This window comes from Nocardioides acrostichi (genome assembly GCF_015319165.1).
Lineage (GTDB): Bacteria > Actinomycetota > Actinomycetes > Propionibacteriales > Nocardioidaceae > Nocardioides > Nocardioides acrostichi.
Map to the genome: position 1 here is coordinate 167,489 of NZ_JADIVZ010000003.1, position 57,316 is coordinate 224,804.

Consider the following 57,316-nt stretch of genomic DNA (forward strand, 5'->3'; position numbering starts at 1 on the left):
GCCGCCGCAGGACTCGCGTCGGTTGAGGGCGTCGATGCACATCAGCTCACCGAGCTCGAGGAAGTCGGCCACGCGACCGGCCTTCTCGAGGCTCTGGTTGAGGGAGTCGGCGGTGCCGAGCACCTTGACGTTGGTCCAGAAGTCGGCCTTGAGCTCGCGGATCATGTCGATCGCCTTGCGCAGGCCGTCCTCGGAGCGCTCCATGCCGCAGTATTCCCACATGATGTGGCCCAGCTCCTTGTGGTAGCTGTCCACCGTGCGGTTGCCGTTGATGGAGAGGAACTTCTGCACCCGCTCCTCGACGCTCGTGCGCGCGGCGACGACGTCGGGGTGGGACTCCTCGATCTTGTCGAACGGGCCGTCGGCGAGGTAGTCGCGGATGGTGTTCGGCAGCACGAAGTAGCCGTCGGCCAGCCCCTGCATCAGCGCCGAGGCGCCGAGGCGGTTCGCGCCGTGGTCGGAGAAGTTCGCCTCGCCGGTGACGAAGAGGCCGTCGATGTTCGACTGGAGGTCGTAGTCGACCCAGAGGCCGCCCATCACGTAGTGCACGGCGGGGTAGATGCGCATCGGCACCTCGTAGGGGTTCTCGCCCGTGATCCGCTCGTACATGTCGAAGAGGTTGTCGTACTTCTCCTCGATGCCGTCACGGCCGAGGCGCTCGATGGCGGCGGAGAAGTCGAGGTACACCCCGCGGCGGAAGTCGCCGACCATCGGGCCGACGCCGCGGCCCTCGTCGCAGACGTACTTGGCGGCACGTGAGGCGATGTCGCGAGGCACCAGGTTGCCGAAGGCGGGGTAGATCCGCTCCAGGTAGTAGTCGCGGTCCTCCTCGGGGATGTCGCGCGGATCCTTGTCGCAGTCCTCGGCGTTCTTCGGCACCCAGATGCGGCCGTCGTTGCGCAGCGACTCGCTCATCAGGGTCAGCTTCGACTGGTGGTCACCGGAGACCGGGATGCAGGTCGGGTGAATCTGCGTGTAGCAGGGGTTGGCCATGTAGGCGCCCTTGCGGTGAGCTCGCCACGCCGCGGTGACGTTGGAGCCCATCGCGTTGGTGGAGAGGTAGAAGACGTTGCCGTAGCCGCCCGAGGCAAGCACGACGACGTCGGCGAGGTGGGTCTCGATCTCACCGGTGACCAGGTCGCGGGCGATGATGCCGCGCGCCTTGCCGTCGACCACGATCAGCTCGAGCATCTCGTGACGGGTGTAGGCGGTGACGGTGCCGGCGGCGACCTGGCGCTCCATGGCCTGGTAGGCGCCGATCAGTAGCTGCTGGCCCGTCTGACCGCGGGCGTAGAAGGTGCGAGACACCTGGACGCCGCCGAAGGAGCGGTTGTCGAGCAGGCCGCCGTAGTCGCGGGCGAACGGGACACCCTGGGCGACGCACTGGTCGATGATGTTCACGCTGACCTCGGCCAGGCGGTAGACGTTCGACTCGCGGCTGCGGTAGTCGCCGCCCTTCACCGTGTCGTAGAAGAGGCGGTAGGTGGAGTCGCCGTCCTCCTTGTAGTTCTTCGCCGCGTTGATGCCGCCCTGCGCGGCGATCGAGTGTGCACGGCGGGGGGAGTCTTGATAGCAGAAGGACTTCACGTTGTAGCCGGCCTCGCCGAGCGTGGCGGCGGCCGCGCCGCCGGCCAGGCCGGTGCCCACGATGATCACGTCGAGCTTGCGACGGTTGGCCGGGTTGACCAGCCGGTTGTCCATCTTGTGCTTGGTCCAGCGCTCGGCGATGAGGCCGGCGGGGGCCTTGGTGTCACCGACGGGCTCGCCGGGCGTGTAGTAGCCGTGGGCGTCGTCGGAGGTCTGCGTGGGGGCCTGGGTGAGCACGGTCAGGCCGCTGACGTCGGCGTTGGATGCCATGGGTGGTTCTCCCTCGTGGACGGGCGCGGGTGCGTCAGTAGTCGATGACGCCGAAGAGCGTGAAGAGCGGGACGAGCGAGAAGCCGCCGGCGATGACGACGGCCACCACCCATCCCGCTGCGCGGGCCCGCTTGCGGGCGGCGGCGGAGTTGGTGAAGCCGAGGGTCTGCAGCGAGCTGAACGTGCCGTGGTGCAGGTGCAGCGCCAGCGCGGCCATCGCCACGAGGTAGATCACGGTGACCCACCAGGTCGAGAAGGAGTCGACGAGCAACTCGTAGGGGTTGTTCGTCGGGCCGCCGGCCGGGTTCACCTTACCGATCGTGAAGTTGATCAGGTGCCAGATGAGGAACAGCAAGATCGTGACGCCGCCCCAGCGCATCGTGCGCGAGGAGAACGACGAGTGCGTGTTCTTCTTCACCGCGTACTTCTGCGTGCGTGCCGCGTTGGAGCGCTTCCACAGCTGGGCCGCGGACCACACGTGCACCACGAGTGAGACGATGAGCACCGCGCGGATGACCCACAACAGGCCCTCGCGCGGGAGCATCGGCTCGCCGATGGTGCGCAGGTGTTCGGCGTAGACGTTGAACGACGTCTCACCGCCGAAGGCCTTGAGGTTGCCGTACATGTGCAGCAGCACGAAGAGGATGAAGATGATCCCGCTGCCGGCCATGAGGATCTTCAGGGAGACGGTCGTGCGCGAGGCACGGGCCCCCCGGACAAGAGTCGGAGTTGCCACGGACGCACCGTACCCCTCGTCACACGGCCCGTGTGGGTAGGGCGGTGTGACATACCTCCCGCTGGGGACTCAGCGGGCCGCCGCGCCCTGGCGCGGCGCGAGCACCGGCCAAAGATCCTCGACCGCCGCCGTCCACGTGCGTCCGGCGGCCGCCTCGCGTCCGTGGGCACCCAGGAGGGACCGGTGCCGGTCGGCGGCCAGGGCTCGGACGGCGTCCGCGAGGCCGCGGGGTTCGGCCGGGTCGTAGAGCAGCCCGGACTCGAGGTGACGCACCGTCTCGGGGGCGCCGCCCGCCCGCGGCGCCACGACCGGGACGCCGCTCGCGCCCGCCTCGCGCAGCGCGTGGCAGCAGGTCTCGGTCCGGCCGGGATGCACCAGCAGGTCGAGACTGGCGAGGGCGACCGTGAGGTCGCTGGTGCCGAGCGTGCCGGTGACCTTGGCGCCCGGCAGTCGGACCGCGAGCCAGTCGCGCTGCGGCCCGGCGCCCATGATGACCAGCCGGATGCCGGTCACGTCGGCGAGCGCTGCGAGGTCGCGCACGCCGTGGCGGCGGCGCAGGCTACCGACGAACCCCACCACGACGGCCGGCTTTCCGCGCTCACCCCGCGACCAGTGCCGGTGCAGCCACGGATCGCGTAGCCCGGGGTCGAAGGCACGGATGTCGACGCCGGGGCGCCAGACCTGCGCCTCGACGCCCTTGGCGGCCATGGCGTCGGCCAGCCACTGCGCGGTGACGACTACCTCGTCGGCCCGGTCGGCGACCTTGGCTCGCCAGTAGTCCCACGCCAGGTCGGCCACCGGTGAGGTCTGGAGCAGGACGCTGCGCACCCCCGCGTGAGCAGCGTGCTTGAGGGCCCGGCGGCCGAGCCCCGCGGGCGCGTGCGACGGGCTGACGCAGAGCAGGGCATCCGGCGCGAACGCGTCGATGGCGGCGCGCACCTGGGCCCCGGGCTTGGCGAGCGGGCTGACCCGGGTCACCCGGCTGGCTCGATAGCGGCCGAGCCCGGGTGCGGGCGCCACCAACGCCACCTCGTGTCCGGCGTCGATGAGCTGGTCGGCGACGTTCCTCACCGTCGTCGTGGAGCCGTCGACGGCCGGGTAGAAGGACTCGGTCACGATCTGCACGCGCATAGGGGCAGGGTGACGCGGATGTGCGACGAGCCGGCCACGGCGACGTGGCTACCCGATGAACGCGATCAACCGCCGAGCGTGCGCTGGGGGAGGTGGCCCTGCCGCACCTCGTCGGCCAGCGAGTGGATGCGCAGGCCCGAGGCCTGCCAGTCGCCGGCCTGCTCCTCGAAGTAGGGCTTGAACCCCTCGCGCAGCTCGACGTGCCACGCGCGGCCGAAGATGACGCGTCCGAGCACCGCGAAGGGCAGCAGCAGGAGCACGAGCAGCAGCTCGACAGCCGCAATGAGCGCGATCACGATGAACGGCAGCAGGATGATCAGCGCGATGACGCCGACGATCATGCTGATCGGGTCGTCTCCCAGGCCGTCGACGGGCAGGTCGGGTGCGTCGACGTCGCGCACCCTGCGCCGCCACGGCACCCAGCGCCGGGTGACCCGCCACGTGCGACCGTCGGGAGACCGAACCTTCATGCGCCCACTGTCCCAGACGCTGACCTGCCACCAGTTTTCAACTGACCTGCCACCAGTTTTCCGGTGAGCCGTCACGAGTTTTCCGGTGAGCCGTCACGAGTTTTCAACTGACCTGCCACTGCTTCGTCCGACGCCGGATCCGAGGAGTGACGGGTCATGTGAAAACTGGCGACGGGTCACGTGAAAACTGGCGACGGGTCAGCGCGTGAGGGAGCGGCGTGCGTCACACGTGGCCAGGTGTGGGTGGCCGTGGTCACGTCGCGCTTCTATGGTTCGCTCCATGACTGCACCCGAGGGCGCCCCCACCGGCGAGGTGGAGGGTCAGGTGGACGGTGGGTTGGAGGATCCGAGCGAGCTGGAGCCCGAGCAGGGCTCGCTCGACCTCGCCTCGCCCGACGACGACTGGACGATCGCGGACTGGGAGAAGAGCACCGCCACCGTGCTCCGCAAGTCCAAGCGGATGGCCGACGACGACGCCGACGACCTGGTGTGGGCCAAGCTGACCAAGCGGACGCTCGACGGCGTCGAGATCGCGCCCCTAGGCACCGCCGCGCTGCTGGAGAGGCTCGAGAGCGCCGGGCGACCGGCGCGCGCCGGAGACTGGGACGTGCGCTCCCTCATCGGGGCGGGGCCCGCCGAGCAGCAGAACGAGTTCGCGCGCGTCGACCTCGAAGGCGGCGTCACCTCACTGTGGGTGCAGGCCGATCAGGACACCGACCTGGCCGGGCTGCTCGAGGGCGTGCTGCTCGACCTCGCCCCGGTCGTGCTCGACGCGCCGACTTCCCCGGTCGCGGTCGCCGAGGCGCTTCTCGCCCTGCTCCCGGACGGCGACATCGCCGTCGGCACGAACCTCGGTGTCTCTGCCACGGCAGCACCCGACGACCTCGCCGCCGTCGCGAAGCTCGCCCTCGACCACGGCGTGCTCGGCGTCGTCGTCGACGGGACGGCCGTGCACGATCGCGGTGCGTCAGACGTCACCGAGCTCGGCTGGGTGATGGCCGCCGGCGCCCGGGTACTGCGGGTGCTCGAGCGGGCCGGCATCTCGATCACCGACGCGGCCGGTCTCATCGAGTTGCGACTCGCGGCCACCGATGAGCAGTTCCCGACCATCGCCAAGCTGCGTGCTGCGCGACGGCTGTGGTCGCGGGTGCTGGAGCTCAGCGGCGCCGCCGACACCACGACTCGGATCCACGCCGTCACCAGCCGCCCGATGATGACCCGCTACGACCCCTACGTGAACATGCTGCGCACCACGGTCGCGGCCTTCGCGGCGGGTGTGGGCGGCGCAGACTCGGTCACCGTGCTGCCCTTCGACGCACCGCTCGGTCGCCCCGAGGCGTTCGGTCGCCGCATCGCCCGCAACACCTCGCATCTGCTGATCGACGAGTCCCACGTCGCCCACGTAGCCGACCCGGCCGGAGGCGCGTACGCCATCGAGAAGCTCACCGACGACACCGCCGTCGCGGCCTGGGAGGCGCTGGGCCGCCTCGACGGCCCCGACGGGCCTCACCAGGCCACCCTCGACGAGGCGGTCGAGGCCACCTGCGAGGCCCGCGAGCAGCAGGTTGCCACCCGCAAGCGCCCGATCACCGGCGTCTCGGAGTTCCCGAACCTCGCCGAGGAACTGCCCGAGCGCGAGCCCTACGACGCGTGGGTCGGCGTCGAGTCCTACGCCGCGAGCTTCGAGCAGATGCGCGACTCCGCGCCGTCCGCGCCGGTGTTCCTGGCCACCCTGGGCAGCATCGCCGCGCACACGGCCCGCGCCACGTTCGCCACCAACCTGCTGGCCGCCGGCGGCGTCGCCGTCGAGGTCGCAGGCGCCTCCGAGGGCCCCGACGACCTCGTGAGGGCCTACGCAGGGCAGCCCGTCGTCTGCCTCGCCGGCACGGACCCGGCCTACGCCGAGTGGGGCGAGGCCGCAGCCACCGCCCTGCGCGAGGCCGGTGCCGAACGTGTGCTCATCGCCGGCAGGCCGGTGCCGTACGCCGACGACTCCTGCGCGATGGGCGTCGACGCCCTCGCGTTCCTCACCCGCACCCGGGAGGCCCTGGCATGAGTGACGGCATGAGTGACGGCATGAGTGACGGCATGAGTGAGGGCATGAGCGTTCCGAGATCCTTCTCCGGCCTGCCGCTCGTCGGCGACGGCGCCGCACCTGCCACGGGCACTCCGGCGCACGACATCTGGGCGGCACCCGAGGGCATCGACGTCAAGACGTCGTACACCGCCGACGACGTCGCCGGCCTCGACGCCCTCGACACCTTGCCTGGTCTGAGCCCGTTCCTGCGCGGGCCCTACCCGACGATGTACACCACCCAGCCGTGGACGGTCCGCCAGTACGCCGGGTTCTCGACCGCCGAGGAGTCGAACGCCTTCTACCGCCGCAACCTCGCGGCCGGCCAGAAGGGCCTCTCGGTCGCCTTCGACCTCGCCACCCACCGCGGCTACGACTCCGACCACCCGCGCGTGCGCGGCGACGTCGGCATGGCCGGCGTGGCGATCGACTCGATCTACGACGCGCGCACGCTCTTCGAGGGCATCCCGCTCGACCAGATGTCGGTGTCGATGACCATGAACGGCGCGGTGCTCCCGGTCATGGCCCTCTACATCGCCGCCGCCGAGGAGCAGGGGGTGAAGCCGGAGCAGCTCGCGGGGACCATCCAAAACGACATCCTCAAGGAGTTCATGGTCCGCAACACCTACATCTACCCGCCGGCGCCGAGCATGCGGATCATCTCCGACATCTTCGCCTTCACCAGCCAGCGGATGCCGCGCTTCAACTCGATCTCGATCTCCGGCTACCACATGCAGGAGGCGGGTGCGACCGCCGACCTCGAGCTGGCCTACACCCTCGCCGACGGCGTCGAGTACATCCGTGCGGGCCTGGACGCCGGCCTCGACATCGACGCGTTCGCGCCACGGCTCAGCTTCTTCTGGGCCATCGGCATGAACTTCTTCATGGAGGTCGCCAAGATGCGCGCGGCCCGCGCCATCTGGGCGCGCCTGGTGCGCGACTTCGACCCCAAGAACCCCAAGTCGCTCTCGCTGCGCACCCATTCCCAGACCTCCGGCTGGTCGCTGACCGCCCAGGACGTCTTCAACAACGTGGGCCGCACCTGCATCGAGGCGATGGCCGCGACCCAGGGTCACACCCAGTCGCTGCACACCAATGCCCTCGACGAGGCGATCGCGCTGCCGACCGACTTCTCGGCCCGCATCGCCCGCAACACCCAGCTCATGCTCCAGCAGGAGTCGGGCACCACCGCGACCATCGATCCGTGGGGTGGCTCCTACTACGTCGAGCGACTCACCCACGACCTCGCCGAGCGCGCCTGGGCCCACATCCGCGAGGCCGAGCGTGCGGGCGGCATGGCGCAGGCCATCGAGCAGGGCATCCCGAAGATGCGCATCGAGGAGGCCGCCGCCCGCACCCAGGCGCGGCTCGACTCCGGTGCCCAGAAGCTCATCGGCGTCAACACGTTCCGGCTCGCTGCGGAGGACAAGCTCGACGTGCTGCGCGTCGACAACGACTCGGTCTACCGCCAGCAGATCGCCAAGCTCGAGCGGCTGCGCGAGGAGCGCGACGCGGACGCCGTGCAGCGCTCGCTGGAGGCGCTCACCAACTCCGCGGAGCGCGGCGAGGGCAACCTGCTCGAGCTCGCCGTCGACGCCGCCCGCAACAAGGCCACCGTCGGTGAGATCTCGGATGCGATGGAGAAGGTCTTCGGACGACACCAGGCCGTCATCCGTACCATCTCCGGCGTGTTCCGCGACGAGTCCGGCACCGGCGAGGGCGGCTCCGCCCTGGCCCAGGTGCTCCAGGAGACCGAGGAGTTCGCCGAGGCCGAGGGGCGGCGTCCGCGCATCCTCGTGGCGAAGATGGGCCAGGACGGCCATGACCGCGGCCAGAAGGTCATCGTCTCCGCGTTCGCCGACATGGGCTTCGACGTCGACGTGGGGCCGCTGTTCTCCACGCCGGAGGAGGTGGCGGTGCAGGCGGTCGACAACGACGTGCACATCGTCGGTGTCAGCTCGCTCGCGGCCGGTCACCTCGCGCTGCTGCCCGCCCTGCGCACGGCCCTTGCCGAGGAGGGGCGCGACGACATCATGGTCGTCATCGGCGGCGTGATCCCGCCCGACGACGTGCCGACACTGCGCGAGATGGGTGCCGCCGAGGTGTTCCTGCCTGGCACGGTCATCGCCGAGTCGGCGCTGAAGCTGCTGGCCGGGCTCCGCGAGCAGCTCGGTCACTGAGCGCCGACGAGCAGGTGGGTCACCGAGCCGTCCGGAGGTACACTCGCGGTCATGCCGACCACCAAGCAGCGGCTCCAGGTGACCGAGACCGACGCTGTGAAGCACGCCCTCGAGGTGGCTGCGCGGCGGTGGCCGGAGGTCACCTCGCGCAGTGCGCTGCTGGCGGCGTTGGCCGAGATGGCGGCCGAGCGTCTCGAAGGCGACGAGGAGCGTCGTCGCGAGGAGCGTCGAGAACTCGTGGAGAAGTACGCCGGCGGGTTCCACTACCCCCCTGGCTACCTCGAGGAGCTCCGCCGGGACTGGCCCGAGTGATCGTCGTGGACGCCAGTGTCCTGATCGCTTTCCTCGACGACACAGACGTTCATCACGAGGCCGCGCGGGCCATCGTCATGCAGGTCGACGATTTCGGTGTGCACACGATCAACCTGGCCGAGACTCTGGTGCACGGCGTTCGTGCCGGCCGACTCGACGAGATGGCCACAGCGATCGCGGCGGTGTCGATCCACGAGCTCCCCCGAACCGACGCCGAGCCTCGCTCGCTCGCCGCAGTCCGGGCGGCGACCGGGCTCCGCATGCCGGACTGCTGCGCGCTGGTGGCGGCCGAGAAGTACGCAGCGCGGCTCGCCACCTTCGACACGCGCCTCGCGCACGCCGCCGCAGATCGCGGGATCGAGGCCCTCGGTGTCGACGCCTGACCTCGCCACGGGCATCCGTGAGCAGCGCCGCGGGGCGGTCGCGCAGGCCATCACGCTCGTGGAGTCCGCCCGACCGCAGCACCGCGCCCAGGCGCGGGGGCTGCTCACCGAGATCGCCGACCTCGCGGGCGGTCCCGACGTCGTCCGCGTCGGCATCTCGGGCGTGCCCGGCGTCGGCAAGTCGACCTTCATCGAGGCGCTCGGCACGATGCTGACCAAGGCCGGCCACCGGGTGGGCGTGCTGGCCGTCGATCCCTCCAGTGTGCGCACGGGCGGCTCGGTGCTGGGTGACAAGACGCGCATGGGGGAACTGGCGGTCGACCCGAACGCCTACATCCGCCCTTCGCCGTCGGCAGGAACTCTCGGCGGCGTCGCCCGCGCCACCGTGCAGGCGATGACCGTGCTCGAAGCGGCCGGGTACGACGTGATCCTGGTCGAGACCGTGGGCGTGGGGCAGTCCGAGGTCACCGTCGCCGGCATGGTCGACACCTTCCTCTTCCTCACCCTGGCTCGCACCGGTGACCAGCTCCAGGGCATCAAGAAGGGCATCCTCGAGATCGCCGACGTGATCGCGGTCAACAAGGCCGACCCGCCGTCCGTCAAGGGCACCGGGGGTGACCGCGCCCAGGAGGCGCGGGCGGCGGCCCGTGATCTCGCCGGAGCGCTGCGGCTCGTGCGCGGTCACGCGGAGTGGGCACCGCCGGTCGTCACGTGCTCGGCCCTGCACCATCTCGACATCGACGACGTGTGGTCGCGCGTCGAGGCGCACCGCGAGCACCTCGGATCCGAGGGCCTGGCGGCCAAACGGGCCGAGCAGCAGCTCGAGTTCACCTGGGCGATGGTGCGCGACGAGCTCGAGCAGCGGCTGCGGCACTCGGCGGCGGTCAAGGCGGTGCGCGCCGAGATCCGCGCCGAGGTACTGGCCGGCGAGCTGCCCGCCACGGTGGCGGCCGACCGGATCCTGGCCGCGTACGACGCCGACGAGTAGTCGGCCGCGTCCGAGGTTTGGACGCCGTGAGGCAGGGCACAAGTCCTCACATCAGGCCGACCCGACGAGCGGGCCGGTAGGTCCGATCAGGAGACACTCATGAGCAACGGCACCATCTCCGTATCCCACGGCGACATCGAGGCCCAGGCCAAGAACCTCGCCAACATCAAGAACCAGCTCGAGGGCATCCTCCAGGCCGCCAAGAGCCAGGTCGACTCCCTGCGCGACTCCGGCGGCTTCAAGTCCTCGGCCGGTGACTCCTTCAACGTCACCTACCAGGACTGGACCCAGGCCAACCTCAAGAGCGTCGGCCTGCTCGAGGAGATGTCGCACTACCTCACCAAGGCCTCCGGCGCCTTCGCCGAGATCGACAACGCCTACACCATCAAGTGAGGCCCTGAACCACCAGCAGCACCCGCCACGCCCGCCGTCCACCGCTCGGACGGCGGGCGTCGTGCTGCCCGCCCACCCGCACGACACCGCAACCGACTCGACCCCTCGAGCAACGATTCGCGACCCCTCGAGGGACGATTCGCGACCCCTCGCGGGTGGATCAGTGGGGAACCTGGACGGCGACGAAGGAGCCGTCGCCGGGGAAGACGACCCCGCGGCCGGGGGTGAGGCGGGCCTGGAGGGAGGTACGGGGCACCCGGCCGCCGAACACGTCGGCCGAGCTGGCCTCGCGCGGGGAGAGCAGCAGGCCCTTGCGACCGCGCCGCGCCTCCACCAGCCAGCCGGAGAAGCCGGCGGTGAGGTCGGCCAGGTTGCCGGCGACCACCACCCGGAACCCGCGGTCGCGACCCTGGCGCATGACGGCGGAGAGCACCGGGGCGATCGGACCGTCGCGCAGGTTCTCGGCGTCGTCGATGAGCACCAGCGCGCCGTCGGGAATGTCCTTGAGCCGCTGGACGACGTCCTCGGGCGACTCCTCGGTGCCGACCACGCACCGCTGCGCTCCGAGCAGCTCGCTCAGGGCGTTGGGCACGGGTGCGAAGCCGAGCACTGGGCAGTCGGCGTCGAGTGCGTGCCGGGCCGCCAGCATCAGGGTCGTGGTGCGACCGCTGCGGGGCTGGCCCAGCACGAGCACGGGGGCGCTGATCGCCTCGACTCCCACCAGGGCCAGGTCGTCGCCGCCGACGCCGAGCGGCACGTCGGCCGCAGGCAGTGCGCCGGCCTCGGCGAGGGCGGTCTCGAGGTCGATCTCGGCGGGCAGTGCCGCGAGCCGGATCGGTCCGCTGCCGGGTCGGGCCGCGGGCAGGTCGTGCTCGGCCTCGCGGAGCCGGGCGCCGAGGGCGCGCACGGCCTCGCTCTGTGCGGCGCCGCTGGTGTCGGGCACCAGCACCGCGACCTGGGCCTCGGTGCCGGACTCGCCCCAGAAACCCTGACCGTCGACGACCGCGTCGGGCAGCTCCTTGGGCTTCAGGCCGGCCGTGGAGTAGTCGTTGCGGTCGGGCAGTCGCAGGATCAGCTTGTTCTCGACCGTCGCCGCCATGCGGCCGCTGAGCAGCGAGCGGTCGCCGGTGAGCACGAGCTGCACCCCGACGCTCGCGCCCTCGCGCAGCATCGTCTGCACCGTATCGGTGAGCCGGCCCATGTCGATCTCGCCGAGGTCGGAGTCGAAGCCCTCCCACCGGTCGAGCAGCAAGACGACGTACGGGAGCCGCTCGTCGGGAGCCGCGGCGCGCCGCTGCTCGTCGATGTCGGCGAACCCGGACTGCCCGAGCACGTCCTGGCGACGCTTGACCTCCTCGAGCAGTCGCTCGAGCAGCCGGGAGGCGCGCTCGACCTCGGTGCGCTGCACGATCGCGCCGGTGTGGGGGAGGGCGGTGAGCGGGAGGAGGGCGCCGTTGCCGCAGTCGAGGCCGTAGAGATGCAGATCGCGCGAGGTGCACGCCTCGGCCAGCCCGGCCGCGATGGTGCGCAGGCCGGTCGAACGCCCCGAGCGGGGTCCGCCCACCAGGTAGAGGTGCCCGCTGCTGCCGAGCACGAAGCGGCGCACCCGCTGCGCCTGGTCGCTCGGGTGGTCCTCGAGCGCCCAGGGCGCGGCGAACCCGGTGAGCGCCGGCTGCGGGGCGGGCTCGTCGTCTGGCGGGAGATCGGCGACGACCACGGTGCGCGGCAGCTCGGGCAGCCACGGGGAGTGCTGGGGCGCGATGCCTCGTGCGTCGTTGGCACCGCGGATGGCGGTGACGAGCACGGAGAGGTCGGTCTCGCCCTCGTCGGTGGTGGGGCCGTCCTCGACCGCTCGAGCCGGCGCCGGTGAGCCGACCTCGCCCCAGCTCACCGGCCAGGCCAGCGGCTCGGCGAGGGTCCGTTCGGCCTGCTTGGTCGTGTCTGGGCGGGCGCCGCCGACGCGACCGGCCTGGAACGGCAGCAGCGAGGAGTGCCCCAGACGCGCGTACCCCCGGCCCGGCTGGTCGGGCCCGATGGTGGCCGACTCCTTGGCGTCGATGACGTCGGTGGACTCCGACTCGTCGGTGACGCGCAGGGCGATGCGCAGGTTGGTGTTGGCGCGGATGTCGTTGGAGATGACGCCGGAGGGCCGCTGTGTGGCCAGCACCAGGTGGATGCCCAGTGAGCGGCCCCGCTGCGCGATGGTCACGAGACCGTCGACGAAGTCGGGCAGCTCGGACTTGAGGCTGGCGAACTCGTCGATGACGATCGCCAACCGCGGGATCACCGGCAGCGAAGGGTCGTGGCGCTGGAGCGCCCAGTAGTCCTCGAGATCTTTGGCCCCCGGTCCGACGAGCAGGTGCTCGCGGCGCTTGAGCTCGGCGCCGAGCGAGGTGAGCGCGCGGCTGACGAGGTGGGTGTCGAGGTCGGTGACCATGCCGACGGTGTGCGGCAGCCGCGAGCAGTCCTTGAACGCCGACCCGCCCTTGTAGTCGACCAGTACGAACGTCAGCTGTTCTGGACTGTTGGCGACCGCGAGCGAGGCGACCAGGGTCTGGAGCAGCTCGGACTTGCCGGAGCCGGTCGTGCCCGCCACCAGCGCGTGCGGGCCGTCCTTGCGCAGGTCGAGGCGGAACGGGCCGTCGAAGCCGGCGCCGATGACCACGTCGGTCCGGGCGGTCGGCCCCCATGAGCGCGTGAGCAGCTCGGGAGTCGGGTCGGGCATGCCGAGCAGGTCGAGGAGCCGTGCGGACGACGGCAGGGCGCTCATCGACTCCTCGGGCGTGGTGTCGTGCAGCGGTGCGAGCGCCCGGCCGATCCGCTCCGCCCATGCGGGCTCGACCAGGTCGGGCCGGATGCGAGAGACCGCCGCGGTGCCGGTGCGGCGTAGCTCCACGATGCCGCCCGTGGCCTCGAGCACCGCGGCGCACTCCTCGGGCAGCGATCGCTCGTCGTCGTCGAGGCAGATCACGTAGACGCCGACTGCAGGGCCTTGCCGCATCAGCGACACGACACCGGGCAGCGTGCGCAGTCGGCGCGCACCGTCGAGCACGACGAGGTGGTCGGGGCCGGGTGGTGGCCCCTGCGACCCGGCGCCACCCATCGAGAGCCCGGCGGTACCGGTCTTCTCGCCCACGCGTGTCTCGACCAGGTGCGCCAGCTCGGCGAGGCGGCGTCCGACCGACCCCTGGTCGGTGCCGAGCACGGCCGCGACGGGCTCGCCGTCGACGCGGCAGTGCGGGAGCCAGCGGGTCCAGCCCCACTCCGCCTCACGACCACTGCTGGTCAGCACCACGACCCGCAGGTCGCGCGGGGTGTGCAGCACCGCGCTCTGTCCGATCAGCCACTGGGCCAGCGCGTCGACCTCGCCACCCTCACCGCAGAGGCCCAGCACTCCGACGTCGCGCATCGACACCGCCACCGGCACGTCGCCGAGGACGTCGGGCTCGCGCGGCTCGTCGGTGTCCTTGCGGCCGCGGTCTGAGACCGAGAGCCCCGACGGAACGTCGGCCACGCCCACGCGCAACAGCAGGGCGTCGTCGTCGGTGCGCCGTCGCATCCACAGCTGGCTGCCGGGGCCGGCCGCAGCCAGCAGCAGGGCGGCCGGGTCGGGCCGGTCCTCGCGCAGTTCGTCGCGCTCGCGGCGCAGCGCGGCGTGCAGCCGGTCGAGCACCGAGGTGATCTCCTCGCGATAGGCCAGCAGGGCCTCGCGGTAGTCGCGCGCGGAGCCGCGGCGCTGGGTGAGGAAGTTGAACCCGGCCATGAGCGGCGACATGAGCGCGAACATCAGGTAGCGAGGGCCGAAGGCGTAGGCCATCGGGCCGGCCATGAGCATCGGCGCGATGACCATCGGCCAGGGCAGGGTCACCCTGCGGGGCGCGCGCGGCTCGTCGGGGATCACGAACGATCGCTCGTGGGCGGGGCGCCGCAGCCGGGGCGGCCGGTTGAAGTCGGTGCCGAGCACGTCGACGCTGGGGGTCGTGTCGGCGTCCGGCTGCCACACCGGGTGCCACTGGAGCACGGTGCCGCCGAGTCGCAGGTCGGCGCCCGCGGGCCAGGTGAGCGGGTCGTCCTCGGCGGCTGCCCGCGGGGTGCGCCGGGCGGCCTTCTTGGCCCGGCGGCGCTTGCGTCGCCGCTCCCGGCGGGTCAGCGCGGCCTCGGGCAGCTCGTCGAGCAGGGTGCCGCTCAACCTCTTGGCGGCGTCCCCCTCGGACGCGGCGGTGGGCTCGTCGTCGGGCTGGTCGTCGGGCTCGGACGGCGCGAGGCCGTCGACGCGCAACTGCTCGCGCAGCCGCAGGTCGCTGCCGAGCACCTCGACGCCGCCCGCGGGGGTGACCCGCAGTCGTAGCGCGCCGCTGGGCAGCAGCAGGTCGGGCAGGGACATGCCTGGAGCGCCGTTGCCGATCTCGTGGTCGCCGATGCCGAGTCGGTGCACGCGGCCCGCGCCGGGGCCGGAGACGACACGCACCTCGACCACCCCGCGGGGGAGCACCGTCTCCCAGCCGTCGGTCTCGTGCAGCGAGACGACCGACCCCGGGCGCAGACCGGCCTCGCGCAGGGTCTGCTCGGGCTCGGCCCGCACCCCGTCGATCCATACCGCACTGCGCCGTGCCATCGCCGGGTGCAGGTCGGCCTCGCCGGCCGCGCGGGCGAGCGGAGGCAGCACGTCGGCCACCGTGGAGTCCGGCTCCGCGTCGAGCAGGACGTCTCGTCGGCGCGCGCTGAGGCCATCGATGACGCTGACGCTGAGTCGCACGCTCGTCGTCCTCTCCCAGGCTCGTGGCGCCCCGATCGCGCCCCGGTCGAGGGTCAGTCTGTAACAACCCGGCACCTGGTGGGCCGACAAGGTGAATGAAACGCCGACTTGTGGGCACCATGGGGCCCGTGACCGTGCAGAGCTCAGCCCCCACCCGCTCGGCCGGCGGCCGAGCGGGCGCCACTGCGGCTCCGCGCCGCGACGTCCCGCCGCCCTCGCGCCAGCGCCGGCCCGCTCTGGCCGCCCTGGCGGTCGTGCTCATCGTGGGCGGCGCCCTGGGGGCCGGCCTGCTGGCCGTTCGCATGGACAGCCGCACCCCCGTGCTCGCGGCCGCCCGCGACATCGCGCCCGGCACCCTCATCACCGCCGACGACCTGCGCCAGGTCGACGTGGCCAGCGACGGTCTGCGGCTCATCCCCGCCGACCTCGCCTCCCAGATCCTCGACGGCGCCACCTACGCCGAGGTGCCGATCAAGGCCGACTCCCTGGTCGACCAGAACATGCTCACCCGCCAGGCCCCCCTCGACGACGGCAACGCCATCGTCTCGGTGCCGCTCGACCCGAAGATCACGCCTCAGGGCTCGCTCCAAGGCGGCGACCTCGTGCAGGTCGTGCAGATCGCGGGCGAGCAGGGTGGCGACCCCGTGGCTCTCACCGAGGGTCTCGTCGTCGACGTCGCCGCGGCCTCGAGCGGTGACGACCTCTCTGCGCCCTCGGGTGGGTCGGTGACCATCCTGGTGCCCAAGGAGGCCGCTCCGGCCGTCGTCAACGCGGCCGGCAGCGACCAGGCCGGACTCGTGCTCATCGCCCGCGGCCAGTCCACCGACACCAAGCTGAAGGTGCTCTCGTGAGCGTGATCGCGCTCGCGTCGGCCAAGGGTTCGCCCGGAGTCACCATGACCGCGCTGGCGCTGGCGTCGGCGTGGCCCCGCAACCCCGAGCCGCCCGCGCTGGTCGACCTCGACCCGGCGGCGGGTGACGTCGCGTGGCGCTGCCGCGGCACCGACGGCGCTCCGCTCGACGTCGACCGCGGGCTGCTGGCTCTGGGAGCGGCCGCCCGGCGCGGTGCCGCGGAGACCTCGCTCGCCGACCACCTCCAGCCCACCTCGCTCGGGTTCTCGGTGCTCACCGGGCTGCCTTCGCCGGAGCAGCTCAGCGGCCTCGGCTCTTTGTGGACCCAGCTGCCCTCCCTCCTCTCGCGGCACTGCGCCGAGTCGGGAGCCGACGTGCTCGTCGACCTCGGCCGGGTCGTGCCCGGATCGGTCGTGCTGCCCGTGCTCCAGTCCGCCGACGCCGTGGTGCTCGCCGTCCGCCCCGACCTCGAGGGCGTCGCGCAGTTGCGCGTGCGGCTGCGCGCCCTGGCCGGTCTGCTCGAGTTGGAGCGACGCGGCGCCAAGCCGGTCGGTGTCGTGGCGGTCACCGGCTACCGCGACACCGGTGTGGTCGCCGACCTCCAGAAGGTGATCGACGTCGAGGGGTTCGCCGTGCGCGTGCTCGGCATCGTCGCCGACGACGACAAGGGCGCCCGGGTGCTGAGCGCCGGCCGAGCCGGCAACCCGCTGCGCACCCTGCTCGGCCGCTCCGCCACCGGCCTGGTCGAACCCATCCGGCAACTGGCCGATCTCGAGCCCGCGGAGGTGTTCTAGTCGTGGCGATGGACCAGCAGCTCGTGAGACGTCTGCGCGAAGAGGTCGCCGAGGTCTTGTCCCGGCAGCGCCGTGAGGACGCGTCGTCCGGCGCGGCACCGATGTCGGCCGAGGACGAGCGGCAGTTCGCGCGGGCGGTCGTCTCGCGCGTCCTCGACTCCTACGCTCGCGAGGAGATCCGCGCCGGCCGCACGCCACCGAGCAGCGGCGACGAGGCCGAACTCGCCGAAGGCATCCACGCGGCACTGTTCGGCGTGGGGCGCCTCCAGCCGTTGCTCGACGACCCCGAGATCGAGAACATCGACATCAACGGCTACGACAACGTGTTCATCGGCTACGCCGATGGTCGCGAGGAGCCTGGCCCGCCCGTCGCGGAGTCCGACGAGGAGCTCGTCGAGCTGGTGCAGACCCTCGGCGCCTACAGCGGCCTGGCGAGCCGGTCCTTCGACACCGCCAACCCCCAGCTCGACCTGCGCCTGCCCGACGGCTCGCGCCTCTCGGCGGTCATGGGCGTGTGCCCGCGGCCGTCCATCTCGATCCGCCGCGCGCGGCTCTCCCGCGTCTCCCTCGACACGCTGGTCGGCTACGGCACGATGTCGCCGGAGGTCGCGGCCTTCCTCTCCGCCGCGGTCCGCGCTCGCAAGAACATCATGATCGCGGGCGCCACCAACGCCGGGAAGACCACGCTGCTACGCGCCCTGGCGAACGAGATCGAGCCCGGCGAGCGGCTGATCACGGTCGAGCGCGCCCTCGAGCTGGGCCTGGGGGAGTTCAAGGACCTGCACCCCAACGTCGTCGCCTTCGAGGAGCGGCTGCCCAACTCCGAGGGCCAGGGTGCGATCGCGATGGCCGAGCTCGTGCGGCGCTCGCTGCGCATGAACCCCAGCCGCGTCATCGTGGGCGAGGTGCTCGGCGACGAGATCGTCACGATGCTCAACGCGATGAGCCAGGGCAACGACGGCTCGCTCTCGACCATCCACGCGAACTCCTCGGCTGAGGTGTTCAACCGCATTTGCACCTATGCGATCCAGAGCTCCGAGCGGCTCCCGGCCGACGCCACGATGATGCTCATCGGCGGTGCCATCGACTTCGTGGTGTTCGTGCAGCGCATCAACACCTTCGCCAGCGGGGGAGCGCTGCGCCGCACGATCACCTCGGTGCGCGAGGTCAACGGCGTCGACGGGCGGGTGCTCTCCAGCGAGATCTTCGCCCTCAACCAGGACGGCGTCGCCGCCCCCGGCGCGGCGATCTCCTGCCTGGCCGACCTCGAGGAGGTCGGCTACCTGCCCGGCGCGGCTCCGACCTGGCTGGAGACCGTCTCGTGACCCTGGGGCCCTACGTCGCGGGCATGGTGCTGCTCGGTGCTCTCGTGGCGGGCGGCATCGTGCTGCTGGTCAGCGCGCTCATCCCGCGCGAGCCCAGCCGGGCGGCGAGCGAGCCGTCGATGCTCCTGCCCTGGGTTCAGGGGCTCGGACGCCGCGGGCCGGCCGCCCTCGGCGTCGCGCTCGTCGTGCTGCTGCTCACGCGGTGGGTGGTCGCGGCCGTGGCGGCTGGGGTCGTGGTGCTGCTGTGGACCCGCCTCTTCGGCGGCTCCAAGGAGGCCAGGCTCGGAGTGGCCCGCGTGGAGGCGCTCGCCGCCTGGACCGAGTCCCTGCGCGACACGGTGGCCGGCGCGGTCGGGTTGGAGCAGGCGATCCCGGCGTCCGTGCACGCGGCCTCTCCGGTGATCCGCGATCACCTCCAGACGCTCAGCGACCGGTTGCGGGTGCGGGTGCCGCTGCCCGACGCCCTCCAGCGGCTCGCCGACGAGCTCGACGACGCCGGTGCCGATCTGATCGTGGCCGCTCTCATCCTCAACGCCCGGTTGCGTGGTCCCGGGCTGCGCGAGGTGCTCACCTCGCTCTCGGAGTCGGCCCGCGACGAGCTCGACATGCGCCAGCGCATCAACGCCGGCCGCCGCAGCGTCGAGCGCAGTGTGCAGATCATCGTGTTCGTCGCCATCGGCTTCGTGGTCTTGCTGGCCGTGCTCAACCGCGACTACCTCCAGCCCTACAGCTCCCCCGTGGGCCAGATCGTGCTGCTCGTCGTCGTCGGCATGTTCGCGGCCGGCATCGCCTGGCTGCGCAAGCTTGCGCAGTTCGAGATGCCGTCGCGGTTCCTGCGCACGCGCGGGGAGGTGTCGTGATGCTGGTGCTCGCCATGCTCTGCGGCGCCTTGGGCGGCGGCGGTCTGCTGCTGGCCGGTTGGCTCCTTGCCCAGCCCCGCACCTCGGGGCCGATCGCCCTCGTCCAGCTCGACGCCCGGATGGCGCGCCACCAGCGGGAGGCGGGTCTCACCGCCGACCGCCGCCACCTCACGGAGTCGCCGCGGATGCGTCGTCTGGGGTCCGACGTCGCCGGCACCCTCGACGCGCGCGGCGTCCGGCTGCCGGGCCGGGTGGCCCCTGCGCTGGCGCTCACCGGGCAGTCCTACGAACTCTTCTTGGCGCGCAGCCTGGGCGGCGCGCTCGTCGGCTTCCTGGTGCCGGTCGTCGTGCTCGGTCCGCTGACGATCATCGCAGGGTTCACCCCGGTGATCCCGCTGTGGTTCATGCTCATCGGAGCCCTCGTCGGGCTGCTCATGCCCTACGTGCAGCTGCTCCGTGCGGCCGACGACCTGCGCCGCGACTTCCGGCACATGGTGAGCTCGTTCCTCGACCTGGTGTCGATGAACCTCGCAGGCGGGCGTGGCGTGCCCGAGGCGCTGCAGGCCGCGACGTCGATCTCCGACGGGTGGGCCATGCTCCGCATCTGCGACACCCTCGAGGCGGCGCGACTCCAGGGCATCACCCCCTGGGCGGCCCTGGGCCAACTCGGCTCCGAGGTCGATGTCGACGAGTTGCGCGATCTCGCGGCGGCCCTGGCGCTCGTGGCCGAGGACGGCGCCAAGGTGCGCAGCTCGCTCACCGCCCGGGCCGAGTCGATGCGCAAGCGCGAACTCGCGGACGCCGAGGGCCGCGCCGCCGCGCGGTCGCAGTCCATGCTCGTCGCGCAGATGCTGCTCGCCGGCGGTTTCCTGGTCTTCTTGATGTACCCGGCCGTCGCAAAGATCCTCGGCTGATTTCGCTCGCCGGGGATTGGATTCGCCCTGACCGGGCACCCTGCCTATGACGCCACCCGAAGGAGACATCCATGCTCGCCCAGCTCCGCTTCCTCGTTCTCATGTTGCACGTGCGGATCGCTCGTGCGCGCCGCGCCGAGCGCGGCGCCAGCATGGTCGAGTGGGTCATCATCACGGCCATCTTGGCGGCGCTCGCCCTGAGCGTCGGTTACCTGATCGTCGACAAGATCTCGTCCAAGGCGAGCACCATCAACCTGGACAAGTGATGTCGCCGCGCCGCCTGCGAGGCGAGCGCGGCGTCTCCACGGTCGAGCTCGTCATCTACGCACCTCTCCTCATGTTGGTGGTGCTCTTGGTGGTGCAGTTCGCCATGGTCTACCTCGGCAACCAGGCGGCCAACGCGGTGGCGCGAGAGACCGCCAGGGTGGTCCGCTCGACGCACTCGAAGGCGGCCGGGGAGAGCGCGGGGCGTGAGTATGCGAACAGCATCGGCCAGGGCATCTTGGAGGACTACGACATCCAGGTCGTCTCCGACGGCGAGACCGTGCGCGTGGTCGTCACGGGGCGCGCCCAGGAGATCGTGCCCGGGTTCGCCCCTCGCTTCAGCGAGACCGTCGAGGGGCCGATCGAGAGGTTCGTGAGCTACTCGTGAGACAGGCACCGGAACACCACCTGGTTCCCGGCTCGGTCCAGCGCCGGATCCGCCGCCGGAGCAGCCGACGCGGCGAGCGCGGCTCGATGGCCGTGGAGGTCGTGCTGCTCACCCCGGCGATGGTCGCGTTCTTCTTGCTGGTCGTGGCCTTCGGGCGCTACGTCGCCGTTCAGGGCGACATCGACGCAGCGGCGCGCGACGCCGCCCGTCAGGCCTCGCTCCAGGCGAACGCCGGGGCCGCACGGTCAGCGGCGTACGCCGTCATCGCCAGCTCGCTCGACGACCACACGCACTGCGGATCCCCGGGCGTGGGCGGCACGTGGGGAGCCGGCGGCGAGGTCACGATCACCTTGAACTGCCGCGTCGACTACTCCGGCCTCGGGCTCATCGGCGTCCCCGGCAGTGTGGGCATCGACACCACCAGCGCGGCGCCCCTCGACCCCTACCGGAGCTACGAGTGAGGCACCTGCGACCACTGGCCCAGCGTGCTCGCCGCCGACGCGGCGAGCGCGGCACCGCGACCGCGTTCATCGTCGGCCTCGCGGTCACCATGCTGGCCTGCGCCGGCCTCGTGGTCGACGGGGGAGGCGCGCTGAACGCGCGCTCGCGACTGGCCGACGACGCCGAGCAGGCGGCGCGCGCCGGGGCCCAGCAGCTCGACATCGCCGAACTGCGCAACGACGGCGCTGCGGGCCGGGTCGAGCTGGATCCCACCGTGGCCCGTGACCGGGCCGCCGCCTACCTGGTCGGCCGGGGCTACCGGGTCGCCGACATCGACGTGACCGGCAACACCGTCACCGTGCGCACCCACGACACGGTCGACACCAAACTGCTCAGCCTGATCGGCATCGACCACTTCGACGTCGAGGCGAGTGCGACAGCGGAGGCAGTGACCCAATGACCAACTCCACGACCGACGAGACCACCAAGCCCGCCACCGACGAGACCACGGCGCGCGGACCGGAACGGTTCGCCGCCGCCGCGCCCGAGCCCGATCGGCCCAGCTGGGCCCAGGCGGCAGGCGCTGGGCTCGCGCTGCTGGGCCTGCTGGTCGGCATCCCGGTGCTGCTGGCGCTCCTCACGGGTGCGCCGCCGATCCCGACCGGTCTGCCCGACCACGCGGCCCTCACCCAGCCCCTCTCGATCGACGCGCTCTTCGTCGTGCTGCGTGCCGTGATCTGGCTGGCCTGGCTCCAGTTCGCCGTGTGCACGGTCGTGGAGACCGTCAGCATGGTGCGCGGCGGCGGGCTGCCTCGACCGGTGCCGCTCTCGGGTCGCTCCCAGGCTGTGGCGCGGGCCCTGGTCGGCACTCTGCTCGTGGGTGCGTCGTTCATCGGCAGCACGGCTGCGGCCGGTGCCGCGACGCCCGCCGAGGCGCCCTCGTCCACCGCGGCGGCGAGCAGCGTCGCGCAACCCGGTGCTCACGACCAGCGTGCCGATCTGACGAAGCAGGCTGACCAGGCCGACGGTCGTGGGGCGTCGCAGCACGACGCTCCGCGGATGGCCCACGTACCGGGCGTGCCATCGACCATGACCGACGTCATCGGGCACAAGGTGAACGTCGTGAAGCCGCCCGAGGGTCACTACCACGACAACCTCTGGGACATCGCCGAGCGCCACCTGGGCGACGGGCGCCGCTGGAAGGAGATCTACGAGCTCAACCGCGGCCGACTCCAGCCCGACGGCGGCGAACTGGTCATCGGTCGGCTCATCCAGCCCGGCTGGGTGCTGATCATGCCCGACGACGCCACCGGCGTCCCGACGGTCCACGCCGCGCCTGAGCACGCGCCGGCCCACGACCGCGACCAGCGAGGCTCGCAGGCCGACGGCGCGCAGGCGCCGTCGGACGCCGACCAGGTGGCGCCGGGGCAGGGTGGCGCCGTGCAGGTGGCCGACCACTCCGGGGTGCTGCTCGGCGGTGGGCTGCTCGCCGTGGGCGTGCTCTCTCTGCTCGCGGCCGAGCGTCGACGCCGCCGGTCCACCGACCCCAGTGGCGACGCCCTCGACACCGAGGTCGCGTTGCGCGCCGGGGCCGATCCCGACCGTGCCGCCTGGCTCGACCGGGCCCTGCGCTCGCTGGCCGCCCAGTGCCGCACCGAGCGGATCGCCCTGCCCCAGGTCTTCGCGGCCACGGTCACCGACGATGTCGTCGAGTTGCGCCTGGCACCGGCCGCGCCGCAGGCGCCGGCGCCCTGGTCGACTCTCGAGGGGGGCCGGCGCTGGCGTCTGGAGCGCACGGCCGACCTCGTGGGCACGTCAGGGCATGCGCCGTACCCGGCCCTGGTCTGCCTGGGCCGCGACGACAGCGGGGCCGACCTGCTGATCGACGTCGAGTCCGTGGGTGGTCCGCTGGCGGTCCACGGTGACCCGGTCGTGGCCCGCGAGGTCGTCTCGGCGCTGGCAGTGCAGCTGGCGACCTCCCCTTGGTCCGATGCGCAGCAGGTCTGGGGCCTGGGGCTGAGCGACGCACTCGGCTCGGTCGCCGGCGACCGGCTCGAGCTGGTCGACGACCTCGACGGTCTGCTCGGCGCATGGGCCGAGCGCAGCCCAACCCGGCCCGCGGGCGACGTGTTGACCGGTCGCCTGGGCCGCCACCCCGGTCAGGCTCCGCAGTACCTCGTGCTCGGGCAGGATCCCGGGTCGGCGCACCTCGACCGGCTCCACCCCCTCACCCGCGGCGACGCACGCGGACTGGGCGTCGTGGCCGCGCTGCCGATACCCGGTGCCCGGTGGCAGGCCGAGGTCGACCAGACCGGCCGTCTGCGCCTGGCGCTGCTCGACCTCGAGGTCGACGCGGTGCGCTTGACCGAGACCACCGTCGCCGACCTCGCTGCCCTGCTCGAGGCCGCGCGAACCGAGCAGGCGCCGCTGGGGGCCTCCCGGGTCGCGGTGCCCCGGCCGCCGCACGACACCGACGACGCGCACTGGCGCTCGGCCCCGGTGCGGGTCGGGATCCTCGGCGATCTCGAGGTCACCGCGGCCGGACGCATCGATCCGGCCCGGCTCGCGCTGGCCACCGAGATCGTCGCGTTCCTGGCGGTGCAGCCGGGGCCGGTCCACCCCAGCGTGGTCGGCGCCTCGATCTGGCCGCTCGGCGTGACTCCCGACGTCCGCGACGCCACCATCGAGCGCACTCGGGAGTGGCTGGGCGAGGACGCCGACGGGTCGCACCTGCTGCGTGAGACCTCCGATGGGCGGCTGGCTCTCGCGCCCGACGTGGCGGTCGACTGGTGGAGTCTGTGTTCGCTGGCCCGACGGGCCCGCGAGGCGACCGGCTCGGCGGAGCTGGAGTTGCTGCGCCGCTCGCTGCGCCTGGTGCGGGGCGAGCTGCTCGCCGATCGGCCGGCGCGCCGCTACTCGTGGCTGCCGCGCACGCGGCTGGAGCGCGAGAGCGTCGACGTCGTCGTCGACACCGGTCTGCGCCTCGCCGAGCTGACCACCGACGACGACCCGGACGGCGCGGCTGCCGGCTGTCGCGCTGCGCTCGCGCTGGCGCCGACATCTCAGGATCTGTGGCGGGCGCTGCTCGCCGCCGAGCACCGTCGCCCCGACGGCCCCGGTACCGCCGCGGTGGTCGACGAGATGGTGCGCGTCCTGCACGGCGCCGACGTGGCCCTGGCCCCCGAGACCGAGGCCCTGGTCGTCGAACTGCTCCCCGACCACGAGGCGGGCCAAGCGGGCTGAGCACCCCACTCGCGACCACGCCCGAGCCGGTCAGTCACCGAGGCCGAAGGCCTCCTCGAAGGCGGACTCACGCGAGGCGAGGGCGCCGGTCTGACGACTCTCGGCGCTCGCGGCGTACTCCTGATACGTCTTCTCACTGGTGGGGGAGAGGTCGTGGGAGCGGACGAACTCCTCCCAACCGGGCAACTGCCCGGTGTCTGCCAGGCTGGCCACGGCCACGCGTTGCGCCGCGCCTCGTTCACCGTCTTGCCACCAGTCGAGCGCGGCGACCAGACGCGCGGTGTCGGTGATGGACTTCTCGGAGCTCTCGGCGGCCTCCGTGCGAGCGAAGTCGCACAAGGCCTGGTAACGGTCGCTGCGCACCGCCTGCTCGTCGCTCTCGGGAAAGGCCCGCTGCAGCACGTCGGCGCGCTGGTCGTCGTCGAGGTCGGAGAGCGTGCACGCGAGCACCGCCGGGTCGGAGCCGAACTCGCTCCACTGCGCGTCGCTCCAGTCATCGGCGCCCGAGGTGCTGGATCCCGCGGCGGTCACGCACGTGGTGAACCCGGGATCGCTGGCGGTGTCGGAGGCGCCGGAGCACCCGGACACGACGACGGTGACCAGGGCGAGGGAGGTGGTGCCGAGCAGGGTTCTGCGGAGCATGGTGGACACGGTATCGATCTCAGAGGGCGTCGTCGCGACCGCCGTTGATCTGGTCGTAGAGCCTGCTCAGCTCCTGATAGGTCTGGTTGTCCTGCTGCCGGATGTGCTCGTAGTACTCGATGGGCGCGTCGGGATCGTCGCCGAGGCCGTGCTCGGTGACGAAGTCCTCGAAACCAGGTGGGGGGCCTCCGTGCGACTGCACGTAGAGCGCGAACACCATCGCCTTCTGCGCCTTCGCGGCCCGCTCGTCGTCGTCGGAATCGGCGTCGATGGCCTCCATGCGGCCGTACTCGCCGGCGATCGCCTCGAGCACGGACTTGACCTGCGAGACCCCCGGGGGAAGGTCGAGCAGACTCAGGCCGGCGTCGGCCAGGGCCTTGGTGAGGGTCGCGAGGTTCATCTCGTTGCCCAAGAGATCCTGGGCGCGCATCAGATCGCCCAGGGTGTTCGCCACCGCGACATCGGAGTCGCCCCGGTCGAGCTGATACCTGATGACGTCGGCCACGAGCTGGTCGACGTCGGTGTCGCCGTCGCGGAGCAGGTCGCGGAAGTTGCTGCGGCTGATGTCGATGCCGGCGACCTCGTCGCCGGTGTGGCGCATGTACCAGTCGACGAACGCCGGGTCCGAGGCCACGTCGTCGATGTACGGCGCGAGGGCATCGGTGTACTGACCCCCGCCCTGCCCGACATTGCGGTTGCGCACCTCCAGGAGCAGCAAGAGCTCGCGCGGCTCGGCACCGATGTCGTCGGAGCCGATCTCGTCGAGGAAGCGTTGCTTGAGCTCGATGATCGTGTTGCCGTAGAGGTCGGCGATGTACTGGTATTCGTCGAGGTTCATCGTGCCGCCCTCGGTCTGCACGTTGTGCATCGTGAGGAGCATCTCGCGGATGTCGTCGTCGCCCATCTGCTCGACGATGTCGGCCAGATCGCTGGCGTCGGAATGCTCCGACCAGTACTGCAGCATGTGCTGGACGTCGTCGCCGTAGGCGTCGTGGAAGATCGCCGGGAACAGGCTTGGGCCCAACGTGTTCGACAGCGAGGCGTTGTAGACCTCGGACTGGTAGGTCAGGGCGATCGCGTTGATGCGGCCGTCGGCCTCGTCGGAGGACGCCAGCAGCGCCCACATCTTGGGCCCGTAGTCGGCGTCCATCCAGGTCTGCATGTAGTCGGCGAAGTCCTTGTCGCCGTACTGGCTCAGCCCGTTGGCCGCGGTGTCGTTGAAGGCGAGGAGTGCCGTGGAGATCGTCTCGACGTCGTAGTAGCCGTCGCTGACGCCCTGGTTGATCTGCTCGTAGATGCCCTGGAGCCCCTGCGGCCCGAGCTCCTTGACCATCTCCTCGGACCAGATGTCGTCACCGGAGTGCTGGCCGATCTCGGCCAGGATCTCGTTGACCTTGTCCATGTCCTCGTCGTCGAGGGCGTCACGGAGCTCGTCGAGCTTCTGCTGGGCCTCGGCTCTCGCGGCCTCGTGCAGGCGCTGCTCCTCCTGCTGCTGGCGGAGTTGGTCGAGCTGGTTGGCCAGGGCGAGCTGGCTCAAGATGCTGCTCGCGTCGACGGTGGGGCCCTGGCCGTGCTGCCACTTGTCGATCGCGTCGTCGCTCACCTCGATCGGGCCGGAGTCGCGCAGTGCGTCGGCGAGCACCTTGGTCTGTTGGCCCAACCACTGCTTGGTGTAGCCGAAGGACATCTCCAGGCCGTGCTGGGTGGACCTCTTGTCGTCGGCGGCGTTGCTCACCTTGGTGTTGCGGGACTGCTGGAGCTCGTAGGTGATCGCGCGGTTGACGGGGCCTTTCTTCGCCAGCTCGTCGCGACTGTCGCTCATGTCGTTGTCGGCCTGGGTGACAGCCCGGTCGTAGGCGTCCTCGGCGGCGTCCCACTTCTTGTTGAGGCCGGGCAGCTGGGCGAGGGCGTCGTCGTAGGTCTTGGCCAGCGCGCGCAGCGCGGCGGGCACCCCGTCGAGCTTGTCGTGGAAGCCCTGCAGCACGGTGCCCAGCGAGGTCATCTCGGTCTTGATCGAGGTAGCCGCCTGGCCGGTCCACTTCTGTCCGATCTCACCCGGCGCACCGCCCGCCTTGCGGCTCTGGCTGTGGAGCTCGGTGCCCAGCGTCTCGAGGTCGCGCGCGACGGAGCGCAGCATGTCGGGGTTCACGTCGAGGGTGAAGTGCTTGTCGGTCACGTCGTTCCTCGTGGCGTCACTCGGCGCGGGGGCCGCGACCCCCGCCTCCGCTGATGTCGGGGACAGTGGCGAGTTCGTTGTCGAGCCGGGTGATCTCGATCTCGAACACGTTGGTGTTGCCGGCGATGATGCCCGCGCTGTCGGCGGTGACGTGCAGGGACTCGCGCCAGGCGATGGAGAACCCGTCGGAGCCGTCGGAGACGACCGGGCCGAACTCTCCGCACCCCATCTCGACCAGCCCTGCGGCGCCGGAGACGCTCACCTGGGCGTTGCTCAGTGACTGTCGCATGGTGGTGAACCGATCGATGACCGGTCGGGCCATCGAGGGGTCCATCTTCACGTCGTCGTCGCCTGCCACGTTGCTGGACTACCCAGGTACGCCTCAGGGCAAACGGTGAGCCGCCTAGAATCTGCACCGTCATGACCATCGAACCCGCGCCGTCCACCGCCGGCGAGAGCTGGGACGACGCCCTGCGCCACGAGGTCGAGCGAGTCTCGCCGCGCCTGGTGGAGCTGCGCCGCGACCTGCACACCCACCCCGAGCTCTCGTGGGGCGAGGCGCGGACCACCGATCTGCTCGCGTCGGCGGTCGATGATCTGGGCTGGCGGGTGACCCGGATGCCGCGCAGCGGCTTCGTGGCCGAGCTCGGGCACGGCGGCCGGGTGGTGGCGCTGCGGTCGGACATCGACGCGCTGCCGGTCTCGGAGACCGCCGACCTGCCCTGGCGCAGCACCGTGCCGGGGGTGGCGCACGCCTGCGGGCACGATGTGCACGCCGCCTGCCTCGTCGGGGCCGCCCATGCCCTGGGCGCCCTGCACGCGTCAGGCGATCTGCCCGGCACGGTGCGACTGTTCTTCCAGCCGGCCGAGGAGGTCATGCCCGGCGGGGCGCTGCACCTGATCGGCAACGGCGTGCTCGACGACGTCGACCGGGTCTTCGGGCTGCACTGCGACCCCACGGTCGACGTCGGGCACGCCGGCCTGCGGCTGGGCTCGCTCACCAGCGCGGCCGACCTCGTGGAGGTCCGGCTCTCCGGGCCGGGCGGGCACACCTCGCGGCCGCACCGCACCGGCGATCTGACCTTCGCCCTGGCGACCGTGGCCAAGGAGCTGCCTGCCGTGGTCTCGCGGCGCATGGATCCGCGCGCCGGCGCCTCGGTCGTGTGGGGCATGCTCAGCGCCGGGGCGGCGCCCAACGTCATCCCGGAGCGTGGTGTGCTGGCCGGCACGGTGCGCATCTTGGACGCCGTCGCCTGGGCCGACTGCGAGAAGCTGGTGCGCGAGGTCGTGACCGAGCTCGTGCGGCCCTACGGGGTCGCCGCCGAGATCGAGTACACCCGGGGCGTGCCGCCGGTGGTGACGGACGCCGAGTCGTTCCGGCTGCTGGAGGAGTCCGTGGCCGCCGTCCTCGGCCCGGACGGACAGGTGCCCGCGCCGCAGAGTCTCGGGGGAGAGGACTTCGGGTGGTACCTCGACCAGGTGCCCGGCGGGATGATCCGGCTGGGCACCCGCACCCCGGGGGGCACCACCTACGACCTGCACCGCGGTGACCTGATCGTCGACGAGGCGGCCATCGGCATCGGCGCCCGGCTGCTGGCCGAGGCCGCGTTGCGGGCGCTACGCGCCTGACACATCTACTGACTGGGCAGGACATTGCCGGGAAGAAGTCGACGGAACCGCGTTTGGGCGGCCCGAGTGCGGGCAAGGTGAGTTCGTGCTTTCTCTCATGCTGCGCACCGCTGCGACCTCTGTTGCTGCCCTGGGAGTCACCCTCCTAGCTGGCCCGGCCGCCTTCGCAGGCGGCGTGGGCGGTGGGTCGGGCGAGGGGCCCTCGTACACCGCCGGCGCCTCGCACGTGACGCTCTCTGGCGACTACAGCCCTGCCAAGCAGGCGAGCGTGGCCTCACCGGCGCCGTTGTGCTGGTGGGAGCCGATCGACTGGAGCACCGATCTCGACGTCACCGACCCCCAAGCGGTCAAGAAGTACTGGGACGAGGAGATCCGGCCCTGGCTGACCGGCCACGCGGCCGAAGGTCAACTGGCTGTGCACTACGAGAGGTTTCAAGAGGCCATCCGTGCTGTGAAGAAGGGCCAGGACATCACCTGGTACCAGCTCGAGGTCGACGAGAGCCAACTCCACGTCACCGGTTCCGACAGTGACCCGACCCAGGCTGCGGGCTACAACGAGGCCCGCGCCCTCGACGCTGCGGGCTGCGGCAGCGGCACCCAGCCGGGTCGGTACGGGCCCATCCTGGTGACCATGGACTGGTTCGTGACCGGCACCCAACCCGATCCCGTGGTCAAGCCCGAGGCGCTGGCCGAGTACGCCTACGAGGTGATGGACCTCGTCGAACCCACCCTGGACTGGAATCCGCGCATCGGGGCCCTCAACGAGGCCTCGCTGGTGAACCTGCCCACCTGGCTCTGGGTGGACCAGCCGCAGGCCGTCGGGGTCCGCAGCGTCACGGCGACGGCCGGTCCGGTCTCGGCCACCGTGACGGCGAGGACCGACGGCGTCTCGATCACCTCTCCGGCGGGCACCACCGAGTGCGGCATCGACGCCGCTCGGACCGCCTACACGCGCAACGCCTCCGAGGCTGATGCGTGCACGCTGTCGTTCGACCGAGCCTCACGCGGCTACCCCGCCGGCTTCCCGGTCGAGGCTCGGACTGCCTGGACCGCGCAGTGGACCTCGAACGTCGGCGAATCCGGCTCGCTCGCCGCCAAGTCCGTGGGTCGCACCACCGACATCCCCGTGGCCGAGAGCGAGAGCCTCGTCACGAGCGTCGGCTGATGTGGCAGCGACATGCGGCGGGGCTCCGGGGTGCCATCGTCCTTGTCGTCGCGGCCTTTCTGCTGAGTGCCTGCGGCGGAGGTGACGGGCCCGAGCCGACGCTGGATCTGGACGGATCCAGCAGCGCCGCTGCGACTCGGACGCCGGAACCCACTGAGGCTGCGGAGTCCCAGGGGCCGATTCCGGAGGAACCGGTCGAGAACAAGATCCTGCGAGGCAGCTCGGTGGCCGAGGGGGCTGAGCAGCTCGCGATCGAAGACGTGTACTACGACTTCTGGTCCGAGCGGCTACACATGTTCCACACGCTCAAGGTCGACCGGGACTACTGGTACTCCCTGGCCACGGGCGATGCGGCACAGGGTCCGATCGACTATGTCGAGCAGTTGAAGAAGACAGGACTTCGCGTGGACGGTGGCGCCATCATCGCGATCAACCGGCTCACCGTGAAGGGCGACAACGCCACCGTCGTCAGTTGCATCCGCAACACCAGCCGCGAGGTCGACCGCAAGACCGGCGCAAGCACCGAGATCCCGACCATGAAGTTCCGCTCCAAGGAGACCCTGGAGCGCACCGGGCCGGACTGGCGAGTGGCCACCACGATCAACCTTCCCGGCAATCAACCGTGCGACTACCGCTGAGCGCCAGATCACCACACGGTAACGCTTTGATGATGGGGGTCCGTCGCGCTCGCGACCGGCCGGCAACACCCCCTAGGGTGCCAACCGGCGCCTGCTGACGAGAGCGGCGCCATGGACTCACGATGAGGGGACAAGGGTGCGCAAGCTCCGCAACATCGGCCTGATGATGGCCGCTGGAACCCTGGTGCTGACCGCGTGCGGCGGTTCCGGCAGCAGCGATGACACGGCCTCGGGCGACGCCTCGGCGGCCAGCAATGACGTGTGCAAGACCGCCGACGGCGACGGGCCCAAGATCGGCCTCGCGTACGACGTGGGTGGCCGTGGCGACAAGTCGTTCAACGACTCGGCCTACGCAGGCATCGAGAAGGCCGTCGACGAGCTCGACGCGACCTGCTCCGAGGCCGAGGCTCAGCCGAACGAGAGCGACACCGAGCGTGAGGAGCGTCTCCGGGCGCTCGCCGATGCCGGCTTCAACCCCGTGATCGGCGTGGGGTTCTCGTACTCGCCGGCAGCTGCCGCGGTCGCCAAGGACTACCCCGACACCTACTTCGCGGTGGTCGACGGCTACGCCACCGCCCTGGCGCAGGACAGCAACCTCATCGACCTCTCCTTCGCCGCCAACCAGGGCTCCTATCTGGTCGGTGTCGCTGCCGCGCTGAAGTCGGAGTCCGGCAAGATCGGATTCATCGGTGGCAACAACGGCAACCTGATCCGCAACTTCGAGGTCGGCTACGTGGCCGGTGCCAAGGCTGTGGACCCCAAGATCGATGTCGACGTCCAGTACCTGACCCGCGACCAGAACGACGGCGAGACCGCGTTCGCCAACCCCGCTGGCGCGAAGACGGCCGCTGAGGGCATGATCGAGAAGGGCGTCGACGTCATCTTCCACGCCGCGGGCAAGTCCGGTAACGGTCTGTTCGAGGCCGTGGCTGACGCTCCCGAGGGTGTCTGGGCCATCGGCGTCGACTCCGACCAGTACCTCAGCGCCTCTGCCGACGAGCAGTCGCACATCCTGACCTCGATGCTCAAGCGCGTCGACACCGGTGTCTTCGACTTCTCCAAGTCGGTGGCTGACGGCAACGTCGACGGACCGGTCGTGACCTACGACCTCTCCGACGACGGCGTCGGGTACTCCACGTCGGGCGGATTCCTCGATGACGTGAAGGACGAGATCGACGGCTACGCCGACAAGATCAAGTCCGGAGACGTCAAGGTGCCCAGCGCCTCCTGACGCCGCTCTCGGGCGTGCAAGTCCCGGTGGCCCGGGCGATGCGAGTAGCGTCGTCCGGGCCACCGCACGTCTCAACCGTCCCAGCCAGGAGCAGTACGTGAGCAGGTCAGGAGCCGAGGTGCCCACCGCCCCCGCCATCCGCGTCCAAGGCATCGGCAAGAGCTTTCCCGGAGTCGTGGCGAACCACGACGTGACGTTCGAGGTCGCGGCGGGCAGCATCCACGCTCTCGTGGGCGAGAACGGCGCCGGCAAGTCGACGCTGATGAAGATCCTCTACGGCGTCCAGGCTCCCGACACGGGCTCGATGGAGGTCGACGGGCAGCCGTTCGCGCCGAAGTCGCCGTCCGATGCCATCGCGCGCGGAATCGGCATGGTCTTCCAGCACTTCCAGCTCGCCGACAACCTCACGGTCCTCGAGAACGTCGTGTTGGGCGCCGAGAAGCTGTACGGCATCGGCTCCTCGGCTCGGGCGCGGATCAACCAGCTCAGTGAGGCCTACGGGTTCGCACTCGACCCCGACGTGCCCGTCCGCGGCCTGGGCGTGGGTGCCCGACAGCGAGTAGAGATCCTCAAGGTGCTCTACCGCGGTGCCCGCATCATCATCCTCGACGAGCCCACGGCGGTGCTGGTGCCGCAAGAGGTCGATGCTCTCTTCGCGAATCTGCGCGAGCTCCAGCGGGAGGGCCACACCCTGATCTTCATCTCGCACAAGCTCGACGAGGTGCTCGGCGCAGCCGACGACATCACCGTGATGCGGCGCGGGACCACGGTGGATTCGGTGAAGCCTGCCCACGTGACCGCGCGGCAGCTCGCCGAGCTGATGGTCGGCTCCGAGTTGCCCTCGCCGCAGAACGACGAGCCCACCGTCACCGACCGGGTGGTGGTCAGTCTGCGCGACGTCCAGGTGCGAGACGGTGATCGGGCAGTGCTGGACGTCGACTCGCTCGACATCCACGCAGGCGAGGTAGTCGGCATCGCAGGGGTGGAGGGCAACGGTCAGACCGAGCTGGTCGAGGCGATCGTCGGCATGATCCCGGCGTCCGGCTCGGTACTGCTCGAAGGGCAGCAGCTCGCCGGACTCAGCGTCAGCCGTCGGCGCGCCCTGGGCATCGGGGTGATCCCGGAGGACCGGCACCGGCACGGGTTGCTACTCGACTCGCCCTTGTGGGAGAACCGGATCCTCGGACACCAGACCCGTCCGCCGGCGACCCGCGGGTTCTGGTTGGCGCCGGCCGCGGCGAAAGCCGACAGCCGCCGCATCATCGCCGACTACGACGTGCGTACGCCGTCGGAGAGCACCTCTGCCGGTGCGCTGTCGGGTGGCAACCAGCAGAAGTTCATCGTCGGCCGTGAGATGAGCGGCGCCCCTCGACTCCTCGTCGCGGCGCACCCCACGCGGGGTGTCGACGTGGGTGCCCAGGCGGCCATCTGGGGACACATCCGCGCGGCCAGCCGCGAGGGACTCGCGGTGCTGCTCATCTCCGCCGACCTCGACGAGCTCATCGGGCTCTCCGACTCCATCCGAGTGATCCTGCGCGGTCGCCTCTCCGAGACCTTCGACCCTGCGCACGTGACGGCCTCCGAGCTCGGCTCGGCCATGACCGGCGCATCAACCACGAGCCGAGGAATCTGATGGACCTGCTTCGTCGCGTCGCCCTCTCGCTGGCGACCCCGGTGCTGGCGCTGGTGGCGGCGGCGCTGGTGACCACCGCACTGCTCGCCCTCGTCGGAGAGGACGTCGGTGGCTTCTGGAGTGTCATGTCGACCCCGCCGAACGCCCGCCAGCAGGTGAACATCATCAACGCCGGCTCGGCGCTGTACCTCTCCGGTGTCGCCGCTGCCATCGGCTTCCGCATGAACCTCTTCAACATCGGCGTCGAGGGCCAGTACGGACTGGCTGCCTTCATGGCCGCCTGGTTCGCGGGAGGTGGTCTCGTCAGCGGCCCCCTCAACACCGTGCTGGCGGTGCTCATCGCGATGGTCACCGGAGCCTTGTGGGCCGGGATCGCGGGAGTCTTGAAGGTGACGCGCGGTGTGAGCGAGGTGATCGGCACCATCATGCTCAACGCGATCTCGGGCTTGCTCGTCTCCTATCTGTTGGCCAAGTACGGCACCAACATCGGGGTTTCGCAGACCACCACACCCATGCCGGAGAGCAGCCGGATCCCGGAGGTGGGAATCATCCCCGGTGCCTCGTCGGGGATCGACGGGCTCGCGTTCCTGGCCGTGGTCGTCGGTGTCGCCTACTGGGTCGTGCTCACCTACACCCGCTTCGGGTTCTCGCTCCGCGCCGCTGGTGCCTCGGAGACGGCGGCGGCAGCGGCTGGCATCGACGTACGCAGGATGGCGCTCGTGGCCATGCTGGCCTCAGGAGCCATCGCCGGCCTCATCGCGATGCCGAGCCTCTTCTCCGACACCTTCGCCTACGGCACCGGTTTCCAGCCCGGGCTCGGGTTCACGGGAATCGCCGTCGCCCTCTTGGGGCGCAACCATCCGGGCGGCATCGTGTTCGGTGCGGCGATCTTCGCCTATCTCGTCGACCGGGGTACCCAGTTGAACGTGCTCGCGGGCATCTCCCCGGAGATCGTCTCTGTCACCCAGGGCATCATCGTGCTCTCGGTGGTGGTGGCGTACGCGATCGTCCAGCGGTATCGCACTCGGTCCGAACAGGCATCCGTGGCGCGACGCTCCTCCGCCACGAGCGCGAAGGAGGTGCTCGCGTGACGTGGGAGGGCCTGCCCGGCGCGGTGCGCTGGATGCTCGTGGCAGCCGCCGGACTCGTGGTGGTCTCGTTGGTGCGCATCGCCTCGGGGGCGAGCGACATCGACTCCAGCGGCGCCTTGCGGGCCGCGCTCATCTCGACCGTTCCGATCGCGCTCGCCGGCCTGGGCGGGCTCTGGTCGGAGCGTGCGGGAGTGGTGAACATCGGTCTCGAGGGCATGTTGCTGGCCGGTGCTCTGGGTGCCGGCGTGTGCACCTACCACTACGGCATCGTCGCGGGTCTGCTCGGTGGCATCGCCTTCGGCGCCATCGGCGGCCTCGTGCATGCCGTCGCGACGGTCTTGATCGGCGTCGACCACATCGTCTCCGGTGTGGCGATCAACATCATCTCCGCGGGACTGTGCGCCTTCTTGGCCAGCGTCTTCTTCGCAGACCTCCCCAACGGCGGGCCGACACAGTCGCCTCCGCTCAACAGTCCACCGACGATCACGATCGGCCCGCTCGTCGACGCCAGCCGTGACGTCGAGCGGCACGGATGGTTCGTGCTCTCCGATCTCGCCGGCATCGTGGGCGCGCTGACCCGGAGTCTGTCGCTTGTCACGGTCTTGGCGCTGCTGCTCTTCGTGCTCTCCTTCGTGGTGCTGTGGTGGACGCCGTTCGGCCTCCGGTTGCGCTCGGTGGGCGAGTCGCCCTCGGCGGCTGAGTCCCTGGGCGTGAACGTGTACCTCTACAAGGTCATCGCCGTCGTCATCTCCGGTGGTCTCGCCGGCCTGGCCGGCGCGTACTTGGCGCTGGTGGCGTCGTCCGGCTACCAGAACGGGATGAGCAACGGCATCGGCTACATCGGCCTGGCCGCGATGATCTTCGGCAACTGGCGACCCCTGGGCCTGCTGATGGGGGCGCTCATCTTCGGATACACCACCGCGCTGCAGTTGCGCGGCGGCACCGAATCCCTGCACGCCCTGCTGTTGGTGATCGGGCTGTTCTTGCTCGCCGTGTCGGTCACGATGGTGGTGCGCGATCGCGTGCCGGCTGCGGCAGCTCCCGCGGCGCTCGGCGTGATCGCCGTCCTGTTCCTCGCCTACGTGCTGACCGACGCCGCCGCGCTCCTGGTGGGCTTGGCGGCGCTCGCCCTGGCGGCAGCCGCGGCCCTCGGCCTGGCTCGCGCGATCAGTGTGCGCGGGGCGGTGTCGCTGGTGCTGGGGGGCGTGTTCACGCTCTGGTACGCGACCACCGACACCATCGCCGCCAACTTCGCGGGCATGGCGCCCTACGTGGCCACCTTGTTCGTGCTGGCCTACGCGGCCCAGTCGCTGCGGATGCCGGCGGCCGACGGACTCATCTACCGTCGCGGCAGTACGGGCTGACATGGCCGAGACCGATCCCGAGATCGACCCCGAGATCGATTGGACGGGGCTGCGAGCCGAGGCCGAGCAGGCCCGGCTACGCGCCTACGCGCCGTACTCCGCCTACGGCGTGGGCGCCGCGGCCCTCGCCGAGGACGGTCGCCTGGTGACCGGCTGCAACGTGGAGAACGCCGCCTACGGCGTGGGGCTGTGTGCCGAGTGCGGACTCGTGAGCCAGCTGCACCTCACCGGTGGCGGGCGGCTCACGCGGTTCGTCTGCGTGGGCGGCCGGGTGGGGGCAGAGGCGGAGCTCGTCATGCCGTGCGGCCGGTGCCGCCAGCTGCTCTGGGAGAACGGCGGTGCGTCGTTGCTGCTGTTGACGCCTGCGGGTGAGCGATCGATGAGCGAGGTGCTGCCCGATGCCTTCGGTGCCGACGACCTCGCTTGATCTCACCGATCCCGCGTTCGCGGGGGATCCCTACCCGGTGCTCGCGGCCGAGCGCCAGCGCCACGACGTGGCGTGGCACGAGGGTTGGGACGACGGGCGCGGCGCCGCGGTCGCCTTCTCGCATGCGGCTGTGGCAGCCGCCCAGCGCGACCGGCGGCTGGGCCGCGTGTGGCGCGACCGGGAGCCGGCCGATGCGCTGGCGCCGTTCAACCTGCTGCACCGCCACCAGATGATGGAGAACGAGCCGCCCGAGCACACCCGGCTGCGGCGTCCGGTGGCGGCAGCGTTCAATCGCGGTCACGTCGACCGGCTGCGCCCACGGGTGCAGGCCCTGGCGAGCGACCTGCTCGACGCCGTCGACCCCGCGGGGTTCGACGTGCTGGCCGAGTACGCCGAGCCGCTGCCGGTGCTGGTGATCGCCGAACTGCTGGGCGTGCCGCTGCGTCACGTCGATGACCTACGTCGGTGGTCACAGGCGATCGTGCGGATGTACGAACCCTCGCCCGGCGCCGCGGTCGAGGCGGCGGCGGTCGCGGCCGCGACCGACTTCGCTGCTCTCGTGCGCGACCTCGTGGCCCTGCGGCGGCGTCGTCCGGCGGAGGATCTGATCAGCCAGCTCGCCGACACCGACCTCAGCGACGACGAGATCGTCGCCTCGGTGGTGCTGTTGCTCAACGCCGGGCACGAGGCCTCGGTCAACGTGTTCGGCAACGGGCTGGTGGCGATGCTGCGCCGTGGGCTCGCGCCGGCGGACGACGTGGCCCTGACCGTCGAGGAGATGCTGCGCTTCGACTCCGCCCTCCAGCTCTTCGAGCGGACGGCGACTGAACCGCTGACGCTCGGGTCGCCGTCCTCGTCGGTCGAGGTGGAGCCGGGGCAGAAGGTCGTGCTGCTGCTCGGCTCGGCCAACCGGGACGCGACCGTGTTCGAGGATGCCGACACCTTCGACCCCGCGCGCAAGGTCAACCCACACCTGGCCTTCGGGGCCGGCGTGCACTTCTGTCTCGGCGCCCCTCTGGCGCGCATGGAGCTGGCCGAGTCGGTGGCGGCGATGTGGCAGCGGTTCCCCGGTCTTCGGCTGGCGGGGGAGCCGGCCCACCGCGGCACGTTCGTGCTGCGGGGGTTCCGTAGGGTGCGCGTGCAGGCATGACCTGTGCAGACATGTGGTGCGAGAGGGCGAGGAGCAGTCGGTGAGTGAGCGGCACGACGCGGTCGAGGTGATCGCGGCCAAGCGCGACGGGGGAGCGCTGAGCGACTCCCAGATCGACTGGGTCGTCGACGCCTACACCCGTGGGATGGTGGCCGACGAGCAGATGTCGGCCCTCGCGATGGCGATCCTGCTGCGCGGCATGGACCGCCGCGAGATCGCACGCTGGACCGACGCCATGATCGCCTCGGGCGAGCGGATGGACTTCTCGACGCTCTCGCGGCCGACGGCCGACAAGCACTCCACCGGCGGTGTGGGCGACAAGATCACGTTGCCCCTCGCACCGCTCGTTGCGGCGTGCGGTGTGGCGGTGCCGCAGCTCTCCGGTCGCGGGCTCGGCCACACCGGCGGCACCCTCGACAAGCTCGAGGCGATCCCCGGCTGGCGAGCCGCGTTGTCGAACGAGGAGATGCTGGCGCAGCTCGACGACATCGGCGCCGTCATCTGCGCGGCCGGGTCGGGGCTTGCTCCGGCCGACAAGAAGCTCTACGCGCTGCGCGACGTGACCGGCACCGTCGAGGCGATCCCGCTCATCGCGAGCTCGATCATGAGCAAGAAGATCGCCGAGGGCACGGGCACGCTGGTGCTCGACGTGAAGGTCGGCACGGGCGCGTTCATGAAGACCGAGGCGTTGGCGCGCGAGCTGGCCGAGACCATGGTGGCGCTCGGCACCGGGGCGGGTGTGCGCACCACCGCGCTGCTCACCGACATGTCGACGCCCCTCGGGCTCACCGCCGGCAACGCACTCGAGGTGCGCGAGTCGGTCGAGGTGCTGGCCGGCGGGGGCCCCGACGACGTCGTCGAGCTGACTCTCGCCCTGGCGCGCGAGATGCTCGCCGGCGCTGGACGAGGCGACGTCGACCCGGCCGACACGCTGGCCGACGGGTCGGCCATGGACACCTGGCGGGCCATGATCGCGGCTCAGGGCGGCGACGCCGACGCGGCGCTGCCGACGGCGCGTCACACGCAGGTCGTGCCGGCTCCGAGCACCGGTGTGCTGGGGCGGCTCGACGCGATGGCCGTCGGTCTCGCGGCGTGGCGGCTGGGCGCGGGCCGGGCGGCGCCGGGGGAGAGTGTGCAGGCCGGTGCCGGGGTCGAGATGCACGCCAAGCCCGGTGCCACGGTGACAGCGGGGGAACCGCTGCTCACCTTGCACACCGACGACGAGTGGCGCTTCGAGCGGGCGCTCGCGGCTCTCGAGGGCGGCTACGACGTGGCTGCTCCCGGTGCCACGGTCGACACCTCGCCGCTCGTGATCGACCGGATCGGCTGAGGTGGCCCTTCCGCGGGTGCTGCTCGCCACCTTCGGCCTGATGCCGGACGGCGAGCCCGGCGGTGTCCTCGTCGTCGAGGCGTTGGCGCGACGCGGGGTGAGCGCGGCGTGGGCGCGGTGGGACGACCCGTCGGTGCCGTGGGAGCGGGCCGACCTGGTGGCCGTCCGCTCGACGTGGGACTACCAGCGGCGGCTCGTGGAGTTCTTCACGTGGGCGCGAGGCCTCGGCGTTCCCGTGCTCAACGGCGTCGGCGCCTTCGAGTGGAACCACGACAAGCGCTACCTGCTGGCGCTCGCCGACGACGTGCCGGTGGTGCCGTCGATGCTGCTGGCCGATCCGCGGTTGCGCGCGGGGTTGTCGCGGGCGGTGGCCCGCTGGGGTGAGCTCGTGGTGAAGCCGACGGTCGGAGCCGGGGGTACGGGTCTGCTGCGGGTCACGGGGCCGGAGGATCCCGAGCTCATGGGACTCACGCCGGGGCCGTGGCTGGCGCAGCCGGTGGTGGAGTCGATCGGCACTCGGGGCGAGTCGTCGGTGGTCGTGTTGGACGGTGCGGTGGTGGTACAGATCGACAAGCTGCCCGCACCCGGTGAGCTGCGGGTGCACGAGGAGCGTGGCGGCACGAGTCGCGCGGTCGATGTCGACCCGGCCTGCCGCGATCTCGCGCTGGCCGCCGTGGCGGCGTCCGAGCGGCTCCTCGGTCACCGGCTCGACTACGCCCGCGTGGACCTGCTCGAGATCGACGGTGCGCTGGTGGTCGGCGAGGTCGAGCTGATCGAGCCCGGCCTCTACCTCGACCTCGTGCCCGAGCTGGCCGAGCCCTTCGCCGACCTGGTGGTCGCCCGGCTGGCTACTCGCTGAGCAGCAGGACGACGCTCTCGGCGACGCACGCGGGCTTGGCCTCGCCCTCGATCTCGATGGTGGTCCGGATCGTGGCCTGCTTGCCGGCCGGCAGGTCGGTGACCTCGCCCAGCGTGACGTGCGCCCGGAGCCGCTTGCCGACGAGCACCGGGTGGGGGAACCGGACCTTGTTGACGCCGTAGTTCAGCTTCGCGCCGGGTGTCTCGAAGGCGAACACCTTGCTGCCCAGCCACGGGATGAGGGAGAGCGTGAGGTAGCCGTGGGCGATGGTGCCGCCGAAGGGACCGGCCGCAGCGCGCTCGGCGTCGACGTGGATCCACTGGTGGTCGTTCGTGGCGTCGGCGAAGGTGTCGACCCGCTGCTGGTCGATCTCGATCCACTCGCTGGTGCCGAGCTCCTCTCCTGCCGCGGCCGAGACGTCGTCGAACGAGCTGAACACCCGCATGTGATCTCCCTGGGGTCGGTCGGTGGAGGGCGCGGTGGTTGGATGGCGCCCATGAGTGCCGCGAGCGAACCTACCGTTCCGACACCGGCGCAGGTGCGCCGTGCCCCCAAGGTCGTGCTCCACGACCACCTCGATGGTGGTCTGCGCCCGGCCACGGTGCTCGAGCTGGCCGCCGAGTGTGGGCACGAGCTGCCGCCCGGCAGCACCGAGCGGGGTGCCGAGTCGCTGGCGGACTGGTTCGCTACGGCGGCCGACTCGGGTTCGCTGGAGCGCTACCTGGAGACGTTCGCGCACACCGTGGCCGTCATGCAGACCGCACCGGCGCTGCGTCGCGTGGCTCGCGAGTTCGTCGAGGATCTCCTCGACGACGGGGTGGTGTACGCCGAGGTGCGCTACGCCCCGGAGCTGTTCGTCGAGCAGGGACTCAGTCTCGACGACGTCGTCGCCGCCGTGCAGGAGGGTTTCGACGAGGCGGTGGCCGCGGCAGAGAGGGGGATCGTCGTCCGGCAGTTGTTGACCGCCATGCGGCACCAGGCGCGCTCGCGCGAGATCGCCGAGCTGGCGGTGGCCTGGCGCGACAGGGGGGTCGCCGGATTCGATATCGCGGGCGCCGAGGCGGGCAACCCTCCGACCCGACACCTGGACGCCTTCGACTACCTGCGCCGCGAGAACGCGCACTTCACGATCCACGCCGGCGAGGCGTTCGGGCTGCCGTCGATCTGGGAGGCGCTCCAGTGGTGCGGGGCCGACCGGCTCGGGCACGGGGTGCGCATCATCGACGACATCACCGTGGCCGAGGACGGCTCGGTCACGCTGGGCCGGCTGGCGGCGTATGTGCGGGACAAGCGGATCCCGCTGGAACTGTGCCCGGCCAGCAATGTGCAGACCGGGGCGGTCGCCTCGATCGCCGAGCACCCGATCGGGCTGCTCAACGACCTGCGCTTCCGGGTCACCGTCAACACCGACAACCGGCTGATGAGCCGCACCTCGATGACAGCCGAGATGTGCTCGCTGGTCGAGGCGTTCGGCTGGACGCTCGCCGACCTGCGCCGGGTCACGGTGAACGCGATGAAGTCGGCGTTCCTGCCCTTCGACGAGCGGCTCGCGCTCATCGACGAGGTCGTCAAGCCGGGCTATGCCGCCTTGGACCCCACGTTGGACGACGCCGTGCGCTAGGGCGACGCCCTGGGTCCGTTCATCTGCGGCTCATCTTGGCCGCGTACGTTCGAGACGTGCTGATCACCAACCATGTCGTGTCCGGCGCGATCATCGGCTCCGTGGCCCCCGGACCGTCGTCCGCCTTCGTCGCGGGCCTGGCCTCGCACTTCGCCCTCGACTCGCTGCCGCACTGGGGTGAGCGCCGGATCTTCCTCCAGGTCGCGGTCGTCGACGGGCTTGTCGGCCTGGCCGCGATGGGCGCGCTCGCCCGGCTCGCACCCGCCTCGCGTCGGGGGCGGGTGGTCGCCGGCATGCTCGGCGCCTGTGCCCCGGACGCCGACAAGCCGAGCACGCTGTTCTTCGGCCGCTCCCCGTACCCCAGGGTCGTCGACGACTGGCACATCAGCATCCAGAACGAGTCGCCGCGCCGGCTGCCGCAGGAGGTCGTCGTCGCCGGGCTCGGGGCGCTGGTGGCGCGGCGATTGCTGCGGCGGTAGTGGTCTGTGGTTGAGGCGGGCAGAGCAGAAAGAGGAACCTCGCTAGTCGTTAATGCTTCCTCGTCGAAGCGGGTGCAGCACCATCGCCTTCCCGACCTGGGTTGCTCGGCGGCGCACGCTTGGGCAACCCGAGCAATCTTTAGGACGCGCCCTTGCCGACCGAGCGTGGCCAGTCGCTCAGTCCATTCCGAGAGCCCTTCTGTCCGCCTCCGAGAAGTACCAGTCCGCGGCTAGCCAGTCCTCACTCAGGTGATCGGTGTTGAGTTGCCATGCTTCGGTCAACGGGAACGTGCCGAAATGATCATTGACCAGGCTGGTTCGGAAGATGGGTGCGGGTCCTACAATCCAGCTGCCATCGGCTCGGACTGCTGCGTCGAAGGTCCATCGCATGAGCCTTCCGGTGCTGGAGCTGTTCCAAGAGCGCTTGTTGAAGAACACGTCATAGGCGGCCTGCTCGATACGGTACAAATGTCGCTCTACGTCAGAGTCATATGCGATTCGCTGACTCTTCGTCAGGTCAGCATGTGTCGACGGGTGTCGCAGTTCGACTACCCAATCCCGCACTTCGCTTCGGCTGTACCCCAGGTTCCAGCCTGGATAGGACTGCAGGAATGAGGTCAGAGGGCCGACGAGGGAACCTCCCGCACAACCGAAACCGTTTTCCAGCACGCGAAAGAGCTCGTGAAGTTTCGGAATGCCATGTCCGGCTCGCAGCGCGGCACCCAGCAGGGTCACGCCGTCAAGGCGGTCGCTCAGAACGTGTGCCAGGTCGATCGCACGCCCGAGGCCTTGGCCGTGGAACGGCGGGGCTGGCTTCCATCCGGGCAGGATGATCCGCTTCGTCGCACGTACTACCGCTGCTTCTTCTTCGGACTCAGCAGACACTATGAGATACGGCCTAGGTGACGTCAGCGTCCATTGTGTTTCACCTAAGACTCCGATTATCGAGGCCATCTCAGAAAGTGCTCTTTCTGCCGCTTCGCGGGGTTCATTTGGAAGGCGAATCTGCAACGAGTCAACGACGTCGAATCTCGTTTCGATCTCTGCATGGAGCAAGATTTGGGTCGGCTCGGAAGTTGGAGCCTTGCGTGGGGTTACGAATGTCATGCCCGCATCGTCGGGTCGCCGCGTGGCGTCGGCGCCTTGAACGTTGTTGATGGCGACGTCAACGCCTTCGCTCGTGGTGTACCCCCATGTCTCGACGCGAGGGACTGGGACCTCGAAGGTGAGCATCGCGTAGCGGTGAAGACGCATGAGTACACCTATTCCCCTAAATCGCAGCGGACGCGGATGCATCGTACGGAGGGACGGCAGGCGAACCCGAGGCCGCGCAGCGGCCCTTGACTTGAAGTAGCAACGAAACTCGCGGGGCGGGTCAGGTCACATTAGCGACGTGACAACAACCTGACGTCGCGTTGACTAGGGAGGTGACAGTTCCTCGTCGCGGGCGGCGAAGAGCATGCGCCACGGGGCAGGACGATCTTCAGTCAGGTGAGGTGTTCGGTGCCGTCAGGGTCGACCAGGAAGGTCCGGCCGTGAGGTGAGTTCCAGAGATAGAGCCCGGGACGGATGCGTCGGTAGCGCCAGCGTCTCTCCGATCGCCCCGTTTGGCGACTGGGTGACGGGTGGGTCTTGGCACGGTGGTGGGTCCGGCACAGCGGGGCGAGCGTCTCGGTGCTGGTCTGGCCGGGTGGGCCGCCCTCGGACATGGGCGCGTATTCGTCGATGTGGTCGAGGTCGGCTCGCATCGCTGACCATTGGCAGAAGGGGAAGGCGCAGGTCTGGCGCTGCTCCTTGACCCGGAAGGCGATGCGGTCGGGGACCTCGTAGGCGTCGACCGCGACGGTCTCGGTGAGATCGACGACCGGCTTCACAACCACCTTCGTGTCGGGGTTGCCGGCCCAGGCCGCGACCTGCTCCGCCGTCACGGTCGCGCGGTGCGAGCCCTGCTCGGTGGAGACGCGGGCGAGGTGGATGCCCAGGGCGCCGGTGGCGGGGTCGAGAACTGGTGCGCCAGAGACGGCCTCGCTCGAGAGGCGCACGTGGAGCACGAGCTGCCGGGCAGGCACCGTGGTGGGCTTCGCCGTCGCCGCTGTGCCGGTCAGGTCGAGCATCGTCTGGTTCCTCGCGAGCTGCCCCAACGCAGCCGCACGGCGCTCACCGAGCTCGAGGGGTGAGCCGAGGGCGTACTGCTCCGCAGCGAGATTCCGTAGAGCCAGGTCGAGGTCCTCGGCATCAGCCCGGTCCAACAGTCCGTCGAGCCGCACGAGGCCGTCGAACGCACACATCGCGCCCTGGCCGGGCTGGTCGAGCTCGATCGTGACGTGCCGGTGGGCGTGGGCGTCGGCGAGGTCGGCCTCAGCGGTCTCGGGTTCGTAGCGGGCGATCGCGTCCGCGACGAGACCGTCCAGGGCCCGCAGGCCGGTCTTGTGTGCGATGGGTGCGATCATCCGGTCCACGAACCCAGCAGCCTCAGGCCCGAGGCGCATGGTCTCCTCGGCGATACGACGTGCCCGCCACGGCGCCACCCGCCCCGAAGTCATGGCCTCCCACAGCAGTGGGAGGCGGAAGCGGGTCTCCATCACCGCCCCCACGAACGCCCGACCCGACGCATCCGATCGCCCCAGGGCGGTGGCGAGCTCGATGACCGCGAACTCCGCCACCAGCGGCGTCCCCGGGCCACCGGCACCGATGAGGCGGTCACCACCCTCGACCTCATAGGCGGCCAGCAACTCCTCGGTCACGACGCCCAGCGGGCCACCGGCGACACAGTCCGGCACATGACCCTCGGCGTGCGCGGCACACCACTCCGCGGCCGCCTCCCAGAGCCGCGTCTCGGCGGACTGGGCTTCGCGTTGCGCCGACACCGCAACACTCAACAGCCCTGAGGACTGAGGTGCAGGAGCCGGCGTCATGACCAGATTCTAGTCGAACACCAGTTCTATCGGAAGGTCCGACAGCGAACTGTGGAGAAGATGTTGCCCTGCCCTCAGTGGGTGCCTCACCGGAGGCGGGCGACGACCTGGCCGGGAGTGAGCGGAGTGCAGCCGTGCGACACGGCGTCCTGCACCACCGCACCCTGAGCGCGGGCGAGAGCCAGGCCGCGTCGCACCAGCAGGGCAGGAGGTTTGCGATGCTCACGCAGGTCGCGCGCGAGTCGCAGCCAGAACGTGACGAACGCGGTGCGACGTACGCAGAAGGCGCCGGCGAGCAGGCCGGCGTCCTGCATGGGGGCGACGACGAGCGGCGCGAAGATGCCCTCGGCCACGAACCGGTCGTGCCCGCCGAGGTCGAAGGTCTGCCAGCCCGTGCGCGCGCTGGCGCCGATGTCGTAGACCGGCACCTCGGCGCGACCCTCCCGACACAAGGCGAGCAGGCAGGTGACGGCGTCGTCGAGCAGCCAGGAGTCGGGGTGGTCCCAGTCGACCGAGGTGTCGCCGTCGCGGTAGAAGTCGTCGAGTCGTAGGACCGGCAGGCCGAGGCGGGCCGCGAGGCGGGACTTGCCGGAGCCCGAGGGCCCGGCCAGCACGACGACCCGGGCGGGTCCGGGCATCAGTAGTCCGAGCTGGCCGGGGCGTCGTCCTCGAGCAGTGCACGCGAGCCCGAGACGCCCAGACGAGTCGCGCCGGCCGCCATCATCGTGCGGGCGTGCGCCATGGTGCGGACGCCGCCGGAGGCCTTGACCTGCACGCCGGGTCCGACGGTCTGCGCCATGAGCCGGACGGCGTGCTCGCTCGCGCCACCGCTGGGGTGGAAGCCGGTGGAGGTCTTCACGAAGTCGGCCCCGGCCGCGGCGGCTGCGCGGCACGCGCCGACGATCTCGTCGTCGGTGAGGGCGGCAGACTCGATGATCACCTTGAGCACGGCCGGGGCCGGCACGGCGGCGCGCACGGCGGCGACGTCGGCCTCGACGTCGTCGAAGCGGCCCTCCTTGACGGCGCCGATGTCGATGACCATGTCGATCTCGTCGGCGCCGAGTCGCACCGACTCCGCCGCCTCTGCGGCCTTGACGGCGGAGGTGTGCTTGCCGCTCGGGAACCCGCACACCACCGCAAGCTTCAGCCCTTCGGGCAACACCAGCGGCAGCATCGACGGCGACACGCACACCGAGTACGTGCCGAGGTCGAGCGCCTCGGCGACGAGATCGGCGACCTGGTCGCGGGTGGCCTCCGGCTTGAGGAGAGTGTGGTCGATGATGCGCGCGACGGCGGTGCTGCTGGGCGAGGAACTGGCGGCGGGGCTGGGATCGGTCACCGGGCCAGGATAGGGATCGAGCGCCCACTACTCTCAATCCCATGCGAGGCCCCCAGCCACAAGACGGCATCACGCGCTTCGCGCCCACCAGCGGTCGGGTCACGGGCATCCTCGGACTGCTTATCTGCGCCGTGACGATCGTGGCAGCGCTGGTCGGCGAGCGCACCGTGACCTCCTTCGCCTTCGCGGCGGGATGTCTCCTGGCGGCCGCCCTGGTGTGGACCACGCTGCTCAGGCCTCGCCTGTGGGTCGAGCACGGCGTGCTGGTGCTGCGCAACCCCTTCAGTACCGTGCGCATCCCGCTCGCGGCGATCCGCTCGGTGGTGGTGCGGCAGGTGTTCGCTGCCCACGTCGGTGGGGACCGCTACGTGAACGCCTCCATCGGGCGCTCGCGGCAGAAGGCCGTCATGGGCTCCAGCGCGGCGCTTCAGCAGGTCCGCGGAGGTCTCTGGGGCGGCGCTCTCGGAGGTGACCGCATGTGGGGGTCGGGCTCCGACGAGGGTGGCCTGGAGTTCGCCACGTACGTCGAGGAGGAGCTGGGCCGACAGATCGACGCAGACCTGCGCGCGCGCGGCATCAGGGCGCGCTCGCCCGAGCAGGCGGCGCTGGCGGAGCAGGTCGCACGCGAGCGAGCCTGGCCGTCCGTTGCGGCCGTGGTCGTGCCCGCGCTCGCGCTGGTCGTGCTGCTCCTGCTGCGCTAGAGCCCCAGGGCCAGACCGAGGTCGGAGCGGATCGCGTCGAGGCGAGTGGCGGCAGAGATGCGGGCGGCCTCGACGGCGTCGACCCGGTCGGTGACGCCCGCCTCCACGGGGACGACGACCTCGAGATAGCACTTGAGCTTCGGCTCGGTGCCGCTCGGGCGCACGACGACGCGCGCCCCGTCGGCGAGCGAGAAGCGGAGCCCGTCGGTGGGAGGCAGGTCGGCCGACCCCCGCGCGAGGTCGTCGACGCGGGCTACGTCGAGGCCCCCGAGCGTGGCGGGCGGCGATGCTCGCAGGCGTTCCATGGCGTCGCCGATGAGGGTGAGGTCGTCGACACGCACGCTGAGCTGGTCCGTGGCGTGCAGACCGTGCTCGCGTGCGAGGTCGTCGAGCAGGTCGAGCAGGGTGCGCCCCTCGGCCCTGAGTGACGCGGCGAGCTCGCACAGCAGCAGCGCGGCGGAGACGCCGTCCTTGTCGCGCACGTGCTCGGGGTCGCAGCAGTAGCCGAGGGCCTCCTCGTAGCCGAAGGCGAGACCGTCGACGCGCCCGATCCACTTGAAACCCGTGAGCGTCTCGGCGAAGGACTGTCCGGCGGCCGCGGCGACCTTGCCGAGCAGGGAGGAGGAGACGATGGTCGTGGCGAAGGTGCCCCGCGTTCCCCGTTGCAGAAGATGCGTGGCCAGCAGCACGCCGACCTCGTCTCCGCGCAGCATCCGCCACCCGGTCGGGGTCGGGACGGCAGCGGCGCAACGGTCGGCGTCGGGGTCGTTGGCGACCACCAGGTCGGCGGAGGCCTCGTCGGCGAGCGCGAGCGCGAGGTCGAGGGCGCCGTCCTCCTCGGGGTTCGGGAAGGAGACGGTGGGGAAGTCGGGGTCGGGTGCCTCCTGTGCGGCGACGACCGACACGCTGTCGAACCCCGCCGTCTCGAGCACCCGGGTCAGGGTGTCGGCGCCCACGCCGTGCAGGGGCGTGTAGGCGATGCGCAAATCGCGCGGACCGTCGTCGACCAGGGCCGCGACGGTGTCGGCGTACCGGTCGACCAGCGCCTCGTCGACGCGCCGAGACGTCGTGGCCCGGGGCAGGTCGGCCACCGTGCCCACGGCAGCGATGGCCGCGGCGATCTCGGTGTCGGCGGGCGGGACGATCTGGCTACCGTCGCCGAGGTAGACCTTGTAGCCGTTGTCCTGCGGCGGGTTGTGGCTGGCGGTCACCATCACGCCTGCGGCGCAGCCCAGTTCGCGGACCGCGTAGGCGAGCACCGGGGTCGGTAGGGGGCGCGGCAGCAGGTGCACCGTGAGTCCGGCGCCGGCGAGGATCTCGGCGGTGTCGAGCGCGAACCTCTCGGAGTTGTGCCGAGCGTCGTAGCCGACGACCACGCTGCCCCCGCCCAGGTAGGCGGCCAGCCCCGCCGCCGCGCGGGCCACCACCACCCGGTTCATCCGGTTCGGCCCGGGGCCCAGCCGCCCGCGCAGCCCGGCAGTACCGAACTCCAAGACACCGGAGAAGCAGTCGGCGAGCTCGGCCGCGGCCGCCGCGTCGCCCGCTGCGGAGCGATCGACGAGGCTGCTCAGCTCGGCGCGGGTGGCGGGGTCGGGGTCGTCGTCGAGCCAGCCCCGTGCGGAGTCGATGACGGAGTCGATGAGGGAGTCGATGAGGGCGGAGTCCAGGTCGTTCGGTGACACGCGGTCACCGTAGCCGGAGTGCCGTCAGGAGCAGGAGGCGCGCGCGATCTCGTCGAAGCGCGAGGAGATGGTCTCCTCGGCGCCGGTGTCCTCGCGGGTGTAGGTGAGGTCGACGGAATCGACCCTCGCCGGCGTCGTGACGGTGGCCCGGGCGTACCAGTAGTAGCGGCCGGGCTCGATGACGCGATCGGTGAGGGGCTTGCGATCGGCCCAGCCGAGATACTTCTGCGTGCGCTTCGGCGGTGCGGTGCCCTGCCAGGCGCCCGTCGTCGTCGGCACCTTCACCGGCGCCGGGGAGAGCAGGGTGCCGGTGACCTTCACACCGGTGCCCTGCGGCTCCAGCGAGGTGACCGTGATCGGGGTGCTGACCCGCAACACCTCCCAGGCGATGAGCTGGGTGCGCGCCGGCAGCTCGGTGCAGGAGTTGCCGGCGTCGGCGGCGTTGCTGGTGGTGGCGGCGGTGCGCTCGGCCGGTGGCTTCGACGATGCGGGCTCGGTGGGCTCGGTGGACTCGGTGGGAGCCGACGTCGACACGGACGGCGAGGTCGGGGTCGCGCTGCTCGGCGGGGTAGGGTCGGCCGTGGTCGAGCTGTCGCTGCACGCCGTCAGCAGGGTGCTCGAGAGCCCCAGAGCCCCGATGAGCGCGCCTGCCCTTACGCGCCGAAACGAGTTGTTCACGCGGTGATCATCCCCGATCCATTTAGGATTCACAGCAAAACTCGCCAACCGGGCGGGCCGGGGTCGGTCCGTCACGCGTCGATGGAGCTCATGTCACCGTAGCGATCGCCGGCCACCGAACCGCGCGGGACGGCGCGTTCGAGTGCCGCCAGATCCTCGTCGGTGAGTCGGACGGCGTGCGCGCCGACGTTCTCCTCCAGATAGCGCACCCGCTTGGTACCGGGGATGGGCGCGACGTCGTCGCCCTGGGCGAGCACCCAGGCCAGGGCGAGTTGCCCCGGGGTGCAGTCCAGCCGCTCGGCGATCTCGGTGACCGCGCGGACCAGTGCGAGGTTCGCGTCGAGGTTGTCGCCGTTGAGCCGCGGGAAGTAGGCGCTCGCGCGGCTGTCGCCGTCGGCGAGCGATCCCTGGGTGAGACGGCCGGTCAGGATGCCGCGGCCCAGCGGTGAGTACGGCACGAGACCGATGCCGAGCTCGCGCACCACGGGGAGGATGTCGTCCTCCAGGTCGCGGGTGAACAGCGAGTACTCGCTTTGGAGGGCGGTGATGGGGTGCACGGCGTGCGCGCGGCGGATCGTGTCGGCGCCGGCCTCCGAGAGGCCGAGGTGCCGGACCTTGCCGGCCTCGACCAGCTCCTTCATGGCGCCGACCGTCTCCTCGATCGGCACGGTGAAGTCGACGCGGTGCTGGTAGTAGAGATCGATGTGGTCGACGCCGAGGCGCATCAGCGAGGCGTCGCACGCGGCCCGCACGTACTCGGGGCGCCCGTTGATGCCCAGCCGGGTGCCGTCCTCGGTGCGCTGATTGCCGAACTTGGTGGCGAGTTGCACCTCGTCGCGGCGTGCGGCGATGGCGCGACCGACGAGTCGCTCGTTGGTGAAGGGCCCGTACATGTCGGCGGTGTCGAGGAAGGTGACGCCGAGGTCGAGGGCGCGGTGGATGGTCTCGATGCCGCCCTGCTCGTCAGGGGTTCCGTAGAACTCCGACATGCCCATGCAACCGAGACCGAGCGCGGAGACGGTGAGCGGCGAGGTGGTGCCGAGGGTGCGCTGTTGAATCGTCATACCCCCACTGAAGACCCTCGAGTGCGCTCCAGGTCAAGTCCCCGGTCGAGTGTGTCCTCGTAGATGCCGATCTTGGCCTCGATCGCCCCGAGGTGCTCGGTGATCTCGGCCAACTGGTCGAGCACGGTGCGACGGTGGGCACGCAGCAGCTCCAGGCGCTCGACCTCGTTGCCGCTGCCGGCCCGCACGAGCGCTGCATAGCGCCGGATGGCTCGGATCGGCATGCCGGTGGAGCGGAGTCGGGTCACCATCGTCAGCCACTGCAGATCCTCAACGGCGTAGCGGCGCTGCCCTGACGACGTCCGCGGCACGGGGCGCAGGAGCAGGCCGTCCTTCTCGTAGTACCGCAGGGTGTCGGTGCTCAGGCCGACCAGGTCTGCGGCCTCGGCGATGGTGTGAGAGCCCATGCCGGCAGTGTGAGACATGGGAGTGCACTCCAGCAAACACAAGAAAAATGGTGGCAGGTCAGCTGCAAAGTCGTGGCAGGTCAGATGAAAACTGGCGACGGGTCACGTGAAAACTGGCGACGGGTCGGCGTCAGAGGGCGGGGCGGTAGAACGACTCGCCCGCCCAAGGGCCACCGACCACGGTGGTCTCGGCGTCGTCCTCGGGGCGCGCGTCGACGGAGCCGGCGAAGGTCTCGGCGTCGTCCTGCGGGTCGAACCCCAGGGTGCGGCCGGGGGTCAGGTCCCACCAGCCCCGGGTGTTGGCCGAGACGCCGTAGAGCACCGCGAAGCCGGGGGAGGGGGCGGTGAGGGCGGCGTGCACCATGCGCACGCAGTCACCGTGGGAGAGCCAGGTCGCGAGCTGGCGCACGGTGGTGGGCTCGGGGAGGAACGAGCCGATCCGGCACGCGATCGCATCGAGGCCGTAGCGGTCGGCGTAGAGGCTCATCACGGCCTCGGCCGCGACCTTGCCGACGCCGTAGAAGGTGTCGGGGCGCGGCCGAGCGTCGGCGCGGAGCACGCCGTCGGCGAGGTCCGCACGCGGCGTCCGGCCGACCGCGTGGTTGGAGGAGGCGTAGACGAATCGCGGCACCCCGTGGGCCACCATCGCGTCGACGAGGGAGGCGGTCGTGGTGACGTGCGAGGTCAAGGAGTCGGGCAGGGAGGCCTCGTCGGGTTGTCCGGCCAGGTGCACGACCGCCTCGGGGGAGGCGTCGGCCACGACGGCGTCGACGGCCGCGGGGTCGGCGCAGTCGGCGACGTGCCAGCCGTCGGAGACGAGGCCGGCGGGGGCCGGAGCGCGGTCGAGCCCGACGACCTCGTGGCCGAGACCGGCGAGTCCCGGCAACAGCACGCGGCCGATGGAGCCGGCCGCGCCGGTCACGAGGACGCGCACAGCATGCCCACCCCCATCGCGATGAGGTTGGTGACGAACGCCTCGGTGTCGAGGCTCGAGCGAGGGGAGCCGGGCGAGGCGCTGTCGCGCAGCCGGACCCGGTCGCCGATGGCGCGCAGGGTGAACGCGGCGAAGAGGCCGAACCGCTCGTCGACGATCTCGACCGGCAGATCCGGCATCCGGGTGCGCAGCAGGTCGAAGGTCTCGAAACCGCCGGTGAGCTGGAGGGCCTCGGCGACCTCGGGGTCGGTGTCGTACTGCTCGTCGACCACGAGGGCTGCCACGATCACGATGAAGCATCGGCCGCTCCACCCGGCCTCGGCCAGTTCGACCGCGGGACGCACCACCGCCTCGACGACGGACGCGACGTCGTCGTCGGGCTGCAACCGGGCCGACTCCAACATGACCCGCTGGCGCTCGGCGATGTCGGCGGCGTGCTGACGCAGCACGGCGGCGAGCAGACCCTCGCGCGAGCCGAAGTGGTAATGCACGGCGCCCCGGTTGCGCTGACCCGCCTGCCGGGTGATCTCGAGCAGCGAGGCGTTGCCGGGGCCGTGCTCGGCGAAGGCCCTGGTCGCGGCCGAGAGGAGACGTTCGCGGGTCTCGGCGCCGGAGTGGGTCTGGGTCATGTCTCTCCCGAAGGGGGCCTTCTCAGATGCGCGGCACGACGCGTGCCAGCAGGTCGCCCATGCGCTGGGCGGCCGCCCGACCGGCCTCGAGCACCTCGGTGTGGTCGAGGGGGGCGCCGCTGATGCCGGCGGCCAGGTTGGTGACCAGGCTCAGGCCCAGCACCTCCATGCCCGCCTCGCGAGCGGCGATGGCCTCTAACGTGGTGCTCATGCCCACCAGGTCGCCCCCGATCGCGCGGACCATGCCGATCTCGGCCGGCGTCTCGTAGTGCGGCCCGGGGAACTGCACGTAGACACCCTCGTCGAGCCCCGGCTCCACCTCGCGACACAGCTCGCGCAGGCGTGGGGAGTAGAGGTCGGTGAGGTCGACGAAGTTCGCGCCGACCAGGGGAGAGGCACCGGTGAGGTTGATGTGGTCGCGGATCAGCACCGGTGTGCCGGGGCTCCAGGTCTCGCGCAGGCCGCCGCAGCCATTGGTGAGCACGATCGCCCGGCAGCCGGCGGCTGCGGCGGTGCGCACCCCGTGCACGACCGCGTCGACGCCCCTGCCCTCGTAGTAGTGCGTGCGCGAGCCGAAGAGGAGCAGCCGGGTGGCGCCCTCCGGCCCGGTCGGCACCGATCTGATGCGGCCGCTGTGTCCGGCGACGGCGGCGGCCGAGAAGCCCGGGACGTCGGTGCTCGCGACGTCGGCGGTCGCCTCGCCCAGCGCCTCGGCGGCGGGCAGCCATCCCGAGCCGAGCACGAGGGCGACGTCGTGACGTTCGACGCCCGTCAGCTCACGCAAGGTCGCCGCGGCCTGCTCTGCCTGCTCGTACGGGGTCACTCCGCGGACCCTACAAGCACACCTCTCACAGGCCGGTGGACCGACACGGGCGACGCCGCAGCGCAGCCACGTAATCGGCAGGTGCGTCGGCCGCCTCCGCTGCGTCGGCCAGCACGCCGAGCTGGATCGCCGAGGGCAGCCCGCCCTCGTAGGCGTCGATGACGTAGACCCAAGCCACCTGCTCGCCGGTCATGGTCGAGACCCGCACCTTGGTCTTGCGGTACAGCCCCGAGTCGGCCTGCTCGTGCTCGTCGAGGGTGCGCTCGTCGTGGCGGCTGATGTCGTAGATCGCTACGAACACCTGCTCGAGCGGGTCCGGGACGAGCGTCGGTAGCGCGCCGTCCCAGCCGTGCTCCTCGCCGCCGAAGGTGAGCCGCCAGCCGGTCAGCCACCCCGTCGTCTGGAGCGGCGAGTGCGGGCAGCGCTCGCCCATCCGGGCCGGGTCGAGGTTGGACCCGTAGGCGGCGTAGAGCGTCACGGGGCACGAGGCTACTGCCAGCGGACCGCCGCTCGCTCGGGCGGTGACGCGCGGGACTAGGGTGGACCCGTGAGCGAGACGCACTTCGATGTCCTGGTCCTCGGCGCCGGCCCCGGTGGCTATGTCGCCGCCATCCGAGCCTCACAGCTCGGCAAGAAGGTGGCCGTCGTGGAGGAGAAGTACTGGGGCGGGGTCTGCCTCAACGTGGGGTGCATCCCCTCCAAGGCGCTGCTGAAGAACGCCGAGCTGGCGCACACCCTCACGCACGAGAAGAAGACGTTCGGCATCGAGGGCGACGCCACCATGTCGTTCGGCCCGACGCACGCCCGCAGCCGCAAGGTGAGCGAGGGGATCGTCAAGGGCGTCCACTTCCTCATGAAGAAGAACAAGATCACCGAGATCAACGGCTGGGGCCAGCTCACCGGCCCGACCTCGCTCGACGTCACGGACGCCGACGGGGCCACGACGTCCTACACCTGCGACGACCTCATCCTGGCCACGGGCGCCACCGTGCGGATGCTCCCCGGCATGGAGAAGAGCGAGAACGTCGTCACCTACGAGGAGCAGATCCTCGACAGCGAGCTGCCCGGCTCGATCATCATCGGCGGCTCCGGCGCCATCGGCGTCGAGTTCGCCTACGTGATGAAGAACTTCGGGGTCGACGTGACCATCGTCGAGTTCCTCGACCGGATGGTGCCGACCGAGGACGAAGCGGTCTCCAAGGAGCTCCTCAAGCAGTACAAGAAGCTCGGCGTGAAGGTGCTGACCTCCACCAAGGTCGAGAACGTCGAGGACACCGGCTCCGGCGTCAAGGTCACCGTCTCGCCCGCCGGCGGCGGTGACTCCGAGGTGCTCGAGGCCGACAAGATGCTGGCCGCCTTCGGCTTCGCCCCCCGCCTGGAGGGCTACGGTCTCGACGCCACCGGCGTCGAGACCACCGAGCGCGGCGCCATCGCGATCGACGACTTCTGCCGCACCAACGTCGAGCACGTCTACGCCATCGGCGACGTCACCGGCAAGCTGATGCTCGCCCACGTGGCCGAGGCCATGGGCATCGTGGCCGCCGAGACCATCGCCGGCGCCGAGACCATGCCGGTCGAGTACGACTTCGTCCCGCGGGCCACCTACTGCCAGCCGCAGATCGGCTCGTTCGGCTACTCCGAGGCCCAGGCGAAGGAGAAGGGCTACGACGTCAAGACCGCCCAGTTCCCGTTCTCGGCCAACGGCAAGGCCGCGGGGCTCGGCGAGACCGTCGGCTTCGTCAAGGTCGTCGCCGACGCCGAGCACGGCGAGATCCTCGGCGCCGCCATGATCGGACCCGACGTCACCGAGCAGCTGCCCGTGCTCACCCTCGCGCAGAAGTGGGATCTCACCGCCGACGAGGTCGCCCGGAACGTGTTCGCCCACCCGACGCTCTCGGAGGCGGTCAAGGAGGCCGTGCACGGCATCGCGGGCCACATGATCAACTTCTGAGAACCCGGTGAGTGGCCAGGCCACGCCGACCGCAACCGATCCAGCATCGACGGAGAGGCATTCGCATGAGTGACCGGGTGGTGATCGTCGGGGGTGGCCCCGGTGGCTACGAGGCCGCACACGTGGCCCAGCAGTTGGGGGCCGAGGTGACGGTCGTCGACACCGACGGCCTGGGCGGCTCGGCGGTGCTCACCGACTGTGTGCCCAGCAAGACCCTCATCGCCACCGCCGAGGTGATGACCGAGGTCGCCGAGGCGGGCGAGCTCGGCATTGGCCTGCGCGACGCCGAAGGTGACCCCGCGACCGCCATCGACGTCGACCTCGCGAAGGTCAACGCGAGGGTCAAGCGACTGGCCACCGACCAGTCCCACGACATCGAGCGCCGGCTGCGCCGTGACGGCGTCGAGGTCGTCACCGGCCGCGGGCGACTCGACGGACCCAACCGGGTCGTGGTGACCCACGGTGAGCGGGGGGAGTCGACCCTCGAGGCCGACGCGATCCTGTTGGCCACGGGTGCCGCACCGCGCACGCTCGAGAGCGCGCAGCCCGACGGTGAGCGCATCTTCACCTGGGAGCAGGTCTACGACCTCACCGAACGACCGGAGAAGCTGGTCGTGGTCGGCTCGGGCGTCACGGGCGCGGAGTTCGCGAGCGCCTACCAGGCTCTCGGCGTCCCCGTGACGCTGGTGTCCTCCCGCGACCGCGTGCTGCCCGGCGAGGACGCCGACGCAGCCGCCGTGCTCGAGGAGGTGGCCACCCGACGCGGCATGGAGGTGCTCTCGAAGTCGCGCATGGAGTCGGTCACCCGCGACGGCGACGTCGTCACGGTCACGCTGACCGACGGTCGCACCGTGGAGTGCTCCCATTGCATCCTGGCGCTGGGCTCGGTACCGAACACGAGCGGCCTCGGGCTCGAGGAGGCCGGTGTCGTCGTCAAGGACGGCGGGTTCGTCAACGTCGACCGCGTCTCACGCACCTCGGCCCGCGGCGTGTACGCGGCCGGTGACTGCACCGGGGTGCTGATGCTCGCCTCGGTGGCCGCGATGCAGGGACGCATCGCCATGTGGCACTTCCTCGGCGACGCCGTGCAGCCCCTCGACCTGCGCACCGTCTCCTCCAACGTCTTCACCGCCCCCGAGATCGCCACGGTGGGGTGCTCCCAGCAGTCCGTCGACGCCGGCGAGATGCAGGCCGAGGTCGCGATGCTGCACCTCTCGGGCAATCCGCGAGCCAAGATGCAGGGCGTGCGCGACGGCTTCGTCAAGCTGTTCTGCCGCCCCGGCACCGGCATCGTGGTGGGTGGCGTCGTGGTGGGGCCGCGGGCCTCGGAGCTGATCCACCCGGTCGCGCTGGCGGTCGCGAACAACCTCACCGCCGACCAGCTCGCGCACGCGTTCACGGTCTACCCCTCGATGAGCGGCTCCATCGCCGAGGCCGCACGGCGACTCCACCGGGTCTGAGGCCGCTGCACCGCTGCACCGCGCTCAGCAGCACCGAGTCCGGCCGGGGCAGCTCGGCGGCCAAGCCCCCGTGGCGAACCCGTCTCGAGAAGCGCTGCGATGGACTCCAGGTCCGACATGCTGCCCTCGGCCGGCGGTCGCGCCAGCGCCGACTCGAGGAGCCCAGCGTCGCCGACGACGGGCTCTCCACCGATCGCTCGCGCCGCGATCTTGAGGGCGAGCTCGAAGTCGAGGAAGTGGGTCACGCGACCGTCACTCGCAGAGGCGGCGCAGCAGGTCGGCGTATCGCGGTGTCAGCTTGCCTGCATCTGTGAGGATGGGGCGGTCCTCGACCGCTCTCGGGAGTCTCTCCATGTCTCGTCGTCTGCCGTTCCTGCTCATCGCGCCCGTACTTGGGTTGGTCCTGAGCTTCGTCGCCGTGGCCACAGCGCCGTCCGCCCAGGCCCGCGCCGGCGGCGTCACCCTGCAGGGCAAGGGGTTCGGCCACGGCAAGGGGCTCTCCCAGTACGGCGCCAAGGCGCGCGCCGAGGCCGGCTGGGGGTACCAGCGCATCCTCGGCTTCTACTACCCGGGTACGAAGCAGGGCAGCGTGGGCGGTCAGGTCACGGTGCTCATCAGCGGCGACACCGGGCGCGACGTGCGCGTGGTCGACCGCTCCGGGCTGAAGGTGAAGCTGCTCGGCAAGAGCCGCACCATCGACCTCACCGGCCTCGACTCGCAGGCGAAGCAGTGGCGGCTGCGGCCCGACGCGCAGGGCCGTACTCACCTGGAGTCCAAGCGCACGAGCGGCGGCTGGCACTCGAAGCGACGCTTCGCCCCCGACGCCGAGTTCCGCGCGCCCGGTCCGATCACCCTCATCAAGCCGGGCGGCCGCACGACGTACCGGGGCACGCTGCGCTCGGTGTCGAGCAACAGTGCTGGCACCCGGCGCGACACCG

Annotated in this window: 54 protein-coding genes (2 of these 54 cut by a window edge); 33 read left to right on the forward strand and 21 right to left on the reverse strand. The window is 71.0% G+C overall.

Features of this window, described 5'->3' with window-relative positions:
• From ISG29_RS08640 to ISG29_RS08655, 4 genes are all read right to left on the reverse strand, one after another.
• On the reverse strand, positions 1–1,857 hold the 5' portion of the coding sequence (locus tag ISG29_RS08640) for a fumarate reductase/succinate dehydrogenase flavoprotein subunit (protein ID WP_194503019.1). 168 nt of this gene lie to the left of the window's left edge; the window shows 1,857 of its 2,025 coding nt (coding positions 1–1,857); its start codon is at positions 1,855–1,857; the stop codon falls past the left edge of the window.
• A gap of 34 nt (positions 1,858–1,891) precedes the next feature.
• Complete coding sequence (locus ISG29_RS08645; protein WP_194503020.1) at positions 1,892–2,593, reverse strand: succinate dehydrogenase cytochrome b subunit; 702 nt, start codon at positions 2,591–2,593, stop codon at positions 1,892–1,894.
• 69 nt (positions 2,594–2,662) lie between these two features.
• Positions 2,663–3,724 carry a glycosyltransferase gene (locus ISG29_RS08650; protein ID WP_194503021.1) on the reverse strand — a complete coding sequence of 354 codons (1,062 nt, stop codon included), beginning with the start codon at positions 3,722–3,724 and terminating at the stop codon, positions 2,663–2,665.
• 65 nt (positions 3,725–3,789) lie between these two features.
• Entirely contained in the window at positions 3,790–4,194 is a 405-nt protein-coding gene (locus tag ISG29_RS08655) for a hypothetical protein (protein ID WP_194503022.1), read from the reverse strand.
• Positions 4,195–4,474: 280 nt separating this feature from the next.
• Here ISG29_RS08655 and ISG29_RS08660 point away from each other — a divergent pair, with 280 nt between their 5' ends.
• The 6 genes from ISG29_RS08660 to ISG29_RS08685 all read left to right on the forward strand — a co-directional run bounded on the left by ISG29_RS08660 (position 4,475) and on the right by ISG29_RS08685 (position 10,524).
• On the forward strand, positions 4,475–6,250 hold the full coding sequence (locus ISG29_RS08660) for a methylmalonyl-CoA mutase family protein (RefSeq protein WP_194503023.1): 1,776 nt from the start codon (positions 4,475–4,477) through the stop codon (positions 6,248–6,250).
• A 44-nt stretch (positions 6,251–6,294) separates the two neighbouring features.
• Positions 6,295–8,448, forward strand: coding sequence for a methylmalonyl-CoA mutase (scpA, locus tag ISG29_RS08665; protein ID WP_194503245.1), 2,154 nt, complete (start codon positions 6,295–6,297; stop codon positions 8,446–8,448).
• A 51-nt stretch (positions 8,449–8,499) separates the two neighbouring features.
• A complete protein-coding gene (locus tag ISG29_RS08670; protein ID WP_194503024.1) occupies positions 8,500–8,760 on the forward strand; it encodes a hypothetical protein in 261 nt (86 codons plus the stop codon).
• 5 nt (positions 8,761–8,765) lie between these two features.
• Positions 8,766–9,143, forward strand: a complete 378-nt coding sequence (locus tag ISG29_RS08675) for a type II toxin-antitoxin system VapC family toxin (protein WP_194503025.1) — start codon at positions 8,766–8,768, stop codon at positions 9,141–9,143.
• On the forward strand, positions 9,130–10,131 hold the full coding sequence (gene meaB / locus ISG29_RS08680; protein WP_194503026.1) for a methylmalonyl Co-A mutase-associated GTPase MeaB: 1,002 nt from the start codon (positions 9,130–9,132) through the stop codon (positions 10,129–10,131). Before ISG29_RS08675 ends, meaB begins: the two co-directional genes overlap by 14 nt.
• Before the next feature lie 99 nt (positions 10,132–10,230).
• On the forward strand, positions 10,231–10,524 hold the full coding sequence (locus tag ISG29_RS08685) for a WXG100 family type VII secretion target (protein ID WP_194503027.1): 294 nt from the start codon (positions 10,231–10,233) through the stop codon (positions 10,522–10,524).
• Positions 10,525–10,684: 160 nt separating this feature from the next.
• Here the strand turns inward: ISG29_RS08685 and ISG29_RS21575 are convergent, their stop codons facing one another.
• Positions 10,685–15,280, reverse strand: a complete 4,596-nt coding sequence (locus ISG29_RS21575) for an FtsK/SpoIIIE domain-containing protein (protein WP_194503028.1) — start codon at positions 15,278–15,280, stop codon at positions 10,685–10,687.
• Between the two features lie 128 nt (positions 15,281–15,408).
• Between ISG29_RS21575 and ISG29_RS08695 the strand changes: the two genes are divergently transcribed.
• From ISG29_RS08695 to ISG29_RS08740, 10 genes are all read left to right on the forward strand, one after another.
• Complete coding sequence (locus ISG29_RS08695) at positions 15,409–16,131, forward strand: SAF domain-containing protein (protein ID WP_194503029.1); 723 nt, start codon at positions 15,409–15,411, stop codon at positions 16,129–16,131.
• Positions 16,128–16,925, forward strand: a complete 798-nt coding sequence (locus tag ISG29_RS08700) for a P-loop NTPase family protein (RefSeq protein ID WP_194503030.1) — start codon at positions 16,128–16,130, stop codon at positions 16,923–16,925. Before ISG29_RS08695 ends, ISG29_RS08700 begins: the two co-directional genes overlap by 4 nt.
• A gap of 8 nt (positions 16,926–16,933) precedes the next feature.
• Entirely contained in the window at positions 16,934–18,250 is a 1,317-nt protein-coding gene (locus ISG29_RS08705) for a CpaF family protein (RefSeq protein WP_207792908.1), read from the forward strand.
• The gene (locus ISG29_RS08710; RefSeq protein WP_328828483.1) at positions 18,247–19,110 is read left to right on the forward strand and encodes a type II secretion system F family protein; all 864 of its coding nucleotides are present in this window, start codon (positions 18,247–18,249) and stop codon (positions 19,108–19,110) included. The genes ISG29_RS08705 and ISG29_RS08710 overlap by 4 nt, the downstream gene beginning before the upstream one ends.
• Positions 19,110–20,024, forward strand: coding sequence for a type II secretion system F family protein (locus ISG29_RS08715; RefSeq protein WP_235958885.1), 915 nt, complete (start codon positions 19,110–19,112; stop codon positions 20,022–20,024). The genes ISG29_RS08710 and ISG29_RS08715 overlap by 1 nt, the downstream gene beginning before the upstream one ends.
• 71 nt (positions 20,025–20,095) lie before the next feature.
• A complete protein-coding gene (locus tag ISG29_RS08720; protein ID WP_194503032.1) occupies positions 20,096–20,290 on the forward strand; it encodes a hypothetical protein in 195 nt (64 codons plus the stop codon).
• Entirely contained in the window at positions 20,290–20,676 is a 387-nt protein-coding gene (locus tag ISG29_RS08725) for a TadE/TadG family type IV pilus assembly protein (protein WP_194503033.1), read from the forward strand. Before ISG29_RS08720 ends, ISG29_RS08725 begins: the two co-directional genes overlap by 1 nt.
• Positions 20,673–21,137 carry a TadE/TadG family type IV pilus assembly protein gene (locus ISG29_RS08730; protein ID WP_328828486.1) on the forward strand — a complete coding sequence of 155 codons (465 nt, stop codon included), beginning with the start codon at positions 20,673–20,675 and terminating at the stop codon, positions 21,135–21,137. Before ISG29_RS08725 ends, ISG29_RS08730 begins: the two co-directional genes overlap by 4 nt.
• Positions 21,134–21,577, forward strand: coding sequence for a pilus assembly protein TadG-related protein (locus ISG29_RS08735; RefSeq protein WP_194503034.1), 444 nt, complete (start codon positions 21,134–21,136; stop codon positions 21,575–21,577). Before ISG29_RS08730 ends, ISG29_RS08735 begins: the two co-directional genes overlap by 4 nt.
• Positions 21,574–24,360, forward strand: coding sequence for a LysM peptidoglycan-binding domain-containing protein (locus tag ISG29_RS08740; RefSeq protein WP_194503035.1), 2,787 nt, complete (start codon positions 21,574–21,576; stop codon positions 24,358–24,360). Before ISG29_RS08735 ends, ISG29_RS08740 begins: the two co-directional genes overlap by 4 nt.
• A 30-nt stretch (positions 24,361–24,390) precedes the next feature.
• Here ISG29_RS08740 and ISG29_RS08745 read toward each other — a convergent pair whose 3' ends face one another.
• Genes ISG29_RS08745 through ISG29_RS08755 form a run of 3 tightly spaced genes read right to left on the reverse strand, consistent with a single transcriptional unit; the run spans position 24,391 to position 27,536 of the window.
• A complete protein-coding gene (locus ISG29_RS08745) occupies positions 24,391–25,002 on the reverse strand; it encodes a hypothetical protein (protein ID WP_194503036.1) in 612 nt (203 codons plus the stop codon).
• A gap of 19 nt (positions 25,003–25,021) precedes the next feature.
• Complete coding sequence (locus ISG29_RS08750) at positions 25,022–27,178, reverse strand: WXG100 family type VII secretion target (protein WP_194503037.1); 2,157 nt, start codon at positions 27,176–27,178, stop codon at positions 25,022–25,024.
• A 16-nt stretch (positions 27,179–27,194) separates the two neighbouring features.
• Positions 27,195–27,536, reverse strand: a complete 342-nt coding sequence (locus ISG29_RS08755) for a hypothetical protein (protein WP_194503038.1) — start codon at positions 27,534–27,536, stop codon at positions 27,195–27,197.
• A 62-nt stretch (positions 27,537–27,598) separates the two neighbouring features.
• On the opposite strand from ISG29_RS08755, the gene ISG29_RS08760 reads away from it, so the two are divergent.
• From ISG29_RS08760 to ISG29_RS08810, 11 genes are all read left to right on the forward strand, one after another.
• Positions 27,599–28,807, forward strand: a complete 1,209-nt coding sequence (locus ISG29_RS08760; RefSeq protein WP_194503039.1) for an amidohydrolase — start codon at positions 27,599–27,601, stop codon at positions 28,805–28,807.
• An 85-nt stretch (positions 28,808–28,892) separates the two neighbouring features.
• Entirely contained in the window at positions 28,893–29,972 is a 1,080-nt protein-coding gene (locus tag ISG29_RS08765) for a hypothetical protein (RefSeq protein WP_194503040.1), read from the forward strand.
• Positions 29,972–30,610 carry a hypothetical protein gene (locus ISG29_RS08770; protein WP_194503041.1) on the forward strand — a complete coding sequence of 213 codons (639 nt, stop codon included), beginning with the start codon at positions 29,972–29,974 and terminating at the stop codon, positions 30,608–30,610. Before ISG29_RS08765 ends, ISG29_RS08770 begins: the two co-directional genes overlap by 1 nt.
• A gap of 136 nt (positions 30,611–30,746) precedes the next feature.
• Complete coding sequence (locus tag ISG29_RS08775; protein ID WP_328828493.1) at positions 30,747–31,841, forward strand: BMP family lipoprotein; 1,095 nt, start codon at positions 30,747–30,749, stop codon at positions 31,839–31,841.
• Between the two features lie 97 nt (positions 31,842–31,938).
• Positions 31,939–33,474 (forward strand): ABC transporter ATP-binding protein, encoded by a 1,536-nt coding sequence (locus ISG29_RS21580; RefSeq protein WP_328828495.1) that lies wholly within the window; start codon positions 31,939–31,941, stop codon positions 33,472–33,474.
• Positions 33,474–34,565 (forward strand): ABC transporter permease, encoded by a 1,092-nt coding sequence (locus ISG29_RS08785; RefSeq protein WP_194503042.1) that lies wholly within the window; start codon positions 33,474–33,476, stop codon positions 34,563–34,565. The genes ISG29_RS21580 and ISG29_RS08785 overlap by 1 nt, the downstream gene beginning before the upstream one ends.
• Positions 34,562–35,929: an ABC transporter permease gene (locus ISG29_RS08790; RefSeq protein ID WP_194503043.1), complete on the forward strand. Its 1,368-nt coding sequence runs from the start codon at positions 34,562–34,564 to the stop codon at positions 35,927–35,929. Before ISG29_RS08785 ends, ISG29_RS08790 begins: the two co-directional genes overlap by 4 nt.
• A gap of 1 nt (position 35,930) precedes the next feature.
• Positions 35,931–36,356 (forward strand): cytidine deaminase, encoded by a 426-nt coding sequence (locus ISG29_RS08795; protein ID WP_194503044.1) that lies wholly within the window; start codon positions 35,931–35,933, stop codon positions 36,354–36,356.
• Positions 36,328–37,506, forward strand: a complete 1,179-nt coding sequence (locus ISG29_RS08800) for a cytochrome P450 (RefSeq protein WP_194503045.1) — start codon at positions 36,328–36,330, stop codon at positions 37,504–37,506. Before ISG29_RS08795 ends, ISG29_RS08800 begins: the two co-directional genes overlap by 29 nt.
• Positions 37,507–37,546: 40 nt before the next feature.
• Positions 37,547–38,836, forward strand: a complete 1,290-nt coding sequence (locus ISG29_RS08805) for a thymidine phosphorylase (protein WP_194503046.1) — start codon at positions 37,547–37,549, stop codon at positions 38,834–38,836.
• A gap of 1 nt (position 38,837) precedes the next feature.
• A complete protein-coding gene (locus ISG29_RS08810) occupies positions 38,838–39,695 on the forward strand; it encodes an ATP-grasp domain-containing protein (protein ID WP_194503047.1) in 858 nt (285 codons plus the stop codon).
• On the opposite strand, the gene ISG29_RS08815 is transcribed toward ISG29_RS08810, so the two are convergent.
• Positions 39,685–40,140, reverse strand: a complete 456-nt coding sequence (locus ISG29_RS08815) for a MaoC family dehydratase (RefSeq protein ID WP_194503048.1) — start codon at positions 40,138–40,140, stop codon at positions 39,685–39,687. The genes ISG29_RS08810 and ISG29_RS08815 overlap by 11 nt on opposite strands.
• Before the next feature lie 51 nt (positions 40,141–40,191).
• Here ISG29_RS08815 and ISG29_RS08820 point away from each other — a divergent pair, with 51 nt between their 5' ends.
• Both ISG29_RS08820 and ISG29_RS08825 read left to right on the forward strand, forming a co-directional pair.
• Positions 40,192–41,316 carry an adenosine deaminase gene (locus ISG29_RS08820; RefSeq protein WP_194503049.1) on the forward strand — a complete coding sequence of 375 codons (1,125 nt, stop codon included), beginning with the start codon at positions 40,192–40,194 and terminating at the stop codon, positions 41,314–41,316.
• A gap of 56 nt (positions 41,317–41,372) precedes the next feature.
• Positions 41,373–41,795, forward strand: a complete 423-nt coding sequence (locus ISG29_RS08825) for a hypothetical protein (protein ID WP_194503050.1) — start codon at positions 41,373–41,375, stop codon at positions 41,793–41,795.
• Positions 41,796–41,972: 177 nt separating this feature from the next.
• Here ISG29_RS08825 and ISG29_RS08830 read toward each other — a convergent pair whose 3' ends face one another.
• From ISG29_RS08830 to deoC, 4 genes are all read right to left on the reverse strand, one after another.
• Positions 41,973–43,049 (reverse strand): hypothetical protein, encoded by a 1,077-nt coding sequence (locus ISG29_RS08830; protein ID WP_194503051.1) that lies wholly within the window; start codon positions 43,047–43,049, stop codon positions 41,973–41,975.
• A 233-nt stretch (positions 43,050–43,282) separates the two neighbouring features.
• Complete coding sequence (locus ISG29_RS08835) at positions 43,283–44,710, reverse strand: HNH endonuclease signature motif containing protein (RefSeq protein ID WP_194503052.1); 1,428 nt, start codon at positions 44,708–44,710, stop codon at positions 43,283–43,285.
• Positions 44,711–44,796: 86 nt separating this feature from the next.
• Entirely contained in the window at positions 44,797–45,348 is a 552-nt protein-coding gene (locus ISG29_RS08840) for a uridine kinase family protein (protein WP_194503053.1), read from the reverse strand.
• Positions 45,348–46,049 carry a deoxyribose-phosphate aldolase gene (deoC, locus tag ISG29_RS08845; protein WP_194503054.1) on the reverse strand — a complete coding sequence of 234 codons (702 nt, stop codon included), beginning with the start codon at positions 46,047–46,049 and terminating at the stop codon, positions 45,348–45,350. The genes ISG29_RS08840 and deoC overlap by 1 nt, the downstream gene beginning before the upstream one ends.
• Before the next feature lie 41 nt (positions 46,050–46,090).
• Between deoC and ISG29_RS08850 the strand changes: the two genes are divergently transcribed.
• Positions 46,091–46,750, forward strand: coding sequence for a hypothetical protein (locus tag ISG29_RS08850; protein ID WP_194503055.1), 660 nt, complete (start codon positions 46,091–46,093; stop codon positions 46,748–46,750).
• Here ISG29_RS08850 and ISG29_RS08855 read toward each other — a convergent pair.
• The 8 genes from ISG29_RS08855 to ISG29_RS08890 all read right to left on the reverse strand — a co-directional run bounded on the left by ISG29_RS08855 (position 46,747) and on the right by ISG29_RS08890 (position 53,445).
• The gene (locus ISG29_RS08855) at positions 46,747–48,432 is read right to left on the reverse strand and encodes a phospho-sugar mutase (protein WP_328828503.1); all 1,686 of its coding nucleotides are present in this window, start codon (positions 48,430–48,432) and stop codon (positions 46,747–46,749) included. The genes ISG29_RS08850 and ISG29_RS08855 overlap by 4 nt on opposite strands.
• Before the next feature lie 24 nt (positions 48,433–48,456).
• Positions 48,457–49,110, reverse strand: a complete 654-nt coding sequence (locus tag ISG29_RS08860; protein ID WP_194503056.1) for a hypothetical protein — start codon at positions 49,108–49,110, stop codon at positions 48,457–48,459.
• A 71-nt stretch (positions 49,111–49,181) separates the two neighbouring features.
• Entirely contained in the window at positions 49,182–50,174 is a 993-nt protein-coding gene (locus ISG29_RS08865) for an aldo/keto reductase (protein WP_194503057.1), read from the reverse strand.
• On the reverse strand, positions 50,171–50,581 hold the full coding sequence (locus ISG29_RS08870) for a MerR family transcriptional regulator (RefSeq protein WP_207792909.1): 411 nt from the start codon (positions 50,579–50,581) through the stop codon (positions 50,171–50,173). Before ISG29_RS08870 ends, ISG29_RS08865 begins: the two co-directional genes overlap by 4 nt.
• Positions 50,582–50,711: 130 nt before the next feature.
• Positions 50,712–51,515, reverse strand: a complete 804-nt coding sequence (locus ISG29_RS08875) for an NAD-dependent epimerase/dehydratase family protein (protein WP_194503059.1) — start codon at positions 51,513–51,515, stop codon at positions 50,712–50,714.
• Positions 51,500–52,144, reverse strand: a complete 645-nt coding sequence (locus tag ISG29_RS08880; RefSeq protein ID WP_194503060.1) for a TetR/AcrR family transcriptional regulator — start codon at positions 52,142–52,144, stop codon at positions 51,500–51,502. Before ISG29_RS08880 ends, ISG29_RS08875 begins: the two co-directional genes overlap by 16 nt.
• A 22-nt stretch (positions 52,145–52,166) precedes the next feature.
• Complete coding sequence (locus ISG29_RS08885) at positions 52,167–52,967, reverse strand: purine-nucleoside phosphorylase (RefSeq protein WP_194503061.1); 801 nt, start codon at positions 52,965–52,967, stop codon at positions 52,167–52,169.
• A 25-nt stretch (positions 52,968–52,992) separates the two neighbouring features.
• Positions 52,993–53,445, reverse strand: a complete 453-nt coding sequence (locus ISG29_RS08890) for a gamma-glutamylcyclotransferase family protein (protein WP_194503062.1) — start codon at positions 53,443–53,445, stop codon at positions 52,993–52,995.
• Between the two features lie 69 nt (positions 53,446–53,514).
• Here ISG29_RS08890 and lpdA point away from each other — a divergent pair, with 69 nt between their 5' ends.
• The 3 genes from lpdA to ISG29_RS08905 form a co-directional block, all read left to right on the forward strand.
• Positions 53,515–54,918, forward strand: a complete 1,404-nt coding sequence (lpdA, locus tag ISG29_RS08895; RefSeq protein WP_194503063.1) for a dihydrolipoyl dehydrogenase — start codon at positions 53,515–53,517, stop codon at positions 54,916–54,918.
• A 65-nt stretch (positions 54,919–54,983) separates the two neighbouring features.
• Entirely contained in the window at positions 54,984–56,378 is a 1,395-nt protein-coding gene (locus ISG29_RS08900; protein ID WP_194503064.1) for an NAD(P)H-quinone dehydrogenase, read from the forward strand.
• A 352-nt stretch (positions 56,379–56,730) separates the two neighbouring features.
• Positions 56,731–57,316, forward strand: partial view of a SpoIID/LytB domain-containing protein gene (locus ISG29_RS08905; protein ID WP_194503065.1) — the 5' portion only. The gene runs 578 nt beyond the window's last position; the window shows 586 of its 1,164 coding nt (coding positions 1–586); the start codon lies at positions 56,731–56,733; its stop codon lies beyond the right edge, outside the window.

What these genes read in the sequence shown, in the direction of transcription:
- ISG29_RS08650 (WP_194503021.1), bottom strand. Translation starts at nt 3,724, where the DNA reads ATGCGCGTGCAGATCGTGACCGAGTCCTTCTACCCGGCCGTCGACGGC.
- ISG29_RS08655 (WP_194503022.1), bottom strand. Translation starts at nt 4,194, where the DNA reads ATGAAGGTTCGGTCTCCCGACGGTCGCACGTGGCGGGTCACCCGGCGC.
- ISG29_RS08660 (WP_194503023.1), top strand. Translation starts at nt 4,475, where the DNA reads ATGACTGCACCCGAGGGCGCCCCCACCGGCGAGGTGGAGGGTCAGGTG.
- scpA (WP_194503245.1), top strand. Translation starts at nt 6,295, where the DNA reads ATGAGCGTTCCGAGATCCTTCTCCGGCCTGCCGCTCGTCGGCGACGGC.
- ISG29_RS08670 (WP_194503024.1), top strand. Translation starts at nt 8,500, where the DNA reads ATGCCGACCACCAAGCAGCGGCTCCAGGTGACCGAGACCGACGCTGTG.
- ISG29_RS08685 (WP_194503027.1), top strand. Translation starts at nt 10,231, where the DNA reads ATGAGCAACGGCACCATCTCCGTATCCCACGGCGACATCGAGGCCCAG.
- ISG29_RS08705 (WP_207792908.1), top strand. Translation starts at nt 16,934, where the DNA reads ATGGACCAGCAGCTCGTGAGACGTCTGCGCGAAGAGGTCGCCGAGGTC.
- ISG29_RS08715 (WP_235958885.1), top strand. Translation starts at nt 19,110, where the DNA reads ATGCTGGTGCTCGCCATGCTCTGCGGCGCCTTGGGCGGCGGCGGTCTG.
- ISG29_RS08720 (WP_194503032.1), top strand. Translation starts at nt 20,096, where the DNA reads ATGCTCGCCCAGCTCCGCTTCCTCGTTCTCATGTTGCACGTGCGGATC.
- ISG29_RS08725 (WP_194503033.1), top strand. Translation starts at nt 20,290, where the DNA reads ATGTCGCCGCGCCGCCTGCGAGGCGAGCGCGGCGTCTCCACGGTCGAG.
- ISG29_RS08740 (WP_194503035.1), top strand. Translation starts at nt 21,574, where the DNA reads ATGACCAACTCCACGACCGACGAGACCACCAAGCCCGCCACCGACGAG.
- ISG29_RS08745 (WP_194503036.1), bottom strand. Translation starts at nt 25,002, where the DNA reads ATGCTCCGCAGAACCCTGCTCGGCACCACCTCCCTCGCCCTGGTCACC.
- ISG29_RS08760 (WP_194503039.1), top strand. Translation starts at nt 27,599, where the DNA reads ATGACCATCGAACCCGCGCCGTCCACCGCCGGCGAGAGCTGGGACGAC.
- ISG29_RS08770 (WP_194503041.1), top strand. Translation starts at nt 29,972, where the DNA reads ATGTGGCAGCGACATGCGGCGGGGCTCCGGGGTGCCATCGTCCTTGTC.
- ISG29_RS08785 (WP_194503042.1), top strand. Translation starts at nt 33,474, where the DNA reads ATGGACCTGCTTCGTCGCGTCGCCCTCTCGCTGGCGACCCCGGTGCTG.
- ISG29_RS08795 (WP_194503044.1), top strand. Translation starts at nt 35,931, where the DNA reads ATGGCCGAGACCGATCCCGAGATCGACCCCGAGATCGATTGGACGGGG.
- ISG29_RS08800 (WP_194503045.1), top strand. Translation starts at nt 36,328, where the DNA reads ATGCCTTCGGTGCCGACGACCTCGCTTGATCTCACCGATCCCGCGTTC.
- ISG29_RS08815 (WP_194503048.1), bottom strand. Translation starts at nt 40,140, where the DNA reads ATGCGGGTGTTCAGCTCGTTCGACGACGTCTCGGCCGCGGCAGGAGAG.
- ISG29_RS08820 (WP_194503049.1), top strand. Translation starts at nt 40,192, where the DNA reads ATGAGTGCCGCGAGCGAACCTACCGTTCCGACACCGGCGCAGGTGCGC.
- ISG29_RS08830 (WP_194503051.1), bottom strand. Translation starts at nt 43,049, where the DNA reads ATGCGTCTTCACCGCTACGCGATGCTCACCTTCGAGGTCCCAGTCCCT.
- ISG29_RS08835 (WP_194503052.1), bottom strand. Translation starts at nt 44,710, where the DNA reads ATGACGCCGGCTCCTGCACCTCAGTCCTCAGGGCTGTTGAGTGTTGCG.
- ISG29_RS08840 (WP_194503053.1), bottom strand. Translation starts at nt 45,348, where the DNA reads ATGCCCGGACCCGCCCGGGTCGTCGTGCTGGCCGGGCCCTCGGGCTCC.
- ISG29_RS08850 (WP_194503055.1), top strand. Translation starts at nt 46,091, where the DNA reads ATGCGAGGCCCCCAGCCACAAGACGGCATCACGCGCTTCGCGCCCACC.
- ISG29_RS08865 (WP_194503057.1), bottom strand. Translation starts at nt 50,174, where the DNA reads ATGACGATTCAACAGCGCACCCTCGGCACCACCTCGCCGCTCACCGTC.
- ISG29_RS08870 (WP_207792909.1), bottom strand. Translation starts at nt 50,581, where the DNA reads ATGGGCTCTCACACCATCGCCGAGGCCGCAGACCTGGTCGGCCTGAGC.
- ISG29_RS08880 (WP_194503060.1), bottom strand. Translation starts at nt 52,144, where the DNA reads ATGACCCAGACCCACTCCGGCGCCGAGACCCGCGAACGTCTCCTCTCG.
- ISG29_RS08900 (WP_194503064.1), top strand. Translation starts at nt 54,984, where the DNA reads ATGAGTGACCGGGTGGTGATCGTCGGGGGTGGCCCCGGTGGCTACGAG.